We start from the raw sequence: 57,509 nt of genomic DNA on the forward strand, positions 1-57,509 counted from the left end.
CGGGGGAGGGTGCTGCATGGGAGTGCGGCATATGAGGTGAACGGAACGATTCCACCTGAGGTAAGCGGAACCCTTAGGGCCAGTCACCCACAGTCCCCTCACCCCGGCCCTCTCCCCAAAGGGGCGAGGGGGAAAAGCGTGCCCGGTTTTGCACGTRAGGTGAACGGAACCGTTCCACCAGGGGTAAGCGGAACCCTTCGGGCCAGTCACCCACCGCCCCCTCACCCCGACCCTCTCCCCAAAGGGSCGAGGGGGAAAAGCGTGCCCGGTTTTGCACGTGAGGTGAACGGAACCGTTCCACCAGGGGTAAGCGGAACCCTTCGGGCCAGTCACCCACCGCCCCCTCACCCCGACCCTCTCCCCAAAGGGGCGAGGGGGAAAGRCGTGCCCGGTTTTGCATGCGAGGTGAACGGAACGATTCCACCGAAGGTAAGCGGAACCCTTAGGGCCAGTCATCCACCGCCCCCTCACCCCGACCCTCTTCCCAAAGGGGCGAGGAGGAAAAGCGTGCCCGGTTTAGCACATGAGGTGAACGGAACCGTTCCACCAGGGGTAAGCGGAACCGCTCTTTTAAAAGCTGAAACCGTTCCCCAGCCCACTCCTCCCCTCACCCGGCCCTCTTCTCAAAGAGGCGAGGGAGAAAAGCGCGCCCGGTTTTACATGTGAGGTAAACGGAACGCTGCGGTCTGGTCTTTCCCCCCTCTCCCTGAGGGAGAGGGTCGGGGTGAGGGTCAGGGAAATTTCTGCTATGCTCCCCCCGCTATTAAGGGGGCTGCATGCTTAACATCGTCTTATTCGAACCAGAAATTCCACCCAATACCGGCAATATCATTCGCTTATGCGCGAATACCGGTTTTCGTTTGCACATTATCGAACCGATGGGTTTTACGTGGGACGATAAGCGCCTGCGTCGTGCCGGCCTCGATTATCATGAATTCACCGCCGTGAAGCGCCATCATGATTACGCGACTTTTGCTGAGTCTGAAAAGCCAGAGCGGCTGTTTGCTCTTACCACCAAAGGCACGCCCGCGCACAGCGCCGTGAGCTATCAGGACGGGGATTTTCTCATGTTTGGCCCGGAAACCCGTGGACTGCCCGCCACTATCCTGGACGCGCTACCGCCGGAGCAGAAGATTCGTATTCCGATGATGCCGGACAGCCGCAGTATGAACCTCTCTAACGCGGTGTCGGTGGTGGTATATGAAGCCTGGCGCCAGTTGGGATACCCTGGCGCGGTACTCAGAAGCTAACCGTTACTATCGGGCCTTATCGGCGCAGCCAGGTTAAACACGGACTGCGCGCAGGCCCGAAACGGCAAGTGCGATAGCCCGAACTCAGATCCCGTCGCCGTATTCGAACCCGTGATTGATGCCATTGAAATGCTGATCCATATCCATCGCGGGTTTGTCTGACTCTGGCTTACCAACGATGCGGGCCGGTACGCCTGCAGCGGTAGTGTGCGGCGGCACGGGTTGCAATACCACGGAGCCTGCGCCAATTTTTGCACCACGCCCGACTTCGATATTGCCGAGGATTTTTGCCCCTGCGCCAATCATTACGCCTTCACGTATTTTCGGGTGACGGTCGCCGCTGGTTTTACCGGTACCGCCGAGCGTGACGGATTGCAGAATCGATACGTCATCTTCAATCACCGCTGTTTCACCCACCACGATACCCGTTGCGTGGTCGAGCATGATGCCGCGGCCAATTTTCGCCGCCGGATGGATATCCACCTGAAAGGTTACCGATACCTGATTTTGCAGGAAAATTGCCAGTGCGCGACGGCCTTCGTTCCATAGCCAGTGGCCGATACGGTAGGACTGAAGCGCATGGAAGCCTTTAAGGTAGAGCAGCGGTGTGGAGTATTTGTCCACTGCCGGGTCACGGGTGCGCACGGCCTGAATATCGCAGGCGGCGGAGGCTATCATCTCCGGGTCTGCCGCATAGGCTTCCTCCACCACTTCACGAATAGCGATGGCAGGCATAATCGGTGACGACAGCTTATTCGCCAGCATATAGCTCAGCGCGCTGCCCAGATTTTCATGCTTGAGTAAGGTTGCGTGGTAAAAACTGGCCAGCATTGGCTCACAGTCCGCCAGCGCCCGGGCTTCGGCTTTAATATTGTTCCAGACCAGATCCAGTTCTTCACACGGCATTGCTTACTCCAGACGTAATAAATTCAGCCAGTTTTACTGACTGCGGACTAAACACAATATCATTCATGCTGCGTCGCGGCGGGTAACCCCAGGCGCTTACATCAGTAAGTGACCGGGGTGACAGCCGAAGCCAATAAAGAGACAGCGTGAAGGATAACGTGGAGGCTAATGACTGCTGCGCTCGTCTTTACGCGCGCGACCTAATAGCGTTAATGCTGCCTCGCGCGCATTTTTTCCGCAATACAATACCTGATAAATTTCCTCAGTTATTGGCATTTCGACGCCAAACCGGTGCGCCAGCGCGCGCACTTCTTTGGTATTGCGGTAGCCTTCAACCACCTGACCAATCTGGTCCTGAGCGGTCTGTACATCGGAGCCCTGGCCCAACGCCATACCGAAACGACGGTTACGCGACTGGTTGTCGGTGCAGGTCAGCACTAAATCGCCCAGCCCCGCCATACCCATAAAGGTGGCAGGATCGGCACCCAGGGCTTCACCGAGGCGAGACATTTCCGTCAGCCCACGGGTGATAAGCGCGGTACGGGCGTTAGCACCAAAGCCGATGCCGTCTGACATTCCCGCACCAATGGCAATCACGTTTTTAACCGCGCCGCCAAGCTGTACGCCGATAAAATCCGGGTTGCTGTACACACGAAAGCTTTTGCCACAATGCAGAAGCTGCTGGAGATCGTCTGCAAAAACCGGGTCAGTAGAGGCAAGGGAAATTGCCGTGGGTAACCCGGCGGCCAGCTCTTTAGCGAAGGTTGGCCCGGAAATCACCGCCAGCGGGATAGCATCACCCAGTACATCGCGCGCGACATCCTGAAGCAGGCGACCCGTTTCCGCTTCCAGTCCTTTCGTGGCCCACACAATACGCGCGTCACTGCGCATCAACGGCTTAATTTGTTGCAGCACGACGCCAAATACATGGCTGGGTACCACTACTAAAATATTGCGGCTGGCGGCGAGAGCGGAAGCGAGATCGCTTTCCAGCGCAAGCGTGTCGGGAAAAGGCACATCAGGCAGGAAGGCGACATTGCAGCGATCGTGCTGCAAAGTCGCGATGTGTTTCGGGTCATGGCCCCACAGAATAACCGGGTGGCCATTTCTTGCCAGGGTAATGGCAAGAGCGGTGCCGTAAGAGCCGGCACCGATAACAGTCATTTCAGCATTGCGTGCGTTCATCAGGCATCCTGATGTTGTTCGGCACCTTCGCCAGCCTGCTGCTGCAGATAGTTCATAAACAGCGCATCAAAGTTGACCGGCGCAAGGTTCAGTTGCGGGAACGTACCGCGAGAGACCAGGCTGGTAATGCACTCGCGCGCGTACGGGAACAGAATGTTCGGGCAGTACGCACCCAGGCAGTGAGCCATCTGATTACCATCGATGCCTTCGATGGAGAAGATGCCGCCCTGCTGAACTTCACACAGGAACGCGTTTTCTTCACCCAGTGCAGCGGTAACGGTCACACGCAGTACCACTTCATAAACGCCTTCAGCCAACTGCGTGGACGCGGTGTCCAGGTCCAGTTTTACTTCCGGCTGCCAGTCTTTCTGAAACACGTGTGGTGCATTCGGTGCTTCGAAAGAGATATCTTTAGTGTAGATGCGTTGAATCTGGAAAGTCATTTCCGTGTTGTTTTGTTCAGACATTCTAAAAACCCTTGAGTGTTGTCCTTAAATACGCTTTTTTCAGGCTGCCACCGATTAACGCCCGGCACAACCTGCCTTTTTGCGTATGCATTAACGCAAGAGGGGATCAAGCCCACCACGCGCGTCCAGCGCATACAAATCATCACAGCCGCCAATGTGCTGCGCATCGATGAAAATCTGGGGTACCGTCGTACGGCCGCTACGTTTAATCATCTCTTCGCGTTTTACCGCGTCACCATCAATCGGCAATTCCTCGAAGGAGACGCCTTTGCTGCCGAGCAGCGCTTTTGCGCGATGGCAGAACGGGCACGTTGCTTTGGTGTAGATCTCAATATTGGCCATGACTGTTCCTCTGAATGTTACTTACCACGCACCAGCGGGAGGTTCTCACCACTCCAGCCAGCCACGCCTTCTTTCAGCACATACACCTGTTCGAAACCCGCTTTGATCAGGGCATTTGCTGGCTCCTGAGCCTGCATACCGGAACCATCGACGACGATAACCGGTTTGCTTTTGTGTTTCTCAAGCTCACCTACATTATTGGCCTTGATATCGTTTGGCAGCAAATTCACTGAACCGGCGATATGTCCTTTGCGGAAATCGTCACGCTGACGCAGGTCCACAATAACGGCATCTTCTTTGTTAATCAGACGGGTGGCTTCACCGCGGGTGATCACTTTCACTTTTGACGCAAAACCCTTGAACGTGGTGAACAGCACGGCCCCGAGTAACGCAATCCAGGCGAGACAAAGAACGGGGTGGCGACTAACAAACTGCATAATTTCTTGCATGGGGGGTAACAGCTCCCGAATCAGTGATTAAAAACCAGGAAAGGAGTATACCTGCGCGGTGTAGCAAATACAGCCAGCGAGCGTGTCGGATTGCATTTTCTGCGGACTGTTATCAAAAAAAATCCCCAGGACGGCTTAATCCTTGCCCTGCGCTGTCGTTTTCTTTGATCTTCTGCGGCTATTTGATCGATTCAGCTGTAGTAAAATTACGCAAATTTTTTTGTCTTTGAGCATGAGGTCCCGCAATGTCGTTTTCTAAAAAACCTATGGTACTGGTGATTCTGGATGGCTATGGCTACCGCGAAGACCAGCAGGATAATGCTATTTTCAGTGCTAAAACCCCGGTCATGGATGCGCTCTGGGCCACTCGCCCGCATACGCTGATTGATGCTTCCGGTCTGGAAGTCGGTCTGCCGGACCGTCAGATGGGTAACTCTGAAGTGGGCCACGTAAACCTGGGTGCAGGCCGCATTGTCTATCAGGATCTGACCCGTTTGGATGTTGAAATTAAAGAACGTACTTTCTTCAGCAATCCGGTACTCAGCGGAGCGGTAGATAAGGCTGTGGCTGCGGGCAAAGCCGTGCACATTATGGGTCTGCTCTCTGCAGGTGGCGTACATAGCCATGAAGACCACATTATGGCGATGGTTGAGCTGGCCGCCGAACGCGGCGCGGAAAATATCTACCTGCATGCCTTCCTCGACGGTCGTGATACCCCGCCTCGTAGCGCTGAATCTTCATTAAAACGCTTTGAAGATAAGTTCGCTGAACTCGGTAAAGGCCGCGTGGCTTCTGTTATTGGCCGTTACTACGCAATGGATCGTGACAACCGTTGGGATCGTGTAGAGCAAGCCTATGATTTGCTGACGCTGGCAAAAGGCGAATTCACTACCGCCACCGCCGTGGAAGGTCTGCAAAACGCCTATGCCCGTGACGAAAACGATGAATTTGTAAAAGCCACCGTGATTCGTGCCGAAGGTCAGGCCGATGCCGCAATGAAAGATGGCGACACTCTGATTTTCATGAACTTCCGTGCTGACCGTGCGCGTGAAATTACCCGTGCGTTTGTCAACGCAGACTTCGACGGCTTTGCCCGTAAAAAAGTGGTTAAACTGGGCGAGTTCGTGATGCTCAGCGAATATGCCGCTGATATTAAAGCCGCCTGCGCTTATCCGCCCTCTTCCCTTGCCAACACGTTCGGCGAATGGATGGCGAAAAATGACAAAACGCAGCTGCGTATTTCCGAAACGGAAAAATATGCGCATGTGACTTTCTTCTTCAACGGCGGTGTGGAAGCCTCTTTCCCTGGTGAAGACCGCATTCTGATCAACTCACCGAAAGTGGCGACCTATGATCTGCAACCGGAAATGAGCTCTGCCGAACTGACTGAGAAACTGGTTGGCGCAATCACCGGTGGTAAATATGACACCATCATCTGTAACTACCCGAACGGCGATATGGTGGGCCATACCGGCGTAATGGATGCGGCAATCAAAGCAGTTGAAGCCCTGGATCACTGCGTTGAGCAGGTGGCGAAAGCCGTTGAATCGGTTGGCGGCCAGCTGCTTATCACCGCTGACCACGGTAACGCCGAGCAGATGCGCGACCCGGCGACGGGTCAGGCGCATACGGCTCATACCAACCTGCCGGTCCCGCTGATTTACGTTGGTGGTCAGTCGGTAAAAGCGATAGAAGGCGGCAAACTGTCCGACATCGCCCCGACCATGCTGACCCTGATGGGCATGGAAATCCCGCAAGAGATGACTGGTAAGCCGCTGTTCATCGTGGAATAATCGCTCCCCATGAGGGGAAAGGCGATTTATTCAATCACATGGGGTGCAGTTCGGCCTCTGATTTACGCCAGCGCATTAAGCGCTGGCGTATTGTTGTGCGCTCTTCCTGCCCACGCGGATGACCGCGATCAGTTAAAATCCATTCAGGCAGATATTGCTGCCAAAGAGCGCGCCGTGCGCCAGCAGCAGCAGCAACGTACGGCGCTGCTCGCGCAGCTCAAACAGCAGGAAGTGGCTATTTCTGCGGCCGCCCGTGAACTACGAGAAACCGAAAACTCCCTCGCTCAGCTTAATAAGCAAATTGATGCCATGAATGCCTCCATCGCGAAGCTGGAGAAGCAGAAAGCCGCGCAGGAGCGTAATCTTGCCGCTCAGCTGGATGCCGCTTTTCGTCAGGGTGAGCATACCGGCATTCAGTTGATTCTGAGCGGGGAAGAGAGCCAGCGCGGGCAGCGTTTACAGGCCTATTTCGGCTATCTGAACCAGTCGCGGCAGGAGACCATCGGGCAACTGAAACAGACCCGCGAAGAGGTCGCCACGCAGAAAGCCGAGCTGGAAGAGAAACAGACGCAACAGCAAACGCTGCTGTATGAGCAGAAAGCCCAACAGGCAAAGCTTGAACAGGCGCGTAACGAACGTAAGAAAACCCTTTCTGGCCTTGAATCCTCTATTCAGGCAGGTCAACAGCAGTTGGGTGAGCTTCGTGCTAACGAATCTCGTCTGCGTGACCGTCTCGCCCGTGCAGAAGCGGCGGCCAAAGCCCGCGCTGACCGGGAAGCCCGTGAAGCGCAGGCCGTGCGCCAAAAACAGCAGGATGCTTCGCGGAAAGGCTCCACCTACAGACCGACAGAAAATGAACGTTCACTGATGTCCCGCACCGGCGGGCTTGGCTCGCCATCCGGCCAGGCCTTCTGGCCAGTGCGTGGTCCACTTCTCCACCGATATGGCGAACAGCTGCAAGGTGAGCTACGTTGGAAGGGGATTGTTATCGGTGCGTCTGAAGGCAGCGAAGTCAAAGCCGTTGCTGATGGACGCGTGATCCTTGCCGACTGGCTACAAGGTTATGGTCTTGTGGTGGTCGTTGAGCACGGGAAAGGGGACATGAGCCTCTACGGTTACAACCAGAGTGCGCTGGTCAGCGTTGGCACTCAGGTTCGTGCCGGTCAACCGATAGCCCTCGTCGGGAGCAGTGGTGGTCAGGGCCGACCTTCACTCTATTTCGAAATTCGCCGCCAGGGTCAGGCGGTCAATCCACAACCGTGGTTGGGAAGATAAGTTTTGCTTCAATTTCGTCGTATTTTTGTTGTTTCTGCCACTCTGCTGGCTTTTTCCGTATCGGCATTTGCCGGAAAACTCGCTATCGTAATCGATGATTTTGGCTACCGTCCGCAGACGGAAAATCAGGTGATTGCGATGCCTGCCGCTCTCTCTGTCGCAGTGTTACCCAATGCGCCTCACGCCCGCGAGATGGCCACTAAAGCGCACAATGCAGGGCATGAAGTACTGATTCATCTGCCTATGGCGCCGCTCAGTAAACAACCCCTGGAAAAAGATACTCTGCGCCCGGAGATGAGCAGCGCGGAAATTGAACGCATTATCAGCGAGGCAGTGAGCAGCGTGCCCTATGCCACTGGCCTGAATAACCACATGGGTAGCGCCATGACCTCCAGCCTGTTTGGCATGCAAAAAGTAATGCAGGCGCTGGAGCGTTACGATCTCTATTTCCTTGACAGCATGACCATTGGTAACAGTCAGGCCATGCGCGCTGCGCGCGGCACCGGCGTCAAAGTCATCAAACGCAGAGTCTTTCTTGACGATACGCAAAACGAAGGGGACATCCGGCGTCAGTTTACCCGCGCCGTGGAGCTGGCACGCCGCAATGGTTCAGCAATTGCGATTGGTCACCCTCACCCCTCGACGGTGCGCGTCCTTTCGCAGATGATCTCTAACCTGCCGGCGGATATCACGCTGGTGCGGGCAGGCAGTCTGCTGAACGAGCCCCAGGTCGACAACTCAACGCCGAATCAGGCGCAACCGCCGCAGCCCTCAGCCCCACGTAACCCGTTCCGGGGGGTGAATGTCTGTCCGACTAAACGCGCCCCGGAGCCGGTCTATGCAGGCCATTTCTTTGCGGTCGTAAAAGAGAGCATCGGTGAAAGTACGCTGATGAAATATTTTACCAATCAGTGGCAGGGATGGGGTCACTCCCGCCGCTAAAGCGCGCGGGAGTTTTTCTCTTCTTTAATCACAACCGTTTTTTCTTCCTGGTGTAAATACCAGGCTTTGAAATACTTCATGAAACTGTAAAAGGTCGCGTATAACCCGGTGACCACGCCCACCTTACCGCTGCGCCATGCGCCGCTAAATAAATACCATTTAAAAAACGCACCAATCGCGCTAATAATTCCACGGCTGATGGACGGTTTAACATTTTGATATTTGACTAACCTGGACGTGTAATTATTCAGCTTACTGAACACTTCGTGCAGGGAATAAAAGGTATCGTGCCTTACGCGGCCTGGTATTTTCGCTGACTGCAAAAAGCCTTCGACTTTGTCATCAACCGGGCGATGATTAAAGTGGGCATGCTGCCGGTTAAATAAACGCACCGGAAAATCCGGTGAAGATACAGGATATATCGTCCGTATTTCTTCACCCAGCACATACCAGTAACGCGGCAGGCGCCAGGCCTGTCCGGGAGAAGGTTCTTCGCCCGCCTTGAGCTGGAGAATGAAATTCAGCGTCTGTTCATCGAGGATTTCGTCACTATCCATGCAGAGTACCCAGTCATGGGCCGCCAGGCTGATAGCGTGATTCATTTGCGCGCCGTGCATGGAATAAGGATGATGGTGCACGGTAAGACCATATTCATGGCAAATATCCAGCGTAGCGTCCGTACTGCCGGAATCGAGCACAACGAAATCATCCGCTATCACTAATAGTGGCGGAAGCACCTCACGTAATAAACGAGCCGAATTGCAGGTAAGCAGGCACACCGAAAGCTTGAACATAATTATCCGTAATTAAAAGTTAAACCAATCGTCAACAGACTCTATGTTTAATCCATTTAAAATGTTACGGAAAATGTGCTTATCCTGCTGCTCAGGATTAAAAATGTGAAGCAGATAGTAAAAAGGCGCCCGCAGGCGCCTTTATTTTTAGTCCCAGCTAAGGATGACCTTCCCGGACTGGCCTGAACGCATGGCGTCGAAACCTTTCTGGAAATCATCAATTCCGAAGCGGTGAGTAATGATGGGTGACAAATCCAGCCCTGACTGAATAAGCGCTGCCATCTTGTACCAGGTTTCAAACATTTCGCGCCCGTAAATGCCTTTAATAAAGAGACCCTTGAAGATGACTTTATTCCAGTCGATGGACATCTCCGACGGCGGGATACCCAGCAGTGCGATGCGGCCGCCGTGATTCATGGTATCCAGCATGCTGCGAAACGCAGGTGGCGCACCTGACATCTCCAGTCCAACATCAAAACCTTCAGTCATGCCAAGCTCTGCCATCACGTCCGTAAGGTTCTCTTCCGCTACGTTTACCGCACGGGTGACGCCCATTTTACGCGCCAGTTCAAGCCGGTATTCATTTACATCAGTAATGACCACATGACGCGCACCGACATGTTTCGCCACTGCCGCAGCCATGATACCAATCGGCCCCGCGCCCGATACCAGCACATCTTCACCCACCAGGTCGAACGAGAGCGCCGTATGCACCGCGTTGCCAAAGGGATCAAAGATAGAGGCTAACTCGTCAGAGATATTGTCAGGGATCTTAAAGGCGTTAAACGCAGGAATAACCAGGTATTCTGCAAAGCAGCCCGGGCGGTTGACGCCAACCCCAACGGTATTACGGCATAAATGGGTACGCCCGGCACGGCAGTTACGGCAGTGCCCGCAGGTGATGTGGCCTTCGCCGGAAACACGGTCTCCGAGCTGGAAACCTTTTACTTCCTGACCAATGCCCACCACTTCGCCAACGTATTCGTGCCCGACCACCATCGGGACCGGAATGGTTTTTTGCGACCATTCATCCCAGTTGTAGATGTGTACATCGGTGCCACAAATAGCCGTTTTACGAATTTTAATCAGCAGGTCGTTGTGCCCGACTTCCGGTGCCGGAACGTCGTTCATCCAGATGCCTTCTTCCGCTTTGAGTTTGGATAGCGCTTTCATCTTACGTCCTCAGGCAATCACGCCCAGTTGTTTACCGATGCGGATAAACGCCGCCACCGCACGTTCAATTTGTTCCGGCGTATGCGCCGCCGACATTTGGGTACGAATACGCGCCTGACCCTTTGGCACGACCGGGAAGAAGAAGCCCGTCACGTAAATGCCCTCTTTTTGCAGCTCGCGGGCAAAGTTCTGCGCGACCACGGCATCGCCCAGCATCACCGGAATGATGGCATGATCGGCACCCGCCAGCGTGAAGCCTGCAGCGCTCATTTTTTCACGGAAAAGTCGCGCGTTGGCCCACAGGCGGTCACGCAATTCAGCCCCGGATTCCACCATTTCCAGCACCCTGATGGAGGCGGCAACAATGGCTGGTGCCAGAGAGTTGGAGAACAGATACGGACGCGAACGCTGACGCAACCACTCCACAACCTCTTTACGGGCCGCAGTGTAACCCCCCGATGCGCCGCCGAGTGCTTTACCCAGCGTACCGGTGATGATGTCTACACGTCCCATGACCTCGCAGTACTCATGAGAACCACGCCCATTTTCACCCACAAAGCCGACCGCGTGAGAATCGTCGACCATCACCAGCGCATCGTACTTGTCCGCGAGATCGCAGACGCCTTTCAGGTTGGCAATCACGCCGTCCATCGAGAAGACGCCATCAGTAGCGATCAGCACATGGCGTGCGCCGACTTCACGGGCTTCTTTCAGGCGAGCTTCCAGCTCCTGCATGTCATTGTTGGCGTAACGGAAGCGCTTTGCTTTACACAGACGCACGCCGTCGATGATCGAAGCATGATTCAGGGCATCGGAGATAATGGCATCTTCTGCCCCCAGCAGGGTTTCAAACAGCCCGCCGTTCGCATCAAAACAGGAGGAGTAGAGGATCGCATCTTCCATGCCGAGGAAATCCGCAAGCTTTTTCTCAAGCTGCTTATGGCTGTCCTGAGTGCCGCAAATAAAGCGCACCGAAGCCATACCAAAGCCGTGGCTGTCCATCCCCGCTTTTGCCGCTGCGATAAGCTCAGGATGATTTGCCAGCCCGAGATAGTTGTTAGCGCAGAAGTTAATGACGTGGCTTCCATTCGCCACGGTTATATCAGCCTGCTGGGCCGAGGTAATAATGCGTTCTTCTTTAAACAACCCTTCCGCACGTGCGGTCTCCAGGTCGCTCGTTAACTGCTTATAAAAATCCCCACGCATCGCAATTCTCCAGACAGCGCAAATTTCGGAACATATTACCCAAAGCTATACGTTGATACGAGATGACGCATCATCTCATGAAGATTTTGCAGCATAAATCACGTGTAACGAGAGGGTCGGGCGGCGAATGGCTGTAGGGTCTGCAATGAAATGGTATGATTAAAGACATTCGTGTCTGAGATAGTCTCAGAGCTCCACAATTCAAAGGTTACAGTTATGATCATCGTTACCGGCGGCGCGGGCTTTATCGGCAGCAACATCGTTAAAGCTCTGAATGACAAAGGCATCACCGACATCCTGGTGGTAGACAACCTGAAAGATGGCACCAAGTTCGTCAATCTGGTGGATCTGAATATCGCTGACTATATGGATAAAGAAGATTTTCTTATCCAGGTGATGGCGGGCGAAGAGTTCGGCGATATCGAGGCAGTTTTCCATGAGGGTGCTTGTTCCTCTACCACCGAGTGGGACGGCAAGTACATGATGGATAACAACTATCAGTACTCTAAAGAAGTGCTTCATTATTGCCTTGAGCGTGAAATTCCGTTCCTCTACGCCTCGTCTGCGGCCACCTACGGTGGCCGCACCAGCGACTTTATTGAATCACGTGAATATGAAAAACCGCTGAACGTCTACGGCTACTCCAAGTTCCTGTTTGATGAATATGTGCGTCAGATCCTGCCGGAGGCAAACTCTCCGGTTGTCGGTTTCCGTTACTTCAACGTCTATGGCCCGCGTGAAGGTCACAAAGGCAGCATGGCGAGCGTGGCTTTCCACCTCAATACCCAGCTCAATAACGACGAGAGTCCGAAACTGTTCGAAGGCAGCGACAACTTCAAGCGTGACTTCGTCTATGTGGGTGACGTTGCAGCCGTAAACCTGTGGTTCTGGGAAAACGGCGTATCCGGTATTTTCAACCTCGGCACCGGCCGTGCGGAATCTTTCCAGGCCGTGGCAGACGCAGCGCTGGCGTTCCACCAGAAAGGCAGCCTCGAATACATCCCGTTCCCGGACAAGCTGAAAGGTCGCTACCAGGCGTTCACCCAGGCGGACCTGACAAACCTGCGTGCAGCAGGCTACGACAAGCCGTTCAAAACCGTTGCCGAAGGCGTGGCCGAGTACATGGCCTGGCTGAACCGCGATAATGGCACCCATTCATAAAATCATTTAAGCGGTATCAAGGCGGCAACAGAGTGAGTCCCCGGGCGCACAGAATATGCGGTGTGACTGGGGTGAACAAAGGCCGCCAACGCAGAGACAGCTTGAAGGATGAAATGAATGAAAATATTGGTGGTTGGCCCGTCATGGGTGGGCGACATGATGATGTCGCAGAGTCTCTATCGCACGCTCAGGGCGCGCTTTCCCCAGGCTTCAATAGACGTGATGGCGCCCGCGTGGTGCCGTCCGCTGTTGTCGCGCATGCCGGAAGTGAATGAAGCTATCCCGATGCCGCTAGGCCACGGGGCGCTGGAAATTGGCGAACGCCGCAAGCTGGGCCACAGCCTGCGCCATAAGGGCTATGACCGTTCTTACGTGCTGCCCAACTCCTTTAAATCAGCCCTGGTGCCCTTTTTTGCAAAGGTTCCGCATCGCACCGGCTGGCGGGGCGAAATGCGCTACGGTTTGCTCAACGATATCCGCGTACTGGACAAGCAGGCCTGGCCGTTAATGGTGGAACGCTATGTGGCCTTAGCGTATGACAAGGGAGTGATGGCCTCAGCCAGCGATTTGCCCCAGCCGCTGCTCTGGCCGCAGTTACAGGTCAATGACGGCGAGAAATTGCAAACCTGCGCTGCGTTTTCGCTCTCATCAGAACGTCAGATTATAGGGTTTTGCCCAGGCGCGGAATTTGGCCCGGCCAAGCGCTGGCCGCACTACCATTACGCGGAACTGGCAAAACAGCTTATTGATGAAGGCTTTCAGGTGGTGCTGTTCGGCTCCGCTAAAGACCACGAGGCGGGTAATCAAATCCTCGCCTCCCTCAGCGTTGAACAGCAGGCGTGGTGCCGCAATCTGGCCGGTGAAACCCAGCTTGAGCAGGCGGTAATTCTTATCGCCTCGTGCAAGGCCGTGGTCAGCAATGACTCAGGGTTAATGCATGTGGCTGCCGCCCTTAATCGCCCGCTGGTCGCCCTCTATGGGCCGAGCAGTCCGGACTTTACCCCCCCGCTCTCCCATAAAGCACGGGTGATTCGTCTGATTACGGGCTACCACAAAGTCCGTAAAGGCGATGCGGCAGAAGGTTATCACCAGAGCCTGATCGACATTACGCCGGAGCGGGTACTGAACGAACTGAACGACCTGCTGTTGAACGAAGAAGGGTAACGCATGCGGGTTCTGATCGTGAAAACCTCCTCAATGGGCGATGTGCTGCATACGCTTCCGGCACTGACAGACGCTGCGCGCGCCATGCCGGGCATTCGTTTTGACTGGGTCGTGGAAGAGGGCTTTGCCCAGATCCCCTCCTGGCATGAAAATGTTGAACGGGTGATCCCGGTGGCTATCCGACGCTGGCGCAAAGCCTGGTTCTCCCCAGCGGTAAAGGCGGAGCGACGGGCGTTTCGTCATGCCGTCCAGGCAGAGCAGTATGACGCCATCATCGACGCCCAGGGACTGGTAAAGAGCGCGGCGCTGGTCACCCGCCTCGCACATGGCATAAAACATGGTATGGACTGGCAGAGCGCACGCGAACCGCTGGCAAGCCTGTTCTACAACCGTCGCCATTCGATTGCCAAGCAACAGCACGCGGTGGAACGCACCCGTGAACTGTTTGCGAAAAGCCTGGGGTATGCGAAGCCGAAGACCGAGGGTGATTACGCTATTGCTCGTCATTTCCCCGGCAGCCGCAGTCATGACACGCCCTACGCCGTGTTTTTACATGCCACCACCCGCGACGACAAACACTGGCCGGAAAACCACTGGCGTGACCTGATTGGCCTGCTGGCAAACAGCGGCCTGCAGATCAAACTGCCGTGGGGCGCACCGCACGAGGAGGCCCGCGCGAAACGGCTGGCCGAAGGCTATGATTTTGTGGAGGTACTGCCGCGCATGAGCCTTGAGCGCGTGGCGCAGGTGCTCGCCGGTGCCCGCTGCGTGGTCTCTGTCGACACCGGACTGAGTCACCTGACCGCCGCCCTGGATCGTCCGAACATTACCCTTTACGGCCCCACGGACCCCGGACTTATCGGCGGCTATGGAAAAAATCAATATATCTGCCGCCCGCAACAGTCATCGCAATTAAGTGACCTTGACGCCACGGCGGTTTTTGCACAATTACAGCCTTTGCTGAAAGCAGAGAGTGACTATGTCTGATTTTTTTACGCCGGAACGCCCACCAAAGCGTGTGCTGATCGTTAAGCTACGCCACCACGGGGATGTCCTGCTCACCTCGCCGGTTTTTACCGTGCTGAAAAAAAACTGGCCGGATGTCGAAGTCGACGCGCTGGTCTATGACGATACTCAGGCGATGCTCACCAGCCATCCGTACATCGATCAGGTGCATACCATCGGCCGTAACTGGCGCAAAAAAGGGTGGTTTGAACAGCTTCGCCTCTATCGTGCGCTGCTGAAAAAACTCAAATCACGCCACTACGACGTGCTGATCAATCTGACCGAGCACTGGCATGGTGCACGCCTTGCCCGACGTCTGAAACCGCGCGTCTCCGTCGGCTTTAAGCCGGATAAACGTGGTGGCCTGGCGCGTCGCCGCTGGGTTAAATCGTTTACGACGCTTTACCCGGCAATTCAGGACAACAGCCGTCATATGGTAGAGGTGAACCTGGATGCACTGCGTCGCATTGGTATTCACCCACAGACGGCGGAAGATAAACACACCCTCTTTGTGCCGGGTGAAGCCGCTGAAGCGGTGATTGCAGAGAAGCTGGCCGGTTTTGGCCTCAGCAGTAAGTCCTACATTCTGGTGCACCCCACCTCCCGCTGGATGTTTAAGGCCTGGCAAATCGATGCCCTCGCCGCGACCATTGATAACCTTGCGGCCCGTGGCCTGCCGATTATCCTTTCCGCCGCGCCATCAAAAGACGAGACGGAATACATGGATGCGCTACGGGCGGCGCTCACGCAGCCGGTATTCGATTTAAGCGGTCAGCTGAATCTGAAAGAGCTGGGTGCGCTGATGAAACATGCCCGGATCTACTTTGGTGTCGACTCGATGCCGATGCACCTCGCCAGCGCCGTGGGTACCCCGACCGTGGCAATCTTTGGTCCGACCGGGGCCATTAAATGGGCACCGTGGGGGGTGAATTATCGGGTGATTACCGCCGGATTTACCTGCCAGCCCTGTGGCAAAGCGGGCTGTGGTGACAGCGGTGTCTCTGACTGTATTACCGCCATCACCCCGCAACAGGTGCTGAGCGCCATCGATACTCTGCTGCTGGAATACCCTGCATGAAGCTGGCGATTGTCCGACAAACCTACAACCCCAATGGCGGCGCGGAACGCTTTGTCTCCCGTGCCCTGAACGTGCTCGCGCGCACGACCTCACTGGACGTCACGCTTATCGCCCGTCAGTGGGAGGATGCCGCAGGCTGGCAAACCTTAACCGTCAACCCCCCGTTTCGTAATCGCCTGAGCCGGGAGGCCGGTTTTGCTGACGCGGCTGCGGCGCAGTTTGCCCGCTTCGACATTGTTCAGAGCCATGAGCGTATTCCGGGTGCCACCCTCTTTCGTGCGGGCGATGGCGTGCATGCCACCTGGCTTGAGCAGTATGGTCGCATCCAGTCACCGCTGGCGCGCTGGGCGCAGTCTTTCAGTAAGTATCACCGTTATATTCTGCAGGCTGAAACGACGATGTTTACGCACCCGGCGCTGCGCAGGGTTATCTGTAATTCAAAAATGGTGCGTGATGACATCGCCCGCCGCTTTGCCCTGCCGGACGATAAGCTCACCGTCATCTATAACGGGGTCGATACGGCCCACTTCCATCCGAGGGTGAAAAGCCGATCACAGCGTGACGCGCTGGGCATCCCGACTGATGCACCGGTCCTGGCGTACGTCGGGTCGGGCTTTAGTCGCAAAGGGGTGGCGACGGCGCTGAAGGCGATAGCTGCGCATAATGATGTCTGGCTGCTGGTGGCCGGGCGCGACAAACATGCGCGCAAGTTTGAAAAGCTGGCCCAGACTCTGGGCGTGGCATCCCGCGTGCGTTTTCTGGGGCCGGTGGCCGATGTGCGTGAAGTCTACGGTTCTGCGGACGCGTTAATTCTGCCCACACTCTACGATCCCTTCCCGAACGTCTGCGTCGAAGCACTGGCCTGTGGACTCCCGCTGTTCACCAGCCACGGCTGCGGTGCCGCAGAGTGGATTGAAGAAGGTGTGAACGGCTGGGTATGCGATGCGCTCGACAGTAAAGGCTATCAGAAGGCGATAGCCGCGTGGCTCGACGGCATGAAAAAAGGGGAGGATTATGCGACAGCCGCCCGTGCGACTGCCGAACCTTATACCCTGGAGAGAATGGCAGAAGAGCTACAGGCGCTTTATCGTGATCTGCTGCGCTGAGCAGCATCGGTAAAGACCTTCTCCATTGCCGTAAGCATACATTCACGCGTGAAGTGGGCGCACAGGTACTCATACCCCTGTTGCGCCAGCTTCTCACGTAAATGAGCGTCGCGGTATAGCGTCATAATGGCATTGTACAGCGCTGTCTCGTCGCGCTGGCCAATCAGCAGCCCGGTCTTACCGTTAATGACCGCGTCCCCTGTTCCCCCTGCGTCCGTCGCGATAGTGGCGATACGTGAAGCCAGCGACTGTAATACGCCCTGCGGCAGGCCTTCCATATCATGCGAGGGACTCAGCGCAATATCGAACGCCGGGAAAAAAGACTCCGGATCGCTACGGTGCCCCGTCATGATGACACGCTCCTGTAACCCCAGTTCGATGACCTGCTGCTCCAGCGTGGCTTTGTACGTCCCTTCACCGACGATAACCAGCTTCACCTCAGGGTGTTCAATCCGGGCTAACGCCCGCAGCAGCACGCTGTGCCCTTTATTGGGCCGTAAATGTGAAACGACGCCGAGCAGAAAATCATGCTGGCTGAGGCCGCAACGGGCTCTGGCCGCCTGCTTGTCGGCAGGATGAAAGCGGCCAGTGTCGACGCCGCTTGGCACCGACGTGCTTTGCGCCATCGGCACACCGATATCCGCCATCTGCTGGCGTAACGCTTCTCCCGTGGTCACGATATGCGCACAGGCTTTGCGAAACAGCCAGCGCGTGGTCCAGTTATTGCGCGGGACACCCGACGCATGGCGCGTCCGCACCAGGGGTACGGGCGTGCCGAGCGTGAGATTGGCCAGGGCCACCAGCCAGGTATCGGCAGAATTGTGACTATTTATGACATCAATCGTCGCCCGATTTTCACTAAGCCAGCGACGAAGCGCCTGTAAGTTTTTGAGGTTTTTACGCTTAAGCGGCATCGTTACCACATTGAGTCCCGCCTCGCGTGCCAGTGCATGGAGCGGCGCACTCTCCGGGCAAAGCAGGGTTACCTGATGGCCGCGCTGAATCAACCCGACGGATTCATTGATAATGCGTAATGGCTGCCCGCCCTTGCCACCATCGGCTTCTGTGTGAACGATATGCATATTTTTCCTGTTGTGAGCTAACGGCCTGATTCGCGTAGTATATACTTTGCCAAGAGGACGTAAGTACCCGTTGGCTAAATCGGTTGCAGATTAATCTTGCTTACAAACATTGGCCTTCTGTCAGTTACGCTTCTATGTTAATTTCCACTGTCTTTTAATTCCCGCTTAAACGTGGAATTTCTGAAAGCTTTGCTAAGCAACTGGTAAAGATGCCCATTTCCTTAACCTGTCAAAAAAATATGATAAGTATTCGTAGTATTCTGACGAGTCTTTTAGTCTTTGGTGTGTTGGCATTATGTTTCGTCTGGCCTATTCCCAATGACCAACTTCCCTTTCATCGTAATGGCTTCATTTACCCCGTAATACTGGTCTCCCTGGGTCTTTTCTTTAGTTCACCGTCAGCTAAAAAAAGTCTCGACTTAAATAAAATCAAGTTCGTCCTTATTACGATCTGGGTATTAACTTTCTTCTTGTTGATTAATGGCTTTTTCGTCGCGCCCGATATCAAAGAGATGGTGTCGACCTGGAACGGTCAATGGGTTCGCCCGGTCTTACTGTTTTGCGCAGGTCTGGTGATCCTTCCTGCTATCCAGACCCGTTTCCCGACCTTCTCGGCGGCGAAATTTTTCACGCTGGTGATTTTGTTCTTTTGGGGCGTGATTTGCGTCCACCTGCTGGACACGCTGTGGCTCTACTGGCGTGATGGGGTGATTCACTGGGGTGAAACCCGTATCGTCTTTAACCGCACCCGCATGAGCTTCCAGATCAATATGATAACCGGATTTATTCTGGCGGAGCTTCTGGCGCGCGGTCTGCTGCATCAACGCTTCTTACGTCTTAATACTCCCGTTCTCTCTTTGATTTTGCTGAGCAATCTGCTCTGTACGGCACTGGTCGATACCCGCTGGGGCACCATCGGGCTGGTGGGTAGCCTGTTCTCAACCTTCATTTTGTTGAGCCTGCACAGTATGCGCCGCAGCCGTGTTTTTGTAACCGGCGGGATTCTGGCAGCGATTGTGATGGCTTCCATGCTGTTGGGTTACGCCTCCTGGAAAACCGATCCACGCTGGCAGGGCCTGGAGAGTGATGCGATCGCGGGCTGGAACGCCCCCTTCACCAGTTTTTGCTACAACAAAACGGATGGCATTGAGCCGATCAATGACATGGGGAACCCCATGAACCATTCCAACGGCTGCAGGGCCAGCTTCTTCCATCAGGGATGGAAGCTGGTAGGTGAGCATCCTGCGGGCATTGGCCCTCGCAAAGAGGCCTTCCAGTATGTGCTGCAGCGCGATACTCAGGATAAGCGAATCAATATTCCGCATAGCCACTACGGTCTGATCGAGTTTGGTATTCAGAACGGTGTTGCGGGTATTGCAGGCTGGCTGATTCTGCTCGTCGGATGCTGGCGCATTGGCTGGCAGGAATTCCGCCGGGGTAATACCATGACAGGCATGTTCTTATTGCTGTTTACCGTTGGCTTTTTCTCCAGAACCATGGTCGATCACAATTTAAAAGACCACTATCTGGAGCAATATATGCTGCTGACGGGACTACTCATCGGAATGTGTTCACTACGCCCCCCGAAGAGTCATAATACCCCTGCCTGATTTCTGATGCGCCAGCGCAACGACGCTGGCGCATTTTATCTTTGAAGAACCCTTTACGCGCTGCGCTGTCGAATAACCACCGCAGGGTAAAGCGAGCGTTGAGCGATCGCTGCATCGCCCCGCCTCAATACGGAGAAAGCATGTCTGGAACGCCGCAATTAAGCCTCGTGATTGCCGTCTATAATGGCGAAAATTTTTTGAGCGCTTTTTTTGACAGTATTAAAAGTCAAAACCTGAACAGCCTGGAACTTATCGTTGTTAATGATGGTTCAACCGATAATTCTGCCCACATCATCTCACGTTATGCCAGCGAGTTTGAAAACGTCCAGGTTATCGATCAGGCCAACGGTGGCGTTTCTGCTGCGCGAAATACCGGTCTGGCGGTCGCCCGGGGAGAGTATGTCGCGTTTCCCGATATTGATGATGTTATCTATCCTGGCATGTATCAGCGCCTGCTGGATATTGCCATCGCCGGGCAACTGGACGTCGCTACCTGTAACGGCAACTATGTCTATGATGATGGTCGCCCGTCGAAGAAAATCTTCCCCTCAGATAAGCTTGCCTCCACCGGCGTGCTGGATGGCCCGACCTGGCTACAGATGGCCCTGACCTCTCGCAAATTCCTGCATGTTACCTGGCTGAACATCTACCGCCATGCGTTTATTAAGGCGCAGGGCTTCACGTTCGAGCAGGGTCTGCGTCATCAGGACATACCCTGGACTACTGAGGTGCTGCTGACCGCAAAGCGCGTCCAGTATGTCGATGAGGTCTTTTATGACTATCTGATCCACTCTGCTTCCGTCTCACATACGCCGGGCACAGATGACACGCGGATGCGCTCCTCGCGACATTACATGAAAATCCTGGAGATGCTGGACGCCATCAACAAACGCTACCCGGAGCAGGTGAAACGCGTGCCCGCCTGCCACTGGCAAATCGCCAAAGAGGGGCTTGGCATCCTGCATAGCATCAATAACATTGAAGATTTGTCCAAAAAGCGCGAAATTACGCGCGAACTTTTTGACCGCGGCATCTGGTCAATGATCTGGAATAATGCGCGCGGTTTACGGCAGCGCTGGCGTCTGGGGCGTCGTTACTTCCGTCTTAAAAAACTTGTGAAATAAAGTGGCTATATGAGCAGGATGAAATTACACGTTGTTTCCCGATCCGATTTTATTGAAGCGCATTTTTCCGACTTTCAAGAATTGATTGATCAGGCTATTAATCCCAATGATATTCCGCATCGTTTTTATTGCGGCGGACGCGGTGTATGGACCTTTCAGACCATGCTCAGCCTGAACTATTACTACAACGGCCAGATTGACTGTTCCTGGGGTACTGAATGCCGCCCTGACGCCATAAATTTGATGCACAACGACCATTACGGGTCACGGGTCAAACCCTGGGTGGGCGTCACTGTCGTTGCGCGTGCAGACCGTCCTCCCGTCATTGGCGCGGATTATGTGGTAGAGCAAAACCCTGAAGTGGCAGCGATTCCAGGGCGCATTTTCATTCCAAACTGGCCGCAGCCGGGGGTAAAACCGCGTGAACGTACCGACGAAACGATCAAAACCGTCGCGTTCTTTGGCCGCGTGGACAGCTTCCCGGAGCAGTTTAGTAGTGAAGCCTTCAGGCAACGTCTTGCGGAACAGGGGATCACGCTGCGTATCTCTTTTGATAACTGGACCAACTACCAGGACGTGGATATCTGCATCAGTTTCCGCAAATCACACGACCACAAACTGGCACGTAAACCGGCGAGTAAGTTAATTAATAACTGGCTGGGTAAAACGGTGATGATTTGCGACGACGAACCGTCCTATCGCGCCATTCGTGAAAGCGAGCTGGACTACCTGATTGCTAAGACGCCTGATGAAGCGTTCGAGGCCATCATGAAGCTGAAAAATAACCCGGAGCTGTATCGCCAGATGCGCGCACAGGGTGAAAAACGGCTGCAGGTTTACTCCCGTGAAGCAGTGGCTGCCCGCTGGTATCGCCTTTTTTCCGATATCCAGGAGAAAGGGTTACATAACCGCTCAACGTTTGCCCGCGCCCTGCGCTTTGGCTTCGGTAAAGCTATCCGTCCGCTGACTAAAAAATTCTAAGGCATATCGAGTACCCTAATGTCCACAATATCTATACAGTCAACCCGCTCGTCAGGGAGTAAGCTGGCGCGCACCGTCGTCTTGACGCTTGTTTTTATCGTGCTTTTTTCGTTCTCTGAAATTCTGATTTTACTCAAAGACCACGTTTATCAACCCAAAGCGGACGATATCGCGCTCTATGTGTTGATTTCCCTGCTGGCAGCGGTCAGCGCACGCCACTTCCTGACGCGCCTGCTACTGGCTGTGACCTTCTTTACGCAGATTTCCGAAGCGATTTACTATCAGTTCTATGGTCAGTTTTATGGACCAAGTGAAGTGTGGCTTGCCTTTGTCGAGACCAAAGACATTGCCAGTGGTATCACCGACAGTCTCGGCTCACTGGGCATTTACATTGCAATCATGGTGGTGGCGATGGTGTTTGCCCTCGTCTTCTCCCGTCGCATGGCTCCCGCCTGGGGAAAGTGGCAAACCATGCCGTGCCTGCTGATTATCCTCATCATGTTCGGCGGCCAGTTCTATAAAGCCATTGACGGGCAGATGTACAAATTCAACCCCGATCTGCGCCATTCGCTTTTACGCAATGGTCTGGCCGCCATGAGTTTCAGTAGTGTGCGCCTTATCCCGGAAGCTATTTCAGGTGAAAACCAGACCCTGGCGCACTATGACCCCTATCAGGTTTCGCCCGCCGCGGGTGTGGTATCAGGCAAGTACTCTATTATCCTGGCTATCGGTGAAAGCGTGAACCCGCACCACGTCAGCGCGCTGGGTTATTCGCGTGATACCACGCCGGAGTTAAAAGCGCTGCTGGAGCAATATCACGGCACCGGCCGACTGATTGTTTCCAATGCTGTCTCCACGCGCGTCGCCATTCCGATGCTGGTGAACAACTTACGCGAGCCGGATAACTACGCTGCCTACAAATCAAAGGCGACCAATATCTTTGCCAATGCGAAGAAACAGGGCTACCAGACCGCCTTTATCTCGGCGCAGGGACTGGAAGGGCTGAGCAACTGGATCGGTATTCATGATATTGATTTGTGGGAAGATACCCAGATCCGACCCGCACCGGAAACGGGCGCTGATGTTGTCCTGACGCCCTCCGTTGAGCATGCGAATCTGGACTGGAATAAGCCGTTCCTGATGGTGCTCAACAGCCGTGCTCCCCATATTCCTTATGACCGCAATATTCCGGAAGGCTTCGCAAAATTCTCCACGCCGGCGCTGAGCGATGATGTGGCGCAGAAGAAAAATGAGTATGACGATGCGATTCGCCTTTACGACAAAGAGCTGGCCTCCGCTATCCGTACGGCTATGGCAAAATCCAAACTGCCGGTGCTGGTGTTCATCACCTCAGACCACGGTGAGCGAGTGGGTGACGGTGGGTTATTCGGCCATTCCGTGGTTGAAATGCCCATTGCGCAGGTCCCCTTCCTCTACTTCAGTAACGATCCGGCGTATGCGATGGGGAAAATCAGTGCCCAGCTTCCGCTGAACCATTTCCAGCTGGCAACGCTTATCAACAAGATGCTCGGCTATGATGTCAAAAATCCCAATCTGAAAGATGACAGCTATTTCATTACCGGCGGCGATATTCGCGGCCTTTCTGAACGTATTACCTATCATCTGAACGCCTTACCGGCAGCAGAGCGCTAATTTCTACCGTGAAACGGGCAAACCCTTGCCCGTTTTTTCTGAAACGAACAGATCCTGACTAAACGCATCCGCTAATAGCGCCAAACATATAGCTTTAAGCGGCCTAAATGCTTAGAATTTGCCCGCCGAAACTAAAAAGACGGATTATCGCTTGGAATTGTTGTATACCCTCCTGCTTTACTTCATTCAGCCTCTGGTGTGGTTGCGCCTTTTGCTGCGTAGCCGGAAAGCCCCTGCCTATCGTAAACGCTGGGCTGAACGCTATGGTTTTTGTCGTAACAAAGTGAACCCGGACGGTATCTTGCTGCACTCGGTCTCCGTGGGTGAAACCCTGGCGGCGGTGCCGTTGGTTCGCGCATTGCGCCACCGTTACCCCACCCTGCCGATTACGGTCACGACCATGACGCCGACGGGCTCAGAGCGCGCGCTGTCCGCCTTTGGTAAAGATGTGCATCATGTCTATTTGCCCTATGACCTGCCCTGCGCCATGCGCCGCTTTCTCGATACCGTGCGCCCGAAGCTGGTTATCGTCATGGAAACCGAACTGTGGCCCAATATGATTTCGGCCCTGCACGCCCGCAAAATCCCTCTGGTGATTGCCAACGCCCGGCTTTCTGACCGCTCTGCGAAAGGCTACGGCAAGCTCGGTAAGTTTATGCGCCGCCTGCTCAGTAAAATCACCCTGATGGCGGCCCAGACCCAGGAAGATGGTGATCGCTTCCTGCAGCTTGGCCTGAAGCGTAATCAGCTGGCGGTAACAGGTAGCCTCAAATTTGATATTTCCGTGACGCCAGAACTTGCAGCCCGTGCGATCACGCTTCGCCGCCAGTGGGCACCCCGTCGCAAGGTATGGATTGCAACCAGTACCCACGACGGCGAAGAAACCATTATCCTGCAGGCCCACCGCGCGCTGCTGGAAACTTTCCCCGACTTACTGCTGATTCTGGTGCCGCGTCATCCGGAGCGCTTCCCGGATGCCTGTGACATGGCCCGTAAGGGCGGCTTTAGCTTTATTACCCGCAGCTCAGGTGAAATTCCATCTGGTAGTACTCAGGTGGTGATTGGTGACACCATGGGCGAACTGATGATGCTGTACGGGATTGCTGATATCGCGTTCGTGGGCGGCAGTCTGGTCGAGCGAGGCGGTCACAACCCGCTCGAAGCGGCAGCACACGCACTGCCCGTGCTGATGGGTCCACATACTTTTAATTTCAAAGACATCTGCGCACGCCTGCAGGCTGCTGATGGCCTGATAACCGTCACGGATGCGGCATCGCTCACCAAAGAAATCTCCACGCTGTTAACCGATGAAGACTATCGTTTATGGTGCGGGCGCCATGCCGTTGAAGTGCTGCACCAGAACCAGGGTGCGTTGACGCGTCTGCTCCAGCTTCTGCAACCGTATTTACCGCAACGGAGCCATTAATGTCCCCACGTTTGTCGGTGGTCATGATCGCCAAAAATGCGGCTGACCTGCTGCCGGATTGCCTCGCTTCGGTGGCGTGGGCAGACGAAATCGTGCTGCTCGACTCCGGAAGCGAAGACAATACCGTTGAACTGGCGCGCGCTGCCGGGGCGAAGGTCTTTATTGAGGCTGACTGGCAGGGTTATGGCGTGCAGCGGCAGCGTGCACAACGCTATGCCACTGGCGACTATGTACTGATGATTGATACCGATGAGCGCGTGACGCCGGAACTGGCCAATGCGCTCCGTGCCGCCCTGGCCTCCCCTCACCCTGACGCTGTCTACAGTATCGCCCGCCGTAACTATTTTCTTGGACGCTTTATGCGCCACAGCGGCTGGTACCCCGACCGGGTTATGCGTCTGTATCCGCGTGAACGTTTTCAGTACAACGACAATCGGGTGCATGAATCGCTGGAAACGCAGGGCGCAAAAGTCATTGAGCTTGGCGGCGATCTGTTACATCTGACCTGCCGCGACTTTGCCAGCTTCCAGCGCAAGCAGTTCAATTACGCCACGGCCTGGGCACAGGAACGTCACCATAAGGGTAAGAAAACTTCACTGACCGCTATCTTCGCCCATACGCTGGGGGCGTTTTTCAAAACCCTGGTGCTGCGCGGCGGCATACTGGATGGCAAACAGGGCTGGCTGCTGGCCGTGGTAAATGCGCAGTATACTTTCAACAAATACACCGAGCTGTGGGCGTTAAACCACGGCTACGCTGAGAAGGGTAACGGATGAGCACAAAAGCGATTTATCCCGGTACGTTCGACCCGATCACCAACGGACATATTGATATTGTCGCCCGTGCCGCCACCATGTTTAACGAGGTGGTGCTGGCAATTGCCGCCAGCCCGAGCAAAAAGCCAATGTTTTCGCTTGATGAACGCGTGGCCCTGGCACGAGAGGCAACCCAGCACATTCCCAACGTGACGGTAACCGGATTTGGCGATCTGATGGCCAATTTTGCCCGAGCCCAGCAGGCGAATATTTTAATCCGTGGCCTGCGAGCCGTCGCCGATTTCGAGTATGAGATGCAGCTTGCGCATATGAATCGTCATTTAATGCCGGAGCTGGAGAGTGTGTTTTTAATGCCATCGAAGGAGTGGTCGTTTATCTCCTCCACCCTGGTCAAAGAGGTGGCCCGCCACGCTGGTGATGTCACCCACTTTCTGCCCGAAAATGTGCACCAGGCGCTGATGGAGAAGCTGAAGTAGCGCTTAGCGCCGGGTAGTGGCACAACCTTTACCCGGCCCGTACCTGGCTACTTCTGACACTGCCGGCAATAGAACGTCGCGCGTTGCGCATGTTTTGCTGCCACAACAGGCGTACCGCATACCCGGCAGGGCTCCCCTTTACGACCGTACACCTGCAACTCCTGCGCAAAGTAGCCCGGTTTACCGTCACTTTGCAAAAAGTCCTTCAGCGTCGTTCCGCCCTGCTCTATTGAGCGCAGTAATACTGCTTTAATCACTCGCACCAGCAACTCGTACTCCTCGCGGGAAAGCGAGGAGGCCAGTCGGTCAGGGTGAATACCTGCGGCAAAGAGCGATTCACTGGCGTAGATGTTGCCCACCCCCACCACCAGCCTGTTATCCATCAGCCAGGGTTTAATGGCCGTTTTTTTCTTCGCGCATTTTTGTTGCAGGTAGTCTGCGTTAAACGCATCGCTGAGCGGCTCAGGGCCGAGGTGGGCCAGAACGTTATGGCCTTCCAGCGCTTTGGTCCACAGCCAGGCACCAAAGCGGCGAGGGTCGGTATAGCGCAAAACCTTGCCGTTACTCATCACCAGGTCGACATGGTCATGCTTTTCGGCAGGCAGCTCTTCCGGGAGAATACGCAGACTACCGGACATCCCGAGGTGAATAATTATCCAGCCATCAGGCAGCTCAAGCAGCAGGTACTTCGCACGGCGCTGCACGCTGAGCACGGGCTTGTCGCTCAGGCTATGAATCTCACTGGAAACCGGCCAGCGCAGGCGACCGTTGCGAACAATAGCATGAAGGATGTTGGCACCCACCAGATGCGGCTCAATGCCACGGCGGCTGGTTTCTACCTCTGGTAACTCTGGCATGTTGCATTCTCCGGGTCTGAAAACGCAAAAACCCCGCCGAAGCGAGGTTTTCGTACAAGAAAGCCAAAATTATTTAATTTTTGCTTCTTTGTAAAGAACGTGCTGACGGACAACTGGATCGAACTTTTTCAGTTCCAGTTTTTCCGGCTTAGTACGTTTGTTCTTCGTGGTGGTATAGAAGTGACCAGTACCAGCAGAAGAAACCAGCTTGATTTTCTCACGAATACCTTTAGCCATGATTTATTTCCTCTAAGTACTTAGTACTTTTCGCCACGGGCACGCAGTTCGGTAAGAACTGTATCGATGCCTTTCTTATCAATTACACGCATACCTTTAGCAGATACACGCAGGGTGACAAAACGCTTTTCGCTCTCAACCCAGAAACGGTGAGAGTGCAGGTTAGGCAGGAAACGGCGTTTAGTCGCGTTCAGTGCGTGGGAACGGTTGTTACCGGTCACCGGACGCTTGCCAGTAACTTGGCAGACTCGGGACATGTCTATTCTCCAAAAATCAAATTAGCTCGAGCTTCGTATGGGGTATTGGCGCCTCGTCAGGCTTTCACAGCCTGGTCTGACGGTTCTAAGCGAACTCGTGTAGCCAGGCCCAATTGCCAAACCCGAGATTCTCAAAGGTGGCGTAGTATACGCTGACTCGGCGATGTGCTCAAGTCCCGAACAGACAAAGATCCCGATGGATCGCGCAAAGAGGTTTAAATCCACCCACGTTCCGCGAACGAAACGTACTCTCCACGACCTATCACCAGGTGATCGAGCACACGGATTTCCATGAGCTGACAGCACTTCACCACCTTTTCGGTGACGATTCTATCCGCTTTACTGGGTTCAGCGCTACCCGAAGGATGATTATGTGCAAGGATCACGGCGGCAGCGTTCAATTTCATCGCTTCACGCACTATTTCTCGCGGGTGTACTTCCACCTGGTCTATGGTGCCAGTAAAAAGGCGGCTGTATTTAAGCACCCGGTTACGATTATCCAGAAAGATCGCCATAAAGATCTCGCGCGTTTCCCCCGCCAGCTGACTTTGCAAAAATTCCAGCGTCATTTCCGGGCTGAGCAGCGCCGTCTCTTCCAGCATTTTCACGCTATGAAAACGCCGTGCCAGTTCAGCGATACCTTTTAACTGAGCATATTTCGCCACCCCAATGCCATTCACCTGCCTGAAAGCCTGATAATCGGCGGTCAGCAGCGTATAAAGAGAGCCAAAATGCGTAAGCAGCTCCGTCGCCAGCGCCATCACGGGAATGCCAGGTACGCCGGTGCGTAAAAACAGGGCCAGCAGCTCCACATCCGTTAGCGACTCAACGCCCGAATTCATCATTTTCTCTCGGGGCAGCTTGGGTAAATACACCGATTCCATGTCGACTCCTCCCTTATTGAGCCATGCTGCCACAGGCGCCGTACCGACTCGACAGGGAGAAGAGATCCTTGCGTAGCGCCTCGCAAACCGCAGAACGGGCAAAAACACGACAACGCCAGGATTGTGATAAAATGCCCGCCTTCTGGTGAACTCCAACAGGAAAGAATCATGGTGAGTCTGGCGGGTAAAAAAATCGTTCTCGGTATTAGCGGTGGCATTGCGGCCTATAAAGCACCGGAGCTTGTACGTCGCCTGCGCGATCGCGGTGCCGATGTGCGCGTAGCAATGACTGAAGCGGCGAAAGCGTTTATTACCCCGCTAAGCCTGCAAGCCGTCTCTGGCTACCCCGTGTCTGACAGTCTGCTCGACCCTGCAGCGGAAGCTGCAATGGGCCATATTGAGCTGGGAAAATGGGCAGATCTGGTTATCCTGGCGCCTGCCACCGCCGATCTGATTGCCCGTGTTGCAGCCGGAATGGCCAACGACCTGGTCTCAACAATTTGCCTGGCGACGCCCTCGCCCGTTGCCGTTGTACCTGCGATGAACCAGCAAATGTATCGCGCCACGGCGACTCAACACAATTTAGCGGTCCTCGCGTCGCGTGGCCTTTTAGTCTGGGGTCCGGACAGCGGCAGCCAGGCTTGCGGAGACGTTGGGCCAGGCAGAATGCTGGACCCGTTAACCATCGTCGACATGGCCGCTGCCCACTTCGCGCCCGTCAACGATCTGCAACATCTCAACATCATGATTACCGCAGGCCCAACGCGTGAGCCGCTGGATCCAGTGCGCTATATCACGAATCATAGTTCAGGAAAAATGGGCTTTGCGATTGCCGCCGCCGCTGCCCGTCGTGGTGCCAGAGTGACGCTGATATCCGGGCCGGTCTCCCTGCCCACACCCGCTTTCGTGCAGCGTATTGACGTCACCACTGCGCTGGAAATGGAAGCCGCTGTACAGGCTCTCGTGCAGCAGCAGCAGATTTTTATCGGCTGTGCTGCCGTTGCGGATTACCGTGCTGCGACAGTCGCCGGGGAAAAAATTAAGAAGCAAGGCGATGAATTAACAATAAAAATGGTTAAAAACCCGGACATCGTTGCCGGGGTTGCTGCACTGACCACACACCGCCCCTTTGTCGTTGGGTTTGCCGCCGAAACAAATAATGTGGAAGAATATGCCCGGCAAAAACGTACCCGCAAAAACCTTGATTTAATCTGTGCCAATGATGTTTCTAAGGCTAATCAAGGCTTTAATAGCGATAGTAACGCTTTGCATCTTTTCTGGCAGGATGGCGATAAACCTTTACCGCTAAAGAGCAAGGAACAGTTAGGCCACTTATTACTGGACGAGATCGTTACCCGTTATGATGAAAAAAATCGACGTTAAGATTCTGGACCCGCGTGTTGGTAAGCAATTTCCGCTGCCAACCTATGCCACCGCTGGCTCTGCCGGCCTTGACCTGCGAGCCTGCCTCGATGACGCCGTAGCGTTGGCACCAGGTGAAACTACGCTGCTGCCTACCGGCCTTGCGATTCATATCGCTGACGCTTCGCTTGCGGCCGTTATTCTGCCGCGTTCTGGCCTTGGTCATAAACATGGCATTGTGCTCGGCAATCTGGTCGGCCTGATTGATTCTGACTACCAGGGCCAGTTAATGGTCTCCGTCTGGAACCGTGGTCAGGATAGTTTCACCATTGAACCGGGTGAACGCATCGCGCAAATGGTGTTTGTACCGGTTGTGCAGGCAGAATTTAATCTGGTTGAAGAGTTTGATGCCACGGACCGTGGCGAAGGTGGCTTTGGCCACTCCGGGCGTAAATAAGCAGCCCATTTAACGCATCCCGCGACGCAATAATGTCATAACACTTTCCGCACTCTGGGGTGCGGCCGTCGCGTGGATGTTCGCCTGATAAGCGCGTATTTCAGGGGTATTTTGTAACATGGCAGAAAAACAAACCGCGAAAAGGAATCGTCGCGAAGAAATACTTCAGTCTCTGGCTCTGATGCTTGAATCCAGCGATGGCAGTCAACGCATTACCACGGCAAAACTGGCGGCGTCAGTCGGCGTCTCCGAAGCCGCGTTATACCGACATTTTCCCAGCAAAACTCGTATGTTCGACAGCCTGATCGAGTTTATCGAAGACAGCCTGATGACCCGCATTAACCTGATCATGAAAGATGAAAAGGACACTACCGTACGCCTGCGTCTGATAGTGCAGTTGATTCTGGGGTTCGGAGAGCGAAATCCAGGCCTGACCCGCATTCTGACGGGCCATGCGCTGATGTTTGAACAGGATCGCCTGCAGGGGCGCATCAATCAACTTTTCGAACGCATTGAGTCGCAAATTCGTCAGGTGCTTCGTGAGAAAAAGATGCGTGAAGGCGAAGGTTACACCACTGACGAGAATCTGTTAGCCAGCCAGCTGCTGTCATTTTGTGAAGGCATGCTCTCCCGCTTTGTCCGCAGCGAATTCAAATATCGTCCCACCGATGATTTTGAAGCCCGCTGGCCACTTCTTGCCGCGCAACTGCAATAATTTTCCCCTTCTCATGCAGCCGTCAAAAGCTGCATGACTTCACACGACTATGTGTAAAAGCCCAACCTGATTCGTTATGTTGCCAGATGTTCTGCCAATGAACATCTTTTACCCTTTCTGTGGACTTAGCTTTCTGCCTCATACAAATAAACAGAAAAATCCCCTACGGACATGGAGACGTTTTTATGGCAACTTCGAGACGTGACCTATTAAAGCTGAGCGGCATCGCTACCGCCTCATTATTGCTGAGCCAAAAAAGCATTGCCGCCTGGGCACCCTCAGGTCGCTATCCGGATCCACGGATAATCGCCATCGATGACAGCTTTAAAGCCTGTATGCTCTCCAGCGCAAAGGTCGAACAGATCGCGACGGGTTACCGCTGGGCAGAAGGCCCGGTCTGGTTTGGCGATACGCGCATGCTGATGTGGAGTGATATCCCGAACGACACTATTATGCGTTGGGATGAAGTCACCGGTCAGGCCAGCGTCTTTCGCCATCCGGCAAATTACACCAACGGCCATGCGCGGGACAGGCAGGGGCGTTTAATCAGTTGCGAGCATGACACTCGCCGTATCACCCGTACCGAATACGACGGATCCATCACCGTTCTCGCCGACAGTTATGACGGCAAACCGCTCAACTCACCTAATGATATCGTCGTGAAGTCCGACGGTACTATCTGGTTTACCGATCCGCCGTTTGGTATTTCAGGTTTCTATGAAGGGCATAAGGCGACGCCTGAATTACCGCAAAACGTCTACCGACTGGACCCGGAAACCCGCGAACTCACGGTGGTGTTGGGTGAGGTAAAAGGGCCAAACGGCCTCTGCTTCTCACCGGATGAAAAAATACTCTATGTCGTGGAAAGTCGGGCGACGCCAAACCGTCTGATCCTCGCGTGGGACGTTGTCGATAACACCCTGAAAAATAAACGGGTGCATATCGACTGTGGCAACGGAACGGCAGACGGTATTGCCTGTGATATGGACGGAAATCTCTGGTGCGGCTGGGGAACGGGAACGGAAGAGCTGGATGGCGTGCGCGTTTTTAACACTCAGGGTAAACACATCGGCACGATTCAGTTGCCAGAGCGCTGCGCCAATCTTTGCTTTGGCGGCGAAAAAGGGAACCGGCTTTTTATGGCTTCCAGTACCTCCATCTATTCGCTGTATGTGAATACGCTGGGGGCGAAGCTGGTTTAACAGACCATCGTTTATAAATACTCTAAATAATTCGCGCTGCAGGAAGACGGTAAGCGCGTGACAAATTCGTCAGGAACGAATTTGAACAGCCAGAGGCGGCCTGTGGTGAGGGACATGGATGTTGCTCATTCATCCCCAGAAACTTACTGAAGTAAGTGACTGGGGTGAACACACGTCATCAACGCACCTGCAGCTTGAAGTATGAGGGGTATTGTTACACGCCGTACTCTTCGCGATAGGCCTGAACCGACGCCAGGTGGTTAGCCATTTCCGGCTGTTCTTCCAGATACGCAATTAAATCTTTCAATGTAATGATAGCAATAACGTTACAGCCGTAATCACGCTCCACTTCCTGAATGGCAGAGATATCCGCACGACCGCGTTCCTGACGATCCAGGGATATCAGCACACCCGCAAGCGTGGCGTGGTTCGCCTGAATAATCTCCATGGATTCACGAATCGCTGTCCCGGCAGTGATGACGTCATCCACCAGCATTACGCGGCCTTCCAGCGCACTGCCGACCAGGTTGCCACCCTCGCCATGCGTTTTGGCTTCTTTACGATTAAAGCAGTACGGCACATCGCGTTCGTGATGCTCCGCCAGGGCTACCGCCGTGGTGGTCGCAATTGGAATGCCTTTGTAGGCCGGGCCGAACAGCAGGTCGAAATCAATCCCGGAATCCACCAGCGCTTCGGCGTAAAAGCGCCCTAACAGTGCCAGATCGCGCCCGGTATTAAACAGCCCGGCGTTGAAGAAATAGGGGCTTTTACGCCCGGATTTCAGCGTGAACTCGCCAAACTTAAGTACCTGCTTGTTAAGCGCAAACTCAATAAACTGGCGCTGATATGGTTTCATGGATTCGCTCCTCTTTCCGCTTTTCTTCAGACAAAAAAAAGGCGACTTCTCAGTCGCCTTAAAAACTAGTTTTCCAACGCCGCCTTCTGCGTTGAAATAATGGATTCGATTCCCCCTCGGGCCAGCGCCAGCAAGGTGAGAAGTTCTTCATGGGTAAAAGGCTCGCCCTCAGCGGTGCCCTGTACTTCGATGATGCGCCCGTCTTCGGTCATGACTACGTTCATGTCAGTTTCTGCGGCGGAATCTTCAACATACTCAAGGTCACACAGTGCCTCGCCGTTAACGATACCCACGGAAACCGCCGCCACCATACCTTTCATCGGGTTGGCTTTCAGTTTACCCGCGCTAACCAGCGCATTCAGCGCATCCGCCAGCGCCACACAGGCCCCGGTGATGGAGGCGGTACGGGTGCCACCGTCTGCCTGAATCACGTCGCAGTCCAGCGTGATGGTGTACTCACCGAGCGCGTTCAAATCAACAGCGGCACGCAGTGCACGCGCGATGAGACGCTGGATTTCCATGGTACGACCGCCCTGCTTACCTTTGGCGGCTTCACGAGCATTACGGGTATGGGTAGAGCGCGGCAGCATACCGTATTCGGCGGTGATCCAGCCTTTACCCTGGCCTTTCAGAAAACGCGGAACACCCTCTTCCAGCGTGGCGGTGCACAGAACTTTGGTGTCACCAAATTCAACCAGCACGGAGCCTTCAGCGTGTTTTGTATAGTGACGGGTCAGGGTGACGGGACGCACCTCAGTGGTGCTACGACCTGATGGACGCATGATGATTTCTCCGGCTGTTACCAATGTGGCTGCGCATTATACTGGCTTACCCAGGTTATTCCTATCCTGACAAGCCCATGAAAGCTATAATCCTCGCATCTCTCCTTAAAAAACGGGAACGTCTATGATCCGCAGTATGACCGCCTACGCCCGGCGTGAAATCAAAGGTAGCTGGGGCTCCGCCTCCTGGGAACTGCGCTCGGTTAACCAGCGTTATCTGGAAACCTACTTTCGTATGCCGGAGCAGTTTCGTAGCCTTGAGCCGGTAGTTCGTGAGCGCATTCGTGCACGTTTGACCCGTGGCAAAATTGAGTGCAACCTGCGTTTTGAACCCGATGCCAGCGCCCAGGGTGAGCTGATTCTTAACGAGAAACTGGCCAAACAGCTGGTCTCGGCCGCGAACTGGGTCAAAATGCAAAGCGATGAGGGCGAAATCAACCCGGTGGATATTCTCCGCTGGCCGGGGGTGATGGCCGCTCAGGAGCAGGATCTTGATGCCATTTCTGCTGAAATCCTTGCCGCGCTCGACGGTGCACTGGATGACTTCATCATTGCCCGTGAAACCGAAGGCCAGGCACTGAAAGCGCTGATTGAGCAGCGTCTTGAAGGCGTCAGCACTGAAGTGAAAAAAGTCCGTGCCCAGATGCCTGAAATCCTGCAATGGCAGCGTGACCGTCTGGTTGCCAAGCTGGAAGATGCGCAGGTACAGCTTGAAAACAACCGCCTTGAGCAGGAGCTGGTGTTGATGGCGCAACGCATTGACGTTGCCGAAGAGTTGGATCGTCTGGACGCGCACGTCAAAGAGACCTGGAACATCCTCAAGAAAAAGGAAGCTGTCGGTCGTCGCCTCGATTTTATGATGCAGGAGTTCAATCGCGAGTCGAACACCCTGGCGTCGAAATCCATTAATGCTGATATCACTAATTCGGCCATTGAACTGAAAGTCCTGATCGAACAGATGCGCGAACAGATTCAGAACATTGAGTAAATTCTTTCAAAGCCCAATATAATACATAAGCCCATGTTAAATGGGCTTTTTTATGCAATTAACTTTCAGTAATGAATATATAGCTCCGCCACTCTCGACAATTTTGTGGAGGGTGGATTGGTGAGTAGTTTCCGTTTACTAGTTAAAATGCATGAGCTATAAGTAACTACTCCCCACAACCACTGGTAACTCTTTACACACAAAGGGTTATCTTGATTCAAAGGATTCATTTATGGGTTCTCTAACCGTAAAAACTGTTCAGGCTCTTGTTAAGACAAGACAGCCCGGTAGATACAGTGACGGCGAAGGTTTGTATTTGAGAATTCCATCACAACCAAAAATCAAAAACGGAAATTGCTCAAATCCTTTTCGATGAGTTTCTTCGATCTTCATTGTCTACATATTACTTAGGACAACATAATTTATTTAATAATCTTGTAAAGCATTTTTATCATGGCAATGGAAAAAGCTACTCCAGCCTTTTTCTTGATAGTGCATATAAAAGTTTAATATTAAAGGAACAATCCTCTCCGTCATTTTCACGGAAAATAATCTAGTCTATACTCGGTAAGGTTGCCATTGATGTAAAAAATGGCTTATCTGATGCCGACAAGATTCAATAAGAAAAGTAACAGGAAATTCAATACATCCTAAATTTAACAGATGGGCAGATAGTTTCAATGAGTTAGGAATGTCGATACACGACATATATGCCACAAAGATACAACTCACTAAGCTTGATACTACTGAAAATGGTTATGTAGCGAAAATAATTTTTACAGGACAACATCATTTTGGTCTCGACAAAAGTGACATAATGAATATGAAGTTTCACTATATTAAGGCATTCCGCATCTGGTTTGTGCTTCAGCGATGGGAAAATTTTGCATTTGAGCATTTTTTAACAAATATGAAAGCCGGGTTTGAAAATAGTTGTCGGAGGAATGGATGAAAGCCAGAAAAATTATAACATTTATATTTTCAGCTATTATTTTTGCATTTTTTTATTTGAATTTTTTTAATTCTACTAAGGTCCTTGCCGTTCACGGCACTGGCTCTAATAAAGAATTTTTAGTTAAAAACATGCCTTTCAGTGATAGTAGTAAAATTGAGTGGTGGGATAATAATGGAGCTAAAACCCTCTCATCTGCTGAAACTTACTTTGTTTCAGTCTGGAAGTTTGACGGAAAATATCAAAAGCTTGCTCCTAAAAATTCAGGTATTTTTCCAGATCATGATACTGATTATTTACTATGCTTCGGTGATATGAATACAGAAGAAAATTGTATTAATAAGTCTAACTGGATCATGGACATAACCAGGACAAAGGATGGATATACCTATTACCGAACAGGAACAGAATCTTACTCTCGGAAACCTTCTGGTGAGCTCATGCTAGGTGGAAGATCAAAGACAACCATTCAATGACAGATGTAATCGTAACCTGGCAAGCTGAACAGCTTGCCACTGTTATAAATGGGGAGTTGATTGGGGAGTAAAATGGTAAATCCGTCACCGGTTTACCTATTAGATGATGATAAATAGTATTTATTTTATTGTAATCAACATTCATATTCAGAATGTTGAGTAAATTTAAACTAAGTATTCATTAAATGGATGGCTTCTAAATAAGAAGCCATTTTTAATGCACATCGCTACCAAAATATAAATATATCGCAACACCCCCCTATTTACACGTTAGGATTTCATCACAATATTTGATATACTCCCCGCACTTTCTTCGCCCCCAAAAGTTATCCCAGGACAGGTATGGCTAACATCAACTTATCTGTAGAGGCAACGCAAACCGTCATGGTTGACCGTGACTTCAGACAGGATATAAACCTGCTTCGCGGTATTGCTATTCTTTCCGTTGTGCTTTATCACTTTGCAGGGCAACTGCTACCGGGCGGCTTCGCAGGGGTTGATGTTTTTTTCGTTATTTCCGGTTATCTAATGACCAAAATTATAGCTACCGGACTGGAGCGACGCTCTTTTAATCTGATTCAGTTTTATGCTGCACGGTGTAAACGGATTATTCCCGCCTTATTGATTTTCTGCACCATTCTGTTATTGGCGACATATCTGTGGATGCCAAACAATGAGTACCGCAAGTTAGGGAATTATGTCGGATATGTTGCTTTATTTATTTCCAATATAAAACTGAATAAGGAAGCAGGCGATTATTTCGCAACCAGTGCCCATGAAAACTGGTTTTTGCATACCTGGTCACTGTCTGTCGAATGGCAATTTTATCTGATACTGCCGATTATATTAATGGCAGTATACCCATTCAGAAAAAGAATCAGTTCAGGAAGCTGCCTCCTTATTCTCACGCTTTGCTCTTTTCTGGCCTGCATAACACTGACCTCTTCCAGCGCATCCACCCGATTTTATCTGATGCCGTACCGGGCATGGGAAATGCTGTGTGGCGGCCTTGTCTGGTATGCCACAACACGTTTTACCCTAACCGCCAATCTGCGTCCGATGACTGCAATCTCAGGTTATCTCCTCATCGTTCTGTCACTGGTTTTTCTTACCACCGACGATGCGTGGCCGGGAGGGTTAACTCTCCTGCCCGTAACAGGCACAATGCTGGTGATTTACAGCAACTGCCAGTCCATCACGGCAGTGTTTGACAGAAACCTACGCTGGATAGGATTAAGCTCTTATTCGGTTTATCTCTGGCACTGGCCTGTTGCCGTTTATCTGGTTTATGCCGGACAACATACCAAAGGCCCCTGGGTACTTGGCGCTATTGCACTTTCCTTTATTGCAGGCTGGCTTTCTTGGTTACTCATTGAGCTACCAGCCAAAAACTATCTTTCCGGGCAATCAGCCATAAAGTTCTGGTCAATTATTCTCAGTGTCGTCGGAGCTGCCTGGCTTTTTAGCTATCTGGTGAAAAACGATTTTATTGTTAGCCAGCCAAACCCCCTGGTAAACAAAATTGCGCTGGAAGCCAATAACAAAAATTTTGCGGCGAATCCTAAAACACACCTGAGCTATTACGGACAGGGAAAACCGGTGGCCATCATTGTGGGCGATAGTCATGCAGAAGCGACGGCAACCGCACTAGCAGAGGCCGCGGAGGGGACCGGGGCGGTCATCGGCCTGACGGCTTCCGGATGCCCGACCCTTGCTGACGGCGAACTTAAAGAGGGTAAAGCGTGCGGGCAGTTCAACCGCGGACTCAGCGACCGGCTAAAGAGCTGGCCCTCAGAGGTTCCGGTGATCATCGTTAACCGATTGACTCACTACGCGGAGCAGCGTCTGGTGATTTTCGACAATCAGTCTGAAAATGATGCGACGTACCTGCGCAAATATGCAGAGGCCATGATCAGGATGGCCTGTACCCTTAATCGTGAACATCCCGTCTACCTTGTAAGCCCGATGCCTGAAATGCCCGTCAACGTTCCCCGGACCTTATCCCATAGCCTGATGACCGGCAGAGCCGTTCAGGATATTTCGGTTTCGCTCAGCCAGTGGCAGCAACACAACACTGTCGTTCTGCAGGCACAGTATCAGGCAGCTCAACAATGCGGCGTACAGGTGCTCGATCCTACCCCGTATCTCTGTCATGACGGCCGCTGCATGGGCAGCCAGAATTTACAGCCCTGGTACTTTGATGACAACCATCTTAGCGAAACCGGTAATAAACGCCTGGTCCCGATGTTCCGGAAGATATTTGCTCAGCCACATTAGCGCAACCATGAGTTTAATTTATGTCATTCCTGCCTAAAAATGGCATGAAGCCCGTTAATAAAGAGATGATGGATTAGTTATTCTATTGATTAATCCTTCGCACAAAAAAATCTCAATCGTTTGTCGCCGTGCGAAGAACTACCCTTACGCCCTCATTGCTGGGGGACAGATGCTGCTACATATTCTTTATTTGATTGGTATTACTGCCGAAGCGATGACCGGCGCGCTGGCGGCTGGTCGCCGCCGTATGGACACCTTTGGCGTCATCATCATTGCAACCGCTACGGCGCTGGGAGGCGGAACGGTCAGGGATATCCTTCTTGGGCATTATCCTCTGGGCTGGGTAAAACACCCGGAATATGTCGTTATTGTGGCCGTTGCGGCGGTGCTGACTACGCTGGTGGCTCCGGTGATGCCACATTTACGCCGTCTGTTTCTGGTACTGGATGCCCTTGGCCTGATCGTATTCTCCATTATCGGGGCACAAATCGCGCTCGATATGGGGGAAGGCTTGATCATCGCCTCGATTGCCGCAGTCGTCACCGGCGTCTTTGGCGGCATCCTGCGTGATATGTTTTGTAAGCGCATCCCACTGGTCTTTCAAAAAGAACTCTACGCCGGTATTTCTTTTGCCGCTGCCGTACTGTATATCGCGCTGCAGCACTATGTGAGTAATCAGGATGTTATCGTCATTTCGACATTACTGTTTGGCTTCACTGCTCGCATGCTGGCACTGCGCTGGAAACTGAGACTGCCCGTTTTTCACTACAACCACAGCGCGCATTAATCATTATCAAAGCCAGAGATACCCTGACTGCCGAGCCATTGCGCCAGCTTCGCAATATCCGGATGATGAATAAAGGCCACCAGTTTACGGGCTATCCCCGCACCAATGCCCGGTAAACGTTGCCAGGCTTGCGCATCCCGCTGTTGAAGCTGTTGCCAGTGAACATCACCCGCAGCATTTAATGCCGATTTTGGTATCGGCAACCCCAGTGCGGTAAGCCAGCGAATAAAAGGGCGTTCGCGCACAAATGCAAAGCGATGCCAGAGTTGTCCCCCTCTCGCCGGCGTCATGCCGGGCGTATGAGTAAGCTGTTCTTGGGTCAGGGTGAGCCAGGAGAAAAGATGCTCAAAATGCCAGGCCTGATGCAGTATATGCCACCCGGCCTCACCCAGGCCCTCGATATCAAGAACCTGCTTTGAACTGAGCCAGACCAGACGTGCCATAAATTGTTCGTGGCACTCTGGAGAAGCATAAAAGCAGGTGAGAGGCGTATATACCGTCCCCGGAGGCACGGGTTTTTCCCGCACCTGACTGCGCCAGACCACATCATCAATGCGTGGGATGCCTTGCCCGGCAAGGCTGACCAGCACCTGATCGCCTGGCGCAATATCCAGGGCTTGCCAGCGACGTACCGAGCCGATGTTGACCCGCTGCACGCGCTTATCATCAAGCTGGACAGGTTCCAGATGTGCCACCACCGCTATTTTTCCAGTGCGCCCGACGGTGAAGGCTATCTGTTTCACTTCAGCGACCTGCTCCACGGGCGGGTATTTCCAGGCCACCACCCAACTCCCCTGGCCCGGTAACCAGCGTTTACCCTCAGGTTCGTTGTCGCTACGGACAATAACGCCGTCTGTGGCAAAAGGCATGGCGGAGGTGAACCAGTGCTGCCTTAGCTGCTCAACGTCATGAACGTTTTTCACCGGAATACTGTATTTTTCGATCCAGTTAAACCCTGCCTGAGAAAGTAACTGCCCCCGCTCAGTCAGTGTGGCCGGCCCGTCAGGCCAGCTCCAGACAAAGATGGATATCTCCTTTAACAGGTCTGAGTCACGATGACGCATCATCGCACCCGCCACTTTTGCCCTTGCATTCATCCCGCCCATTCTCTTTTGAATATGGCCTGGGCGTTGCAGGAAAAGTTCCCCCTGCAGAACACTGTTCGCCAGCTCGCCTGAAACCTTTTTTGGCAGCGAGGGGATTTGGCGGGCATTTGCTGTCCAGTCCTCTCCTGCGAGGCCGTTACCGCGGCTTATGGCTCGTGCCAGTTCACCGTTGCGATAGACCAGAGTCACCGCCACACCATCCACCTTTGGTTGTACCCAAAGCGATGATTTTCCCTGCATCCACTCCTGCAGCGCAGCTTTACTGCGCATTTTCTCAACCCCGGTATGGGCAACCGGGTGTTTCAGGGTGCCTTCGGGTAGTGCGGGCAGAGGATGATTTGACTCTCCCCCAAAACACCGCCGCCAGTTCTCCAGCCGCACCGTGAGCGTGTCATACACGCTGTCACTCACCACACTGCGTCCCCGTTGCCAGTAGTCATCGTTCCACTGGTTAATTTGCTGTTCTAAAAGCGCTATCTCCTCCTGTGCTTGCGCAGGTGACCAGACCGGGCAGGCCGCCACTCCCGCTACGCTCCACAGCAACGTGCTCAAAAAAAGGTATGTCCTTATCACCATCTGTCCGTCTCCTTACCTGAATGGCAAGGGTATAACTGAGCACATCACTCCTTTCGAGACGCTAAAAGGCGTTTTGCGCAGCGGATTCCGCCCCTTTTCGCTCGTTACAGAAAAGTCATGGCAAATCAGGGAAAAAGTACGCAAAAAATAAGAATCAGAAGTAAAAAGTGTGACGGGGGCTACGTCACATTGCGCCGTTGTGTATAATAGGCACGTATGTAAGTTTCCTTTCGCAATTCACATACAAAAGACTCTCATGGCTCAAGGCACGCTTTATATTGTTTCCGCCCCCAGTGGCGCGGGTAAATCAAGCCTCATTCAGGCTTTATTAAAAACCCAACCGTTATATGACACCCAGGTTTCTGTTTCACACACCACGCGCGCGCCGCGTCCGGGTGAAGTACACGGTGAACACTATTTCTTCGTGAATCACGACGAATTTAAATCGATGATTAGCGAGGATGCTTTCCTTGAACATGCCGAAGTATTTGGCAACTTTTACGGCACTTCCCGCGCCGCCATTGAGCAAGTGCTTAAGACGGGTGTGGATGTTTTCCTGGATATCGACTGGCAGGGCGCGCAGCAAATCCGCGCCAGAATGCCGCAGGCACGCAGTATCTTTATTCTGCCGCCGTCAAAGGTTGAACTGGACAGGCGCCTGCGTGGTCGCGGCCAGGATAGCGAAGAGGTGATTGCGAAACGAATGGTGCAGGCAGTTGCTGAAATGAGCCATTACGCCGAGTATGATTACCTTATTGTGAATGATGACTTTGACACCGCGCTGGGTGATTTGAAAAACATCATTCGCGCCGAACGTCTGCGTATGAGCCGCCAGAAACAGCGACATGACGCTTTAATCAGCAAACTATTGGCAGACTGACATCAGTTTCAGTATCATGCCCAGTCATTTCTTCACCTGTGGAGCATTTTAATTATGGCACGCGTAACTGTTCAGGACGCTGTTGAGAAAATTGGTAACCGTTTTGACCTGGTACTGGTCGCCGCGCGTCGCGCTCGTCAGATGCAGGTAGGCGGAAAGGATCCGCTGGTACCGGAAGAAAACGATAAAACCACCGTTATCGCTCTGCGTGAAATCGAAGAAGGTCTGATCAACAACCAGATCCTCGACGTGCGTGAGCGCCAGGAACAGCAAGAGCAGGAAGCCGCTGAATTACAAGCCGTTACCGCTATTGCTGAAGGTCGTCGTTAATCACAAAGCGGGTCGCCCTTGTATCTGTTTGAAAGCCTGAATCAGCTGATTCAACACTATCTGCCGGAAGACCAGATTAAGCGTCTGCGGCAGGCGTACCTCGTTGCACGTGATGCTCACGAGGGCCAGACACGTTCAAGCGGTGAACCCTATATCACGCACCCGGTAGCGGTTGCCTGTATCCTGGCCGAGATGAAACTCGACCATGAAACCTTAATGGCTGCCCTGCTGCATGACGTGATCGAAGATACCCCCGCCACCTATCAGGACATGGAGCAGCTGTTTGGCAAAAGCGTGGCCGAGCTGGTGGAAGGGGTGTCGAAGCTTGATAAGCTCAAATTCCGCGACAAGAAAGAGGCGCAGGCCGAAAACTTTCGCAAGATGATTATGGCGATGGTGCAGGATATCCGCGTCATTCTCATCAAACTCGCTGACCGCACCCACAACATGCGCACGCTGGGCTCACTTCGCCCGGATAAACGTCGTCGCATCGCCCGTGAAACCCTCGAAATCTACAGCCCGCTGGCGCACCGTTTAGGTATCCATCACATCAAAACCGAGCTTGAAGAGCTGGGCTTTGAAGCGCTGCACCCAAACCGTTACCGCGTCATTAAAGAGGTGGTGAAAGCGGCGCGCGGCAACCGTAAGGAGATGATTCAGAAAATCCTTGCGGAGATCGAAGGGCGTTTGCAGGAAGCGGGGATCCCGTGTCGCGTTAGCGGTCGGGAAAAGCACTTGTACTCAATCTACTGCAAGATGGTGCTGAAAGAGCAGCGTTTTCACTCGATCATGGACATCTACGCGTTTCGCGTAATCGTCCAGGATGCCGACACCTGCTACCGCGTGCTTGGCCAGATGCACAGCCTTTACAAGCCACGTCCCGGTCGCGTCAAAGATTACATCGCCATTCCGAAAGCGAACGGCTATCAGTCTCTGCACACCTCGATGATTGGCCCGCACGGCGTTCCGGTTGAAGTGCAGATCCGCACTGAAGACATGGACCAGATGGCGGAAATGGGGGTTGCGGCACACTGGGCGTACAAAGAAGACGGTGGCGAAAGCAGCACCACGGCGCAAATCCGCGCCCAGCGCTGGATGCAAAGCCTGCTGGAACTGCAGCAAAGCGCAGGCAGCTCCTTTGAATTTATTGAGAGCGTAAAATCTGATCTCTTCCCGGATGAGATTTATGTTTTCACCCCCGAAGGCCGCATTGTCGAGCTGCCAGCGGGCGCGACGCCGGTCGACTTCGCCTATGCTGTGCATACCGATATCGGTCATGCCTGCGTCGGTGCTCGCGTCGACCGACAGCCGTACCCGTTGTCGCAGTCTCTTGCCAGCGGCCAGACGGTGGAAATCATTACCGCACCGGGCGCTCGCCCCAATGCCGCGTGGCTGAACTTTGTTGTCAGCTCAAAAGCGCGCGCCAAAATCCGCCAGTTGCTGAAGAACCTCAAGCGTGACGATTCCGTCAGCCTGGGCCGTCGCCTGCTCAACCATGCGTTGGGCGGCAGCCGCAAACTCGCGGAGATCCCACAGGAACATATTCAGCGCGAACTTGACCGTATGAAGCTGGCGTCGCTGGACGACCTGCTGGCGGAAATTGGTCTCGGTAACGCCATGAGCGTGGTGGTCGCGAAAAACCTGCAACAGGGTGACGCCACAGCCACGGCACAAAGCATTACCAGCATCAGCAGCGGCCACAGTCATCTGCCTATCAAAGGTGCGGACGGTGTGTTGATTACCTTTGCAAAATGCTGTCGCCCTATTCCCGGCGACCCGATTGTGGCGCACGTCAGTCCGGGTAAAGGACTGGTCATCCACCATGAGTCCTGTCGTAACATTCGTGGCTATCAAAAAGAGCCCGAGAAGTACATGGCCGTGGAATGGGACAAAGAGACGGCGCAGGAGTTTATCACCGAAATCAGGGTGGACATGTTTAACCACCAGGGTGCGCTGGCGAACCTGACGGCGGCCATCAACACGGCGTCCTCCAATATTCAGAGCCTGAATACGGAAGAGAAAGACGGTCGCGTTTACAGCGCGTACATCCGTCTGACCTCTCGCGACCGTGTCCATCTGGCAAACATCATGCGTAAAATCCGCGTGATGCCGGACGTTATTAAAGTCACCCGCAACCGTAATTAGTGCACTACATCATTCGGGCTGCAAGAGGATGGCAAGCGAATGAAGCCCCTGGCGCGTACAGTCGTGCGTGACCGGGGTGAGAGAGTGCAGCTCACGCCGAGGCAAATCAAAGGATGGAAGTGTAAATGAATGCACAACGTTATGCGCGCATTCGCGAAATGCTCGCCAGACGTCAACCAGACCTGACCGTTTGCATGGAGCAGGTCCATAAACCTCATAACGTTTCCGCCATTATCCGCACGGCGGACGCGGTAGGTGTGCATGAAGTTCACGCCGTCTGGCCTGGCAATAATTTACGCACCATGGCTGGCGCCGCCGCAGGAAGTAACAGCTGGGTGGAGGTAAAAACCCATCCCAACATCCGCGATGCTGTCATGCATATCAAAGCCGCTGGCATGCAGGTACTGGCAACCCATCTCTCCGCGAAAGCCGTGGATTTTCGTGACATCGACTATACCCGCCCGACCTGTATTATGATGGGCCAGGAGAAAACCGGGATCACCCAGGAAGCGCTGGATCTGGCGGATCAGGATATTATCATCCCGATGACTGGCATGGTGCAGTCGCTGAATGTCTCTGTCGCCTCTGCGCTTATCCTTTACGAAGCACAGCGTCAGCGGCAAAACGCCGGTATGTACGAGCGTGAAAACAGCATGCTGCCGGATGAGGTACAGCAACGTCTGCTGTTTGAAGGCGGCTATCCGGTGCTGGCGCGGGTCGCCAAACGTAAAGGTCTGCCCTATCCCCGCGTTAATTTGCAGGGCGAAGTCGACGCCGACGAAAGCTGGTGGGCGACCATGCAGGCCTCAAGGTAAAACATATGCAAGGTCGCCTGTTAGATGCCATTCCCCTTAATACCTTAACCGGCGTTGGCGCGGCGCAAAGCAGCAAGCTGGCAAAAATTGGCCTGCATACCATACAGGACCTTCTGCTCCACCTGCCGCTGCGTTACGAAGACCGCACCCAGCTTTACCCCATCAATGACCTGCTGCCGGGCATCTACGCCACGGTGGAAGGCGAAGTGCTGAACTGCAACATCAGCTTCGGCGGACGTCGGATGATGACCTGCCAGATAAGCGATGGCACCGGCATCCTTACCATGCGCTTCTTTAACTTCAACGCGGCGATGAAAAACAGCCTGACGACCGGACGTCGCGTACTGGCCTACGGTGAAGCGAAGCGCGGGAAATACGGCGCAGAGATGATCCACCCGGAATACCGCGTGCAGGGTGATCTCAGCACGCCGGCGTTACAGGAGACCCTGACTCCGGTCTACCCCACTACCGAAGGGGTAAAGCAGGCCACCCTGCGCAAGCTTACTGACCAGGCGCTGGATCTGCTTGATACCTGCGCCATTACCGAGCTGTTACCGCCTGAGCTGGCGCAGGGGCTGATGTCTCTGCCGGAGGCATTACGCACGCTGCATCGCCCGCCGCCGTCGCTACAGCTTGCCGATCTGGAAACCGGTAAACACCCGGCACAGCGGCGCCTGATTCTGGAAGAATTACTGGCACACAATTTGAGTATGCTGGCCGTGCGGGCAGGAGCCCAGCGTTATCACGCTAAGCCGCTTGCCGCCAAAGATACGCTGAAAAACAAGTTGCTGGCTTCACTGCCCTTTAAACCCACCGGCGCGCAGGCGCGCGTGACGGCGGAAATTGAGCGTGATATGGCGCTCGACATGCCCATGATGCGGTTAGTGCAGGGCGATGTCGGCTCCGGTAAAACGCTGGTCGCCGCGCTTGCGGCCCTGCGTGCCATCGCCAACGGCAACCAGGTGGCGCTGATGGCGCCGACCGAACTGCTGGCTGAGCAGCACGCCAACAACTTCCGCAGTTGGTTTGCGCCGCTGGGTGTCGAGGTGGGCTGGCTGGCAGGTAAGCAAAAAGGCAAAGCCCGTCAGGCGCAGCAGGAGGCGATTGCCAGTGGCCAGGTACAGATGGTGGTAGGCACCCACGCTATCTTCCAGGAGCAGGTGCAGTTTAACGGCCTTGCACTGGTCATTATCGATGAACAGCACCGTTTCGGCGTTCATCAACGTCTGGCACTACGGGAAAAGGGTCAGCAGCAGGGCTTTCATCCGCATCAGTTGATCATGACCGCGACCCCCATCCCACGCACCCTGGCGATGACCGCCTATGCCGATCTCGACACCTCAGTGATCGATGAAATGCCGCCAGGCCGCACGCCTGTCACCACCGTGGCGATACCGGATACCCGGCGTAACGACATTATTGACCGTGTGCGCAACGCCTGCACCGGGGAGAGTCGGCAGGCCTATTGGGTCTGTACGCTGATTGAAGAGTCGGACCTGCTTGAAGCGCAGGCAGCAGAAGCGACCTGGGAAGAGCTGAAACTGGCGTTGCCGGAGCTCAATATCGGCCTGGTACACGGACGCATGAAGCCCGCTGAGAAACAGGCGGTAATGCATGCCTTTAAGCAGGGTGAACTGCATTTGCTGATTGCCACCACCGTTATTGAGGTGGGCGTGGACGTGCCCAATGCCAGCCTGATGATTATCGAAAACCCGGAACGTCTCGGTCTTGCGCAACTGCACCAGCTTCGTGGCCGGGTCGGACGTGGCGCAGTGGCCTCCCACTGCGTATTGCTCTACAAATCCCCACTGTCAAAAACGGCGCAAATGCGTCTGCAGGTGCTACGCGACAGCAACGACGGCTTTGTGATTGCGCAAAAAGATCTGGAAATTCGCGGCCCAGGCGAGCTACTCGGCACCCGCCAGACCGGCAATGCCGAATTTAAGGTAGCGGACCTCTTACGTGACCAGGCGATGATCCCGGAGGTGCAGCGCCTTGCCCGTCATATCCATGAACGCTATCCGGCACAGGCGCAGGCCCTCATTGAACGCTGGATGCCGGAAACCGAACGTTACTCAAACGCCTGATCAGGGTTTGTGATAGATGTTATCAAAACTGACGTTCATACCACCGCAATAGCCGCTATCACTGACGATTAGGTTGCCATTAACCAGTTGCGCCGTCCCGCTGCACGCATATTCCTCTTTCGGGTTTCCCCAGTGCAGCACATTCCCTTGTGGCGTTACGGTTTCATCAAGATCGCCGGTATGAACGACCTCATACCCTGCCGCATTTTTTCCGCCATACCAGGTAGCCTGGCCGTTGATATTAAGTTGTCCTTTTCCGACAGAGGTAATCTGGATCTCATTATCCCCCGCTTCGGCACGCCATTTTCCGGTCCACGCGGCAAGCGTCGCGCTGGCTGCTGGCTGCTTTTCTAAGGTCTTAGAGGGCAACCAGCCAACAAACTCATGCTTTTTCCCCGAGTACCAGACGCAGCTCCAGCCCGGCACTTCCTGCGCCACCAGTACCGTGTCGCCCGCCACCAGATATGGTTTTGTTGCGCAGGCCTCCCCCTGGCCCGGACAGCCGTCATCATCACGATAAAAATGCACTTTTGCATCGCCTTCGGTTTTTACTTTTGCCTGGTTGAAGACACCCGGCCAGGAGGGGAAATAACCATTGCGGCAGCTATGCAGGTCGTATTCATCAGCGAGGCAACCGGCGGAGAAAAAAGCCAGTGCGAGCAGTATTTTTCCTTTCATATCAATCCCTAACTTATCATTACCCTGTGCGATTGCCGATGATTTTAGCATTGCGCACATCCTGCGGAGCGATAAATACGCCGACCACCTTAAAATCAGTAGGCTTTAGAACCCAGGTCGCTCCTCTCAACGTTCTTTATAAAAGTATGTTTTATGGGTAAGCAACCGTTTGCTTTTACCAAACAGTCCGTTAGAATCTGCGCTTTTCCATCAGGGGATTGCTTGAGATGTCTGTTAACACCATCGAGTCCGAAAATGCGCAATCGGTTGCGCACTCCCAGCCCAGTGAACTGATCTATCGCCTTGAAGACCGCCCGCCCCTGGCGCAAACCCTTTTTGCCGCCCTGCAGCACCTGCTGGCAATGTTTGTCGGCGTGATCACGCCAGGTCTGCTGATTTGCCAGGCACTGGGTTTACCGGCTCAGGACACGCAGCACATCATCAGCATGTCCCTGTTCGCCTCCGGCGTGGCCTCCATTATCCAGATTAAAGCCTGGGGCCCGGTGGGTTCGGGTCTGTTATCGATTCAGGGGACCAGTTTTAACTTTGTCGCGCCGCTGATTATGGGCGGCACGGCGCTGAAGACCGGGGGAGCAGATGTCCCGACGATGATGGCCGCGCTGTTCGGCTCCCTGATGCTGGCAAGCTGCACCGAGATGGTCATCTCCCGTATTTTGCCTTTCGCCCGTCGCGTGATCACCCCGCTGGTCTCCGGGGTGGTAGTGATGATTATCGGTCTGTCGCTGATTCAGGTTGGCCTGACTTCCGTGGGTGGCGGCTTTGGCGCGATGGCAAACCATACCTTTGGCGCGCCCAAAAACCTGCTGCTGGCAGGTATCGTTCTTGCCATCATCATTCTGCTTAACCGCCAGCGTAACCCGTACCTGCGCATCGCTTCCCTGGTGATCGCGATGGCGGTCGGCTATGTCGTGGCCATGATGATGGGCATGCTGCCGGACTATGTTGCCCCGGCCGACACCTTTATGATCCCGACGCCGCTTTACTACGGTCTGAGCATCGACTGGAGTCTGCTGCTGCCGCTGATGCTGGTCTTTATGATCACCTCTCTGGAAACCATCGGCGACATCACCGCCACATCTGACGTCTCTGAGCAGCCGGTTTCCGGCCCGGTCTACATGAACCGCCTGAAAGGCGGTGTGCTGGCAAACGGGCTGAACTCTTTTGTTTCTGCGGTATTTAATACCTTCCCTAACTCCTGCTTCGGTCAGAACAACGGCGTTATTCAGCTGACCGGCGTTGCCAGCCGCTATGTAGGCTTCTTTGTCGCCGTGATGCTGATGGTGATGGGCCTCTTCCCGGCCGTGGCCGCTTTTGTGCAGCAGTTGCCTGAGCCGGTACTTGGTGGTGCGACCCTGGTGATGTTTGGAACGATCGCCGCTTCCGGCGTGCGCATCGTTTCCCGCGAACCGCTGAACCGCCGCGCCATTATGATTATCGCGCTGTCGCTGGCCGTGGGCCTTGGCGTCTCTCAGCAGCCGATGATTTTACAATTTGCTCCTGACTGGCTGAAAAACCTGCTCTCCTCCGGCATCGCCGCAGGGGGTATCACCGCCATCGTGCTGAACCTGGTATTCCCTGTCGATAAGCAGTAATTCCATCGCGGCAGCGGGTCACACCGCTGCCGCTGTCGCCCCGCTGTAACGCTCTTTCACTAATCGTACCTTGAGGATTGCGCACAAATCGTGCATAACTCCTGTATCGGTATTCGAGGATGGAAGATCATGAAATTTATTGGAAAGCTCCTTCTTTTCGTTGTTATCGTCCTGCTGATCGCAGTAGTTGCCTGCTATTTCCTGCTGAAAACGCAGTGGGGTGCAACCCAGGCCAGTAACTGGATTAACGAAAACAGTGACTATCACCTTACTTTCGATGCCATCGATCACGCGCTTTCTTCGCCGTCCCATGTCCGTTTACGCAATGTGAATTTTGGCCGCAAGGGCCAACCCGCGACGCTGGTCGCTAAAGGTGTCGACATCGGCCTGAGCAGCCGCCAGCTTACCGATCCGCTGCATACCGATACCATCCTGCTTCAGGATGGCACGCTGAATCTTTCGCCGGCTACCGCGCCTCTGCCCTTCCAGGCTGACCGCCTGCAACTGAGCAATATGGCCTTTAACAGCCCGGCGACCGGCTGGGATCTCAGCGCCCAGCGCGTGACGGGCGGCGTGAGTCCCTGGCAGCCGGTTGCCGGGAACGTGCTGGGAACGCAGGCGCAAATCCAGATGAGCGCGGGCTCCATGACCCTTAACGGCGTGCCCGCCAGCAACGTGTTGATACAGGGGAGCATTGATAAAGGCACGGTGACATTAACCACTCTCGGCGCAGACATGGCACGTGGTTCGCTCACCGGCAATGCGCGGCGTGACGCAAACGGCGGCTGGGTGGTGGATAACCTGCGTCTGAACGATATACGCCTGCAAAGCGACAAGTCGCTGACTGACTTTTTCGCCCCACTGACCACCCTGCCGTTGCTGCAAATCGGGCGACTGGACATCACCGATGCGCGCCTGCAAGGTCCCGCATGGGCCGTTACCGACCTTGATTTGAGTCTGCGTAACCTGACGCTTGCCAACGGTGACTGGCATACCGATGACGGTCAGTTGTCGATGAACGCCAACGAATTCATTTACGGCTCACTGCACTTCTTTGACCCCATTCTCAACGCCGATTTCACCCCGCAGGGCATCGCCGTTAAACAGTTCACCACCCGGTGGGAGAACGGCATGGTGCGCACCTCAGGCTACTGGGCGCGCAGTGGTAAAGCACTGGTGCTGAACGATGCGGCCATCGTCGGTCTGGAGTACACGCTGCCTGAGACCTGGAAACAGACCTGGATGGACAGGCTCCCTGACTGGCTGCACAGCGTTGAAGTGAAAAAACTGAGTGCCAGCCGTAATCTGGTCATCGACATCGATCCCACCTTCCCCTGGCAACTCACCGCCCTTGACGGCTACGGCGCAAACCTGATGCTGGCGCGGGATCGTCAGTGGGGCATCTGGAATGGCAACCTTAAGCTGAATGCCGCCGCTGCGACCTTTAACCGCGTGGACGTTCGCCGCCCGTCATTAGCGCTGAGCGCCAACAGCAGTACGGTTAATATCACTGAACTGAGCGCCTTTACCGGCAAAGGGCTGCTTGAAGCGACCGCGGTGGTGGGGCAAACGCCTGAGCGCAGCGTCAACCTCAGCCTTAACGGGCGCGGCGTACCCATGAACGTACTGCAGGAGTGGGGATGGCCGGTGTTACCGGTCAGCGGTGAGGGTAATTTGCAACTGACGGCCACCGGCCGGGTTCAGGCCGATGCCCCTCTCAAACCCACCGTGAACGGTGAGCTGTCGGCGGTAAATGCGCAACAGCAGCAGATCAGGCAGAGCATGCGCGGTGGTGTGGTGGCGGGCGCAGACGTCGCCGCGTCACAGCCGTAGACCAAAAAAAAGGTGCCATCCGGGGATGGCACCTGTGGTGTTGCTAAACCATCAGACCAGCGGCTCTTTGTCGTTATCAACAGGTGACCAGTCAAGTACGCCCTGCTCCCGCACCTGACGCCAGGCGAGGAACGTCAGCATCAGCGTGACCACCCCATAGGCAAAGGTGACCGTTGGCGAGGCGTTCACCGCCATCTGGTGGCCGTGAATAAAGCCGAAGAAGGAGAGCACCGTGGCCGCTGCGGCATAGACCGCCGCCCAGTTAAAACGTCGATCGATAATAAAGGCCGCAATCGCCCCCATCATCAGCCCCGCCAGCACCGCGCCGCCACCAGTGGTCGCCATGCCGTTATAGAGCACGCCGTTGTTGGCCATATTGCTCATCACTTCAGCCGGCAGATTGACGGTATTAGCCCCGGCCGCATTCAGCGCACCGTCCACCTGAGTTTTCGCCCATTCGGCGATGTTCGGCACTAATGCCAGCACAATAGCCGGGGCGTGGCGTTTTGGGGATACCTGGAACGCCTGTGCGCCGATCACAAGGCCGATGAACAGCAGGATAGGCACAATCGCCACCAGCGGAATGATCGACAGCAGCAGGGCGGTCAGGCCGAGGAAGCAGACAATCGCCATGCAGATGCCGGTCGCCAGCGAGTAGCCAATACGCCCGCCCATCGCTTTCCAGCCAGGATGACCGATATAGACCGCAGGCGGGAACGGTGAGCCGAGCAGTGCGCCCACAATCGCCCCAACACCATCTGCCGCCAGCACCGCACGCAGGTTATAGCTGTCGCCGCCCACGGCTGCCGACTCGACGTTGTTGAGGATTTCGGTGAAGTTGAAGATGCCCAGAGGGATTGCGGTGACCAGCAGCGGCCAGACCAGCTCAGAGGGCACGCTGAACACATCGCCCGTCAGCGACGGCAGATGCAGCGCAAAATTGCCCGCCGCCTCTTTAACCGCCGCCGGATTCATGATGTCGCTGAAACCTAAGAAGGTCGCGCCCCAGCCCAGCACGCACCCGACAATAACCACCGCCAGCCCGCCCGGCAGGCCAAACGGCAGACGCACATTACCGACCCAGTTGAGCAGAATAATGGCAAAGCAGATGACCCCAATCCACGCGGTATCAAACATCTGGTAAGCAGGGCGCATGGCGATGAATGCAATGGCAATACCGGCCAGCGTCCCCAGCATGGCGGCACGCGGGGTGTATTTACGGATAGTCGGACCGACCACCACACCGAGCAGGACAATAACGCCCACGATCATCGCCCAGATAAGCCCAAGCTTCCACGCCAGCATCCAGTCTTTATGGATGAGCAGTGTGGGCAGCATCACCACAAACACCACGATAAACATATGCGGCACGCTGGGACCATACGGCAGGGCGGTCACATTATTGCGACCCTCACGCCGGGCCAGTCGCCAGGCAAGCCAGGCGTAGAAGAGGTTTCCAAGGGGAAGGGCAATGCCCAGGGCGGGCAGGATACGGCCATAAACGGTGGTCGCCGGAATTTGCGCGACGTACAACGCCAGCCCGGAGAGGACCAGCACATTCAATAAGACATTGGTGAACAGACCAAAAAAAGCGTTTAAATCGCCCGCGACCCAGAGCTGTGGTCGGAAAGCGGTGTTTCCTTGCGCCATGATCCTACTCCTGACGTTATTACTCAGTCATATAGTGGCCGGTATACGCTCTCCAGCCTCCCAGGGTGGTTATCTCTTTTTGCCCTTCCACCAGCCAGGGTTCGGCCAGTACGCCAAGGACTTCGCTACCGTCACGCAACTCCACTTTGCCGATACACAACCCGGCAGGCTCTTTTTGTAAAATCTCGCCAAGTCCCGCAGGCGGAACGGCCCAAATCTCCAGCGCAATCGGCCCACCGTCCCCGGGGGTACGGATCATGCCAGGATGATTATCGTTGATGGTCCAACAGCGGTAGCAGGCGGCGGTAGTGTCTTCCCTGATAAAGTCAGCCTGTGCAGCAATCATATTCGGATTGAGCACAAGGCCACGCATTAATGTGCCATTTACTGCGAGTAAGATCTTGTTATTTATCATAGTATTTTGCTCTGAATAGACTGCCTGTACTAGCACGTAAAACGGGTTCCGCCCTCGCCACGCAGCGCACGAGCAATACCCTGCGGCGTGGTGATAAGTCCGATGCCCTGCGGTTGACCACGCAGATAGGTCAGCATCGCCTCAACCTTCGGGGCCATGCTGCCTGCGCCAAACTCACGACTCTGTAGCAAGGTTTCGGCTTCGCTGAGGGAAAGCTGGCTAAGCCAGCGCTGCTGCGGCGTACCAAAATCAACCGCCACCTGATCAACCCCGGTCGGAATAAGCAGCATCTGCGCGCCCAGTTCACAGGCGAGCAGCGCCGAAGCTCTGTCTTTATCGATGACGGCCTGCGCGGCAACCAGACTGCCGTCGCTGTCGCGCCAGACAGGGATGCCGCCGCCACCGCAGGCGATGACCAGGACATTTTGTTCAAGAAGGGTACGAATAATGGGGGTTTCGATAACGTCCAGCGGTGCGGGAGAAGCCACCACACGTCGCCAGCCACGCCCGGCGTCTTCACTAATCTGCCAGCCCTGCGTGCTGGCAAGACGGGTCGCCGTCTCATGATCCATGTGCGCGCCGATGGGTTTATCTGGCTTCGCAAACGCCGGATCGTTGGGGTCAATGCGCGTCCGGGTCACCAGCGCAACCACGCTTACCTCCGCCAGCCCCCGCGCGGCCAGCGCATTGCCTAAGGCGTTCTGGAACATAAAGCCCATCGCCCCCTGCGTATCTCCCACCGCGTATTCCAGCGGCACGGTCGGGGCGGCCTCTTTCGCCACTTCGCTGCGCCGCAGAATGAACCCCACCTGCGGTCCATTGCCATGCGTCAGGACAACACGCCAGCCCTCAGCAATCAGCTCCACCACATGCGTGGCGGTCTCCTTTACGGCTTCATACTGCTGCTCAAGGGCGTTTTCACCCGGCGAGCGAATAAGCGCGTTGCCGCCGACGGCGACGACAGCGATGCGGCGTCCAGACATGGTTATCCCCCTTCGGAGAGCGCGGTCAGTCCAGCAATGAAACAGGCCAGCGGTGCGGTGGTAATGCCCGCACCAATTTGTCCAACCCCGGCCAGCCTGTGGGCAATGCCGGTGTTGATGATAGGAAGAATGTTACTGTCCACGACGCGACGGGCGTCAATTCCGCAGCCGCTACCAACAAAATTCAGCGCAGGCAGCGTAAACGCTGGCTGTGTGGTCAGCGTAATTTCATGCATCGCCTGGCTGTGCCGCACCGCATCGGCCGGGGTGCCGCCAACAAACTTCACAATGGCAGGCGATGCCGCCATCGCAAAACCACCGATACCTGCGGTTTCGGTAATCGCAGAGTCGCCTAAATCCGCAGCCGCATCGCTGACGCCAAAGCCGGGGAAGAAGAGACCGTTGACCGGGTTAGCCGGTGCCTGGAACCAGCGGTCGCCGGTCCCGGAGAGGCGAATCCCGAAGTTCACCCCATTGCGCGCCATCACCGTCACCATTGAGCTGTGCGGGACGTTGCTTGCAGCATCCAGCATCGACTTACAGGCGGCCATTGAGAGATTAAGAAAGAAGTGGTCGTTAGCGGCAATAAACTCCAGCACCTCCGGCCCGTGCGCAATGCGCGCGAGATCGGGAGCAAGGCGGCGGAACAGCAGACCGCTCGCCGCCACATTACGGTTGTGGCACTCGTCGCCCATGTGCAGCGCCTGAGCAATAAGCGGCTTAAGTTCAATGTTGCCGCTCATCGCCAGCGCCTGTTTAAGCGTCGGAGCAAGGACGTCAGCCATCCAGCGCAGGCGGTTGAGCACATCTTCGTGGTTAGCGCCAAAGCGCAGCACTTTGCCCAGGCCTTCGTTGAAGTTGCAATAAGCGCGATTACCGTGAGTCTTGTTTTCGACCACCCACACCGGCATCGACGGGCTGATAATGCCCGCCATGGGTCCGGTCGCGTGATAATGGTGACAGGGCTCCAGCGCGACTTCGCTGTTTGCGGCCATCAGCATGGCCTGCTCAACGCTGTCGGCCCAGCCTTCCAGCACAATGGCACCGGCAATCGCGCCCTGCATCGGGCCGCACATATCCGCCCATGCGATGGGCGGACCGGCATGAAGAATTTTACGCGCTGTCGCCAGCGCAGGAATGGCGTCCCGGGCGGTGGTGATGTCCACCAGCACCGGTTGCGCATCCAGGTAACGCTGAAGCGCAATTTCATTGGCAGCATCGACCCGCGTATCGGCGGTCAGTGTCGCCAGCATCCAGTTAGCCTTTTCGTCCCCTTCAGCTGCCGGCTGCCATTGCAGATGCAAAACGTCCCCACCGGCATCACGCAGATTATCGGCGAAGCTCTCCAGACCGAGATTGATAACGCTAAGTGGTTGTTGAAATAACGACGTCATACTCTATTTCCGTTGTTGTGCGACAAATGCCGCCAGCCGTGCAGCCTCGATATTACTCTCAGCCACCAGTACACCCGCCTGATGCAGACGTGCAATTTGCTGCTGACGATTCTGGGGATCGTCTTCAGTGCCACAAACATGTGCGATCAGTAAAAGTGTTCGCTGCTGCCGGGCAGCCTCCTGCTGCAGGGTGTCCAGTACCGGCAGCAGCCTGGCGCACGGATCGGCGCTGGCACCGTAGCCCAGGACAATATCGAACAGCAGGACAGCCGTTGCGGGGTCGCGCCCTTCGGAAAGCAGGCGCGCGTTGCGTAGGGTGGGATCTATCATCGGATGCGGTCGGCCCTGCGTGAATTCGTCGGCACCCATATCAACCAGACTGTGTCCGTTACCCTGCCCGGGATTTCGCAACGGCTCAGCGCCCTGAACAGGCGCATTAGATTCACAGGTGAGGCCAGCCGCCAGCAGGGCGAGTTGTGCTTCGTAACAGAATGTGCCACCGGCGAAAACGCCGCGAATGTCTTTTTGTACTGCCGCCATCGTCCCGATTCTGGTGCGGGCTTCGGCGAGGAGGGATTCCCTGGTATTGGACTCCTGAGGCGCTTTTTTGCCCTCTGACGTGGCTACCGCGACTTCAGCTGCATGGAGCAGGCTGCGTGCGGGGATAACGCCTTCATATTCTAAGCTGTGGTCTTCGGCGCCGAGAAAATGGACGACAACCGGTTTGCCACTCTGGCGCGCGCTGGCCAGTACTTTTTGCATAATCCCTGGTGCGGGCGGTTTTGAAATAAGAACAATAAGGGTAGTGTCTGGATCCTCGGCGAGCATACGTATTCCCTGAATCATGCTCAGGCCGCCGATAGCCTCATGTAAATCTCGTCCGCCCGTGCCGATAGCCTGCGACACGCCCGCGCCGAGATGGTGAATATGACAGCTTACTTCCTGTAAACCGGTGCCGGAGGCAGCCACCAGGCCTATTGACCCGCGCCGCACCACGTTGGCAAAGCCAAGCGGCATACCGTTAATAATTGCAGTACCGCAGTCCGGCCCCATGACCAGCAGTTCATGCTGGCTGGCATAACGTTTAATCGCCGCTTCCTGCTCTTCGGGGACATTGTCGCTAAATAGCATCACGTGGAGGCCCTGGCTCAACGCTTTCAGGGCTTCTGCCGCCGCGTAACGCCCCGGCACCGAAATCAGGGCGAAGTTGGCCTGCATTTCATCGTGCACTCCCATAGCAATACTGACCGCCGGGCGGTGCACGTCATTCGATGTTTCCTGCGTTGTCGATGGCCGCAGCAACGAGGCGGCAAGTTCCAGCGCTTGCGCCGCCGTCTCATCTGTCGCGTCGAGCGCGATCAACAGATCGTTGGGCCGCGCCTCAAGGGTGATCTCCAGACCCGCATCGCGCATACGCTCGAGATTGGCGGGGGTGGCCATCGCCACCGAAGCCTGCTCAACGCCATCCAGGGCATTCAGTCGGGCGGAGAT

General features: G+C 54.6%; 55 protein-coding genes (1 of these 55 running past the window's edge). 33 read left to right on the forward strand and 22 right to left on the reverse strand.

What is annotated here, in order from left to right:
- Positions 1-776 precede the first annotated feature (776 nt).
- The gene (trmL, locus tag KXR87_RS16270; RefSeq protein ID WP_437433258.1) at positions 777-1,250 is read left to right on the forward strand and encodes a tRNA (uridine(34)/cytosine(34)/5-carboxymethylaminomethyluridine(34)-2'-O)-methyltransferase TrmL; all 474 of its coding nucleotides are present in this window, start codon (positions 777-779) and stop codon (positions 1,248-1,250) included.
- Between the two features lie 84 nt (positions 1,251-1,334).
- Here trmL and cysE read toward each other — a convergent pair whose 3' ends face one another.
- From cysE to KXR87_RS16295, 5 genes are all read right to left on the reverse strand, one after another.
- The gene (cysE, locus tag KXR87_RS16275; protein ID WP_437433259.1) at positions 1,335-2,156 is read right to left on the reverse strand and encodes a serine O-acetyltransferase; all 822 of its coding nucleotides are present in this window, start codon (positions 2,154-2,156) and stop codon (positions 1,335-1,337) included.
- A gap of 165 nt (positions 2,157-2,321) precedes the next feature.
- Complete coding sequence (gene gpsA, locus KXR87_RS16280; protein WP_437433260.1) at positions 2,322-3,341, reverse strand: NAD(P)H-dependent glycerol-3-phosphate dehydrogenase; 1,020 nt, start codon at positions 3,339-3,341, stop codon at positions 2,322-2,324.
- Positions 3,341-3,808 (reverse strand): protein-export chaperone SecB, encoded by a 468-nt coding sequence (gene secB, locus KXR87_RS16285; protein WP_437433261.1) that lies wholly within the window; start codon positions 3,806-3,808, stop codon positions 3,341-3,343. Before secB ends, gpsA begins: the two co-directional genes overlap by 1 nt.
- A gap of 90 nt (positions 3,809-3,898) precedes the next feature.
- A complete protein-coding gene (gene grxC / locus KXR87_RS16290) occupies positions 3,899-4,150 on the reverse strand; it encodes a glutaredoxin 3 (RefSeq protein ID WP_437433262.1) in 252 nt (83 codons plus the stop codon).
- Positions 4,151-4,167: 17 nt separating this feature from the next.
- A complete protein-coding gene (locus KXR87_RS16295; RefSeq protein WP_437433263.1) occupies positions 4,168-4,599 on the reverse strand; it encodes a rhodanese-like domain-containing protein in 432 nt (143 codons plus the stop codon).
- 245 nt (positions 4,600-4,844) lie between these two features.
- On the opposite strand from KXR87_RS16295, the gene gpmM reads away from it, so the two are divergent.
- Genes gpmM through KXR87_RS16310 form a run of 3 tightly spaced genes read left to right on the forward strand, consistent with a single transcriptional unit; the run spans position 4,845 to position 8,609 of the window.
- A complete protein-coding gene (gene gpmM, locus KXR87_RS16300) occupies positions 4,845-6,392 on the forward strand; it encodes a 2,3-bisphosphoglycerate-independent phosphoglycerate mutase (RefSeq protein WP_437433264.1) in 1,548 nt (515 codons plus the stop codon).
- 9 nt (positions 6,393-6,401) lie between these two features.
- Positions 6,402-7,667, forward strand: coding sequence for a murein hydrolase activator EnvC (gene envC, locus KXR87_RS16305; protein WP_437433265.1), 1,266 nt, complete (start codon positions 6,402-6,404; stop codon positions 7,665-7,667).
- Between the two features lie 3 nt (positions 7,668-7,670).
- Entirely contained in the window at positions 7,671-8,609 is a 939-nt protein-coding gene (locus tag KXR87_RS16310; RefSeq protein ID WP_437433266.1) for a divergent polysaccharide deacetylase family protein, read from the forward strand.
- Here KXR87_RS16310 and KXR87_RS16315 read toward each other — a convergent pair.
- The 3 genes from KXR87_RS16315 to kbl all read right to left on the reverse strand — a co-directional run bounded on the left by KXR87_RS16315 (position 8,606) and on the right by kbl (position 11,782).
- Positions 8,606-9,403, reverse strand: coding sequence for a glycosyltransferase family 2 protein (locus tag KXR87_RS16315; protein WP_437433267.1), 798 nt, complete (start codon positions 9,401-9,403; stop codon positions 8,606-8,608). The genes KXR87_RS16310 and KXR87_RS16315 overlap by 4 nt on opposite strands.
- Positions 9,404-9,550: 147 nt before the next feature.
- The gene (gene tdh, locus KXR87_RS16320; RefSeq protein WP_437433268.1) at positions 9,551-10,576 is read right to left on the reverse strand and encodes an L-threonine 3-dehydrogenase; all 1,026 of its coding nucleotides are present in this window, start codon (positions 10,574-10,576) and stop codon (positions 9,551-9,553) included.
- Between the two features lie 9 nt (positions 10,577-10,585).
- On the reverse strand, positions 10,586-11,782 hold the full coding sequence (kbl, locus tag KXR87_RS16325; protein ID WP_437433269.1) for a glycine C-acetyltransferase: 1,197 nt from the start codon (positions 11,780-11,782) through the stop codon (positions 10,586-10,588).
- A 216-nt stretch (positions 11,783-11,998) separates the two neighbouring features.
- On the opposite strand from kbl, the gene rfaD reads away from it, so the two are divergent.
- From rfaD to KXR87_RS16350, 5 genes are all read left to right on the forward strand, one after another.
- Positions 11,999-12,943 (forward strand): ADP-glyceromanno-heptose 6-epimerase, encoded by a 945-nt coding sequence (rfaD, locus tag KXR87_RS16330; RefSeq protein WP_437433270.1) that lies wholly within the window; start codon positions 11,999-12,001, stop codon positions 12,941-12,943.
- 117 nt (positions 12,944-13,060) lie between these two features.
- On the forward strand, positions 13,061-14,107 hold the full coding sequence (rfaF, locus tag KXR87_RS16335; protein WP_437433271.1) for an ADP-heptose--LPS heptosyltransferase RfaF: 1,047 nt from the start codon (positions 13,061-13,063) through the stop codon (positions 14,105-14,107).
- Between the two features lie 3 nt (positions 14,108-14,110).
- Positions 14,111-15,094 (forward strand): lipopolysaccharide heptosyltransferase RfaC, encoded by a 984-nt coding sequence (gene rfaC / locus KXR87_RS16340; protein ID WP_437433272.1) that lies wholly within the window; start codon positions 14,111-14,113, stop codon positions 15,092-15,094.
- Entirely contained in the window at positions 15,087-16,190 is a 1,104-nt protein-coding gene (rfaQ, locus tag KXR87_RS16345; protein WP_437433273.1) for a putative lipopolysaccharide heptosyltransferase III, read from the forward strand. The genes rfaC and rfaQ overlap by 8 nt, the downstream gene beginning before the upstream one ends.
- Entirely contained in the window at positions 16,187-17,296 is a 1,110-nt protein-coding gene (locus tag KXR87_RS16350) for a glycosyltransferase family 4 protein (protein WP_437433274.1), read from the forward strand. Before rfaQ ends, KXR87_RS16350 begins: the two co-directional genes overlap by 4 nt.
- On the opposite strand, the gene KXR87_RS16355 is transcribed toward KXR87_RS16350, so the two are convergent.
- Positions 17,275-18,378, reverse strand: a complete 1,104-nt coding sequence (locus tag KXR87_RS16355; RefSeq protein WP_437433275.1) for a glycosyltransferase family 4 protein — start codon at positions 18,376-18,378, stop codon at positions 17,275-17,277. The genes KXR87_RS16350 and KXR87_RS16355 overlap by 22 nt on opposite strands.
- Positions 18,379-18,617: 239 nt before the next feature.
- Here KXR87_RS16355 and KXR87_RS16360 point away from each other — a divergent pair, with 239 nt between their 5' ends.
- The 7 genes from KXR87_RS16360 (at position 18,618) to coaD (ending at position 26,424) form a co-directional block, all read left to right on the forward strand.
- Positions 18,618-19,988: an O-antigen ligase family protein gene (locus KXR87_RS16360; RefSeq protein ID WP_437433276.1), complete on the forward strand. Its 1,371-nt coding sequence runs from the start codon at positions 18,618-18,620 to the stop codon at positions 19,986-19,988.
- Positions 19,989-20,128: 140 nt separating this feature from the next.
- Positions 20,129-21,112, forward strand: a complete 984-nt coding sequence (locus tag KXR87_RS16365; protein WP_437433277.1) for a glycosyltransferase — start codon at positions 20,129-20,131, stop codon at positions 21,110-21,112.
- Positions 21,113-21,121: 9 nt separating this feature from the next.
- The gene (locus KXR87_RS16370; RefSeq protein WP_437433278.1) at positions 21,122-22,093 is read left to right on the forward strand and encodes a glycosyltransferase; all 972 of its coding nucleotides are present in this window, start codon (positions 21,122-21,124) and stop codon (positions 22,091-22,093) included.
- A gap of 18 nt (positions 22,094-22,111) precedes the next feature.
- A complete protein-coding gene (locus KXR87_RS16375) occupies positions 22,112-23,746 on the forward strand; it encodes a sulfatase-like hydrolase/transferase (protein WP_437433279.1) in 1,635 nt (544 codons plus the stop codon).
- A 151-nt stretch (positions 23,747-23,897) separates the two neighbouring features.
- Entirely contained in the window at positions 23,898-25,172 is a 1,275-nt protein-coding gene (gene waaA / locus KXR87_RS16380) for a lipid IV(A) 3-deoxy-D-manno-octulosonic acid transferase (protein WP_437433280.1), read from the forward strand.
- Entirely contained in the window at positions 25,172-25,948 is a 777-nt protein-coding gene (locus KXR87_RS16385) for a glycosyltransferase family 2 protein (RefSeq protein WP_437433281.1), read from the forward strand. Before waaA ends, KXR87_RS16385 begins: the two co-directional genes overlap by 1 nt.
- A complete protein-coding gene (coaD, locus tag KXR87_RS16390) occupies positions 25,945-26,424 on the forward strand; it encodes a pantetheine-phosphate adenylyltransferase (RefSeq protein ID WP_437433282.1) in 480 nt (159 codons plus the stop codon). The genes KXR87_RS16385 and coaD overlap by 4 nt, the downstream gene beginning before the upstream one ends.
- Positions 26,425-26,471: 47 nt before the next feature.
- On the opposite strand, the gene mutM is transcribed toward coaD, so the two are convergent.
- The 4 genes from mutM to radC form a co-directional block, all read right to left on the reverse strand.
- Positions 26,472-27,281, reverse strand: a complete 810-nt coding sequence (gene mutM, locus KXR87_RS16395) for a bifunctional DNA-formamidopyrimidine glycosylase/DNA-(apurinic or apyrimidinic site) lyase (protein ID WP_437433283.1) — start codon at positions 27,279-27,281, stop codon at positions 26,472-26,474.
- A gap of 69 nt (positions 27,282-27,350) precedes the next feature.
- Complete coding sequence (rpmG, locus tag KXR87_RS16400) at positions 27,351-27,518, reverse strand: 50S ribosomal protein L33 (RefSeq protein ID WP_003024094.1); 168 nt, start codon at positions 27,516-27,518, stop codon at positions 27,351-27,353.
- A 20-nt stretch (positions 27,519-27,538) separates the two neighbouring features.
- Positions 27,539-27,775, reverse strand: coding sequence for a 50S ribosomal protein L28 (gene rpmB / locus KXR87_RS16405; protein ID WP_032198225.1), 237 nt, complete (start codon positions 27,773-27,775; stop codon positions 27,539-27,541).
- 215 nt (positions 27,776-27,990) lie between these two features.
- A complete protein-coding gene (radC, locus tag KXR87_RS16410) occupies positions 27,991-28,659 on the reverse strand; it encodes a RadC family protein (RefSeq protein ID WP_437433284.1) in 669 nt (222 codons plus the stop codon).
- 171 nt (positions 28,660-28,830) lie between these two features.
- On the opposite strand from radC, the gene coaBC reads away from it, so the two are divergent.
- The 4 genes from coaBC to KXR87_RS16430 all read left to right on the forward strand — a co-directional run bounded on the left by coaBC (position 28,831) and on the right by KXR87_RS16430 (position 32,395).
- Positions 28,831-30,042 carry a bifunctional phosphopantothenoylcysteine decarboxylase/phosphopantothenate--cysteine ligase CoaBC gene (gene coaBC / locus KXR87_RS16415; protein ID WP_437433329.1) on the forward strand — a complete coding sequence of 404 codons (1,212 nt, stop codon included), beginning with the start codon at positions 28,831-28,833 and terminating at the stop codon, positions 30,040-30,042.
- On the forward strand, positions 30,020-30,478 hold the full coding sequence (gene dut / locus KXR87_RS16420) for a dUTP diphosphatase (RefSeq protein WP_437433285.1): 459 nt from the start codon (positions 30,020-30,022) through the stop codon (positions 30,476-30,478). Before coaBC ends, dut begins: the two co-directional genes overlap by 23 nt.
- Positions 30,479-30,596: 118 nt before the next feature.
- Positions 30,597-31,193, forward strand: coding sequence for a nucleoid occlusion factor SlmA (slmA, locus tag KXR87_RS16425; protein WP_437433286.1), 597 nt, complete (start codon positions 30,597-30,599; stop codon positions 31,191-31,193).
- A 185-nt stretch (positions 31,194-31,378) separates the two neighbouring features.
- The gene (locus KXR87_RS16430; RefSeq protein ID WP_437433287.1) at positions 31,379-32,395 is read left to right on the forward strand and encodes an SMP-30/gluconolactonase/LRE family protein; all 1,017 of its coding nucleotides are present in this window, start codon (positions 31,379-31,381) and stop codon (positions 32,393-32,395) included.
- Positions 32,396-32,609: 214 nt separating this feature from the next.
- On the opposite strand, the gene pyrE is transcribed toward KXR87_RS16430, so the two are convergent.
- On the reverse strand, positions 32,610-33,251 hold the full coding sequence (gene pyrE / locus KXR87_RS16435) for an orotate phosphoribosyltransferase (protein ID WP_437433288.1): 642 nt from the start codon (positions 33,249-33,251) through the stop codon (positions 32,610-32,612).
- A gap of 65 nt (positions 33,252-33,316) precedes the next feature.
- On the reverse strand, positions 33,317-34,033 hold the full coding sequence (gene rph / locus KXR87_RS16440) for a ribonuclease PH (RefSeq protein ID WP_437433289.1): 717 nt from the start codon (positions 34,031-34,033) through the stop codon (positions 33,317-33,319).
- A 124-nt stretch (positions 34,034-34,157) separates the two neighbouring features.
- Between rph and KXR87_RS16445 the strand changes: the two genes are divergently transcribed.
- From KXR87_RS16445 to KXR87_RS16470, 6 genes are all read left to right on the forward strand, one after another.
- Positions 34,158-35,021: a YicC/YloC family endoribonuclease gene (locus KXR87_RS16445; RefSeq protein ID WP_437433290.1), complete on the forward strand. Its 864-nt coding sequence runs from the start codon at positions 34,158-34,160 to the stop codon at positions 35,019-35,021.
- Positions 35,022-35,413: 392 nt separating this feature from the next.
- Positions 35,414-35,578: a DUF3289 family protein gene (locus tag KXR87_RS16450; RefSeq protein WP_437433291.1), complete on the forward strand. Its 165-nt coding sequence runs from the start codon at positions 35,414-35,416 to the stop codon at positions 35,576-35,578.
- Positions 35,579-35,664: 86 nt separating this feature from the next.
- Positions 35,665-35,973 (forward strand): DUF3289 family protein, encoded by a 309-nt coding sequence (locus tag KXR87_RS16455; protein WP_437433330.1) that lies wholly within the window; start codon positions 35,665-35,667, stop codon positions 35,971-35,973.
- Complete coding sequence (locus KXR87_RS16460; RefSeq protein WP_437433292.1) at positions 35,970-36,449, forward strand: DUF943 family protein; 480 nt, start codon at positions 35,970-35,972, stop codon at positions 36,447-36,449. Before KXR87_RS16455 ends, KXR87_RS16460 begins: the two co-directional genes overlap by 4 nt.
- Before the next feature lie 342 nt (positions 36,450-36,791).
- A complete protein-coding gene (locus tag KXR87_RS16465) occupies positions 36,792-38,726 on the forward strand; it encodes an acyltransferase family protein (protein WP_437433293.1) in 1,935 nt (644 codons plus the stop codon).
- Between the two features lie 169 nt (positions 38,727-38,895).
- A complete protein-coding gene (locus tag KXR87_RS16470) occupies positions 38,896-39,513 on the forward strand; it encodes a trimeric intracellular cation channel family protein (RefSeq protein ID WP_437433294.1) in 618 nt (205 codons plus the stop codon).
- Here KXR87_RS16470 and ligB read toward each other — a convergent pair.
- Complete coding sequence (gene ligB / locus KXR87_RS16475) at positions 39,510-41,195, reverse strand: NAD-dependent DNA ligase LigB (protein ID WP_437433295.1); 1,686 nt, start codon at positions 41,193-41,195, stop codon at positions 39,510-39,512. The genes KXR87_RS16470 and ligB overlap by 4 nt on opposite strands.
- Before the next feature lie 256 nt (positions 41,196-41,451).
- On the opposite strand from ligB, the gene gmk reads away from it, so the two are divergent.
- From gmk to recG, 5 genes are all read left to right on the forward strand, one after another.
- Positions 41,452-42,075 carry a guanylate kinase gene (gmk, locus tag KXR87_RS16480; protein ID WP_437433296.1) on the forward strand — a complete coding sequence of 208 codons (624 nt, stop codon included), beginning with the start codon at positions 41,452-41,454 and terminating at the stop codon, positions 42,073-42,075.
- Positions 42,076-42,129: 54 nt separating this feature from the next.
- Positions 42,130-42,405, forward strand: coding sequence for a DNA-directed RNA polymerase subunit omega (gene rpoZ / locus KXR87_RS16485; RefSeq protein ID WP_000135058.1), 276 nt, complete (start codon positions 42,130-42,132; stop codon positions 42,403-42,405).
- A gap of 18 nt (positions 42,406-42,423) precedes the next feature.
- A complete protein-coding gene (gene spoT / locus KXR87_RS16490) occupies positions 42,424-44,550 on the forward strand; it encodes a bifunctional GTP diphosphokinase/guanosine-3',5'-bis pyrophosphate 3'-pyrophosphohydrolase (RefSeq protein WP_437433297.1) in 2,127 nt (708 codons plus the stop codon).
- 125 nt (positions 44,551-44,675) lie between these two features.
- Positions 44,676-45,365: a tRNA (guanosine(18)-2'-O)-methyltransferase TrmH gene (gene trmH / locus KXR87_RS16495; protein ID WP_437433298.1), complete on the forward strand. Its 690-nt coding sequence runs from the start codon at positions 44,676-44,678 to the stop codon at positions 45,363-45,365.
- Positions 45,366-45,370: 5 nt separating this feature from the next.
- Positions 45,371-47,452, forward strand: a complete 2,082-nt coding sequence (recG, locus tag KXR87_RS16500) for an ATP-dependent DNA helicase RecG (protein WP_437433299.1) — start codon at positions 45,371-45,373, stop codon at positions 47,450-47,452.
- Here recG and KXR87_RS16505 read toward each other — a convergent pair whose 3' ends face one another.
- Positions 47,453-48,181 carry a hypothetical protein gene (locus KXR87_RS16505; protein ID WP_437433300.1) on the reverse strand — a complete coding sequence of 243 codons (729 nt, stop codon included), beginning with the start codon at positions 48,179-48,181 and terminating at the stop codon, positions 47,453-47,455.
- A gap of 176 nt (positions 48,182-48,357) precedes the next feature.
- Here KXR87_RS16505 and KXR87_RS16510 point away from each other — a divergent pair, with 176 nt between their 5' ends.
- Together KXR87_RS16510 and KXR87_RS16515 are read left to right on the forward strand one after the other, a co-directional pair.
- Positions 48,358-49,743: a uracil-xanthine permease family protein gene (locus KXR87_RS16510; RefSeq protein WP_437433301.1), complete on the forward strand. Its 1,386-nt coding sequence runs from the start codon at positions 48,358-48,360 to the stop codon at positions 49,741-49,743.
- Between the two features lie 129 nt (positions 49,744-49,872).
- Complete coding sequence (locus KXR87_RS16515; protein WP_437433302.1) at positions 49,873-51,576, forward strand: AsmA family protein; 1,704 nt, start codon at positions 49,873-49,875, stop codon at positions 51,574-51,576.
- 51 nt (positions 51,577-51,627) lie between these two features.
- Here the strand turns inward: KXR87_RS16515 and KXR87_RS16520 are convergent, their stop codons facing one another.
- The 5 genes in view from KXR87_RS16520 to fdrA are tightly spaced (at most 29 nt apart) and all read right to left on the reverse strand, a layout consistent with a single transcriptional unit that may run on beyond the window.
- Positions 51,628-53,226, reverse strand: a complete 1,599-nt coding sequence (locus KXR87_RS16520) for a regulator (RefSeq protein ID WP_437433303.1) — start codon at positions 53,224-53,226, stop codon at positions 51,628-51,630.
- A gap of 19 nt (positions 53,227-53,245) precedes the next feature.
- Positions 53,246-53,641 (reverse strand): allophanate hydrolase-related protein, encoded by a 396-nt coding sequence (locus KXR87_RS16525; protein WP_437433304.1) that lies wholly within the window; start codon positions 53,639-53,641, stop codon positions 53,246-53,248.
- Between the two features lie 29 nt (positions 53,642-53,670).
- Positions 53,671-54,624 (reverse strand): carbamate kinase, encoded by a 954-nt coding sequence (locus KXR87_RS16530; protein WP_437433305.1) that lies wholly within the window; start codon positions 54,622-54,624, stop codon positions 53,671-53,673.
- A 2-nt stretch (positions 54,625-54,626) separates the two neighbouring features.
- Positions 54,627-56,018: an oxamate carbamoyltransferase subunit AllG family protein gene (locus KXR87_RS16535; RefSeq protein WP_437433306.1), complete on the reverse strand. Its 1,392-nt coding sequence runs from the start codon at positions 56,016-56,018 to the stop codon at positions 54,627-54,629.
- Between the two features lie 3 nt (positions 56,019-56,021).
- Positions 56,022-57,509, reverse strand: partial view of an acyl-CoA synthetase FdrA gene (gene fdrA, locus KXR87_RS16540; RefSeq protein WP_437433307.1) — the 3' portion only. Its footprint extends 60 nt past the window's final position; only the last 1,488 of its 1,548 coding nucleotides appear in the window; its start codon lies off the right edge, out of view; the stop codon is at positions 56,022-56,024.

Source organism: Yokenella regensburgei, from assembly GCF_051486985.1.
Taxonomy (GTDB): domain Bacteria; phylum Pseudomonadota; class Gammaproteobacteria; order Enterobacterales; family Enterobacteriaceae; genus CBFFRJ01.

Bases quoted from the DNA above. Each gene is read 5' to 3' on its own strand.
- trmL (WP_437433258.1), top strand. From the start codon at position 777: ATGCTTAACATCGTCTTATTCGAACCAGAAATTCCACCCAATACCGGC.
- cysE (WP_437433259.1), bottom strand. From the start codon at position 2,156: ATGCCGTGTGAAGAACTGGATCTGGTCTGGAACAATATTAAAGCCGAA.
- gpsA (WP_437433260.1), bottom strand. From the start codon at position 3,341: ATGAACGCACGCAATGCTGAAATGACTGTTATCGGTGCCGGCTCTTAC.
- secB (WP_437433261.1), bottom strand. From the start codon at position 3,808: ATGTCTGAACAAAACAACACGGAAATGACTTTCCAGATTCAACGCATC.
- grxC (WP_437433262.1), bottom strand. From the start codon at position 4,150: ATGGCCAATATTGAGATCTACACCAAAGCAACGTGCCCGTTCTGCCAT.
- KXR87_RS16295 (WP_437433263.1), bottom strand. From the start codon at position 4,599: ATGCAAGAAATTATGCAGTTTGTTAGTCGCCACCCCGTTCTTTGTCTC.
- gpmM (WP_437433264.1), top strand. From the start codon at position 4,845: ATGTCGTTTTCTAAAAAACCTATGGTACTGGTGATTCTGGATGGCTAT.
- envC (WP_437433265.1), top strand. From the start codon at position 6,402: ATGAGGGGAAAGGCGATTTATTCAATCACATGGGGTGCAGTTCGGCCT.
- KXR87_RS16315 (WP_437433267.1), bottom strand. From the start codon at position 9,403: ATGTTCAAGCTTTCGGTGTGCCTGCTTACCTGCAATTCGGCTCGTTTA.
- tdh (WP_437433268.1), bottom strand. From the start codon at position 10,576: ATGAAAGCGCTATCCAAACTCAAAGCGGAAGAAGGCATCTGGATGAAC.
- kbl (WP_437433269.1), bottom strand. From the start codon at position 11,782: ATGCGTGGGGATTTTTATAAGCAGTTAACGAGCGACCTGGAGACCGCA.
- rfaD (WP_437433270.1), top strand. From the start codon at position 11,999: ATGATCATCGTTACCGGCGGCGCGGGCTTTATCGGCAGCAACATCGTT.
- rfaF (WP_437433271.1), top strand. From the start codon at position 13,061: ATGAAAATATTGGTGGTTGGCCCGTCATGGGTGGGCGACATGATGATG.
- rfaC (WP_437433272.1), top strand. From the start codon at position 14,111: ATGCGGGTTCTGATCGTGAAAACCTCCTCAATGGGCGATGTGCTGCAT.
- rfaQ (WP_437433273.1), top strand. From the start codon at position 15,087: ATGTCTGATTTTTTTACGCCGGAACGCCCACCAAAGCGTGTGCTGATC.
- KXR87_RS16350 (WP_437433274.1), top strand. From the start codon at position 16,187: ATGAAGCTGGCGATTGTCCGACAAACCTACAACCCCAATGGCGGCGCG.
- KXR87_RS16355 (WP_437433275.1), bottom strand. From the start codon at position 18,378: ATGCATATCGTTCACACAGAAGCCGATGGTGGCAAGGGCGGGCAGCCA.
- KXR87_RS16360 (WP_437433276.1), top strand. From the start codon at position 18,618: ATGATAAGTATTCGTAGTATTCTGACGAGTCTTTTAGTCTTTGGTGTG.
- KXR87_RS16365 (WP_437433277.1), top strand. From the start codon at position 20,129: ATGTCTGGAACGCCGCAATTAAGCCTCGTGATTGCCGTCTATAATGGC.
- KXR87_RS16370 (WP_437433278.1), top strand. From the start codon at position 21,122: ATGAGCAGGATGAAATTACACGTTGTTTCCCGATCCGATTTTATTGAA.
- KXR87_RS16375 (WP_437433279.1), top strand. From the start codon at position 22,112: ATGTCCACAATATCTATACAGTCAACCCGCTCGTCAGGGAGTAAGCTG.
- KXR87_RS16385 (WP_437433281.1), top strand. From the start codon at position 25,172: ATGTCCCCACGTTTGTCGGTGGTCATGATCGCCAAAAATGCGGCTGAC.
- coaD (WP_437433282.1), top strand. From the start codon at position 25,945: ATGAGCACAAAAGCGATTTATCCCGGTACGTTCGACCCGATCACCAAC.
- mutM (WP_437433283.1), bottom strand. From the start codon at position 27,281: ATGCCAGAGTTACCAGAGGTAGAAACCAGCCGCCGTGGCATTGAGCCG.
- rpmG (WP_003024094.1), bottom strand. From the start codon at position 27,518: ATGGCTAAAGGTATTCGTGAGAAAATCAAGCTGGTTTCTTCTGCTGGT.
- rpmB (WP_032198225.1), bottom strand. From the start codon at position 27,775: ATGTCCCGAGTCTGCCAAGTTACTGGCAAGCGTCCGGTGACCGGTAAC.
- radC (WP_437433284.1), bottom strand. From the start codon at position 28,659: ATGGAATCGGTGTATTTACCCAAGCTGCCCCGAGAGAAAATGATGAAT.
- dut (WP_437433285.1), top strand. From the start codon at position 30,020: ATGATGAAAAAAATCGACGTTAAGATTCTGGACCCGCGTGTTGGTAAG.
- slmA (WP_437433286.1), top strand. From the start codon at position 30,597: ATGGCAGAAAAACAAACCGCGAAAAGGAATCGTCGCGAAGAAATACTT.
- KXR87_RS16430 (WP_437433287.1), top strand. From the start codon at position 31,379: ATGGCAACTTCGAGACGTGACCTATTAAAGCTGAGCGGCATCGCTACC.
- pyrE (WP_437433288.1), bottom strand. From the start codon at position 33,251: ATGAAACCATATCAGCGCCAGTTTATTGAGTTTGCGCTTAACAAGCAG.
- rph (WP_437433289.1), bottom strand. From the start codon at position 34,033: ATGCGTCCATCAGGTCGTAGCACCACTGAGGTGCGTCCCGTCACCCTG.
- KXR87_RS16445 (WP_437433290.1), top strand. From the start codon at position 34,158: ATGATCCGCAGTATGACCGCCTACGCCCGGCGTGAAATCAAAGGTAGC.
- KXR87_RS16460 (WP_437433292.1), top strand. From the start codon at position 35,970: ATGAAAGCCAGAAAAATTATAACATTTATATTTTCAGCTATTATTTTT.
- KXR87_RS16465 (WP_437433293.1), top strand. From the start codon at position 36,792: ATGGCTAACATCAACTTATCTGTAGAGGCAACGCAAACCGTCATGGTT.
- KXR87_RS16470 (WP_437433294.1), top strand. From the start codon at position 38,896: ATGCTGCTACATATTCTTTATTTGATTGGTATTACTGCCGAAGCGATG.
- ligB (WP_437433295.1), bottom strand. From the start codon at position 41,195: ATGGTGATAAGGACATACCTTTTTTTGAGCACGTTGCTGTGGAGCGTA.
- gmk (WP_437433296.1), top strand. From the start codon at position 41,452: ATGGCTCAAGGCACGCTTTATATTGTTTCCGCCCCCAGTGGCGCGGGT.
- rpoZ (WP_000135058.1), top strand. From the start codon at position 42,130: ATGGCACGCGTAACTGTTCAGGACGCTGTTGAGAAAATTGGTAACCGT.
- trmH (WP_437433298.1), top strand. From the start codon at position 44,676: ATGAATGCACAACGTTATGCGCGCATTCGCGAAATGCTCGCCAGACGT.
- recG (WP_437433299.1), top strand. From the start codon at position 45,371: ATGCAAGGTCGCCTGTTAGATGCCATTCCCCTTAATACCTTAACCGGC.
- KXR87_RS16505 (WP_437433300.1), bottom strand. From the start codon at position 48,181: ATGCTAAAATCATCGGCAATCGCACAGGGTAATGATAAGTTAGGGATT.
- KXR87_RS16510 (WP_437433301.1), top strand. From the start codon at position 48,358: ATGTCTGTTAACACCATCGAGTCCGAAAATGCGCAATCGGTTGCGCAC.
- KXR87_RS16515 (WP_437433302.1), top strand. From the start codon at position 49,873: ATGAAATTTATTGGAAAGCTCCTTCTTTTCGTTGTTATCGTCCTGCTG.
- KXR87_RS16520 (WP_437433303.1), bottom strand. From the start codon at position 53,226: ATGGCGCAAGGAAACACCGCTTTCCGACCACAGCTCTGGGTCGCGGGC.
- KXR87_RS16525 (WP_437433304.1), bottom strand. From the start codon at position 53,641: ATGATAAATAACAAGATCTTACTCGCAGTAAATGGCACATTAATGCGT.
- KXR87_RS16530 (WP_437433305.1), bottom strand. From the start codon at position 54,624: ATGTCTGGACGCCGCATCGCTGTCGTCGCCGTCGGCGGCAACGCGCTT.
- KXR87_RS16535 (WP_437433306.1), bottom strand. From the start codon at position 56,018: ATGACGTCGTTATTTCAACAACCACTTAGCGTTATCAATCTCGGTCTG.